At 59.1% G+C, this 53,528-nt stretch carries 55 protein-coding genes and 2 tRNA genes; 38 read left to right on the plus strand and 19 right to left on the minus strand.

The features are described 5' to 3' along the window. Window positions 1-313: 313 nt before the first annotated feature. Window positions 314-547, plus strand: coding sequence for a serine hydroxymethyltransferase (locus tag O3A94_11060; protein ID MDA1356791.1), 234 nt, complete (start codon window positions 314-316; stop codon window positions 545-547). A 58-nt stretch (window positions 548-605) separates the two neighbouring features. On the opposite strand, the gene O3A94_11065 is transcribed toward O3A94_11060, so the two are convergent. Next, complete coding sequence (locus tag O3A94_11065; protein ID MDA1356792.1) at window positions 606-1,031, minus strand: MucR family transcriptional regulator; 426 nt, start codon at window positions 1,029-1,031, stop codon at window positions 606-608. 285 nt (window positions 1,032-1,316) lie between these two features. Between O3A94_11065 and rpiB the strand changes: the two genes are divergently transcribed. From rpiB to O3A94_11120, 11 genes are all read left to right on the plus strand, one after another. Next, window positions 1,317-1,751: a ribose 5-phosphate isomerase B gene (rpiB, locus tag O3A94_11070; protein MDA1356793.1), complete on the plus strand. Its 435-nt coding sequence runs from the start codon at window positions 1,317-1,319 to the stop codon at window positions 1,749-1,751. Between the two features lie 72 nt (window positions 1,752-1,823). Beyond that, on the plus strand, window positions 1,824-3,116 hold the full coding sequence (locus O3A94_11075; GenBank protein ID MDA1356794.1) for a serine hydroxymethyltransferase: 1,293 nt from the start codon (window positions 1,824-1,826) through the stop codon (window positions 3,114-3,116). Window positions 3,117-3,133: 17 nt separating this feature from the next. Next, the gene (gene nrdR, locus O3A94_11080; GenBank protein ID MDA1356795.1) at window positions 3,134-3,598 is read left to right on the plus strand and encodes a transcriptional regulator NrdR; all 465 of its coding nucleotides are present in this window, start codon (window positions 3,134-3,136) and stop codon (window positions 3,596-3,598) included. A gap of 22 nt (window positions 3,599-3,620) precedes the next feature. Beyond that, a complete protein-coding gene (gene ribD / locus O3A94_11085; GenBank protein ID MDA1356796.1) occupies window positions 3,621-4,700 on the plus strand; it encodes a bifunctional diaminohydroxyphosphoribosylaminopyrimidine deaminase/5-amino-6-(5-phosphoribosylamino)uracil reductase RibD in 1,080 nt (359 codons plus the stop codon). A gap of 8 nt (window positions 4,701-4,708) precedes the next feature. Continuing rightward, window positions 4,709-5,305 carry a riboflavin synthase gene (locus O3A94_11090; GenBank protein MDA1356797.1) on the plus strand — a complete coding sequence of 199 codons (597 nt, stop codon included), beginning with the start codon at window positions 4,709-4,711 and terminating at the stop codon, window positions 5,303-5,305. A 2-nt stretch (window positions 5,306-5,307) separates the two neighbouring features. After that, on the plus strand, window positions 5,308-6,456 hold the full coding sequence (gene ribB / locus O3A94_11095; protein ID MDA1356798.1) for a 3,4-dihydroxy-2-butanone-4-phosphate synthase: 1,149 nt from the start codon (window positions 5,308-5,310) through the stop codon (window positions 6,454-6,456). Then, a complete protein-coding gene (ribH, locus tag O3A94_11100) occupies window positions 6,449-6,892 on the plus strand; it encodes a 6,7-dimethyl-8-ribityllumazine synthase (GenBank protein MDA1356799.1) in 444 nt (147 codons plus the stop codon). The genes ribB and ribH overlap by 8 nt, the downstream gene beginning before the upstream one ends. Window positions 6,893-6,897: 5 nt before the next feature. Then, window positions 6,898-7,422 (plus strand): transcription antitermination factor NusB, encoded by a 525-nt coding sequence (nusB, locus tag O3A94_11105; GenBank protein MDA1356800.1) that lies wholly within the window; start codon window positions 6,898-6,900, stop codon window positions 7,420-7,422. Next, entirely contained in the window at window positions 7,397-8,386 is a 990-nt protein-coding gene (gene thiL, locus O3A94_11110) for a thiamine-phosphate kinase (protein MDA1356801.1), read from the plus strand. Before nusB ends, thiL begins: the two co-directional genes overlap by 26 nt. A gap of 82 nt (window positions 8,387-8,468) precedes the next feature. Further along, a complete protein-coding gene (locus O3A94_11115) occupies window positions 8,469-8,918 on the plus strand; it encodes a hypothetical protein (GenBank protein MDA1356802.1) in 450 nt (149 codons plus the stop codon). Between the two features lie 186 nt (window positions 8,919-9,104). Further along, window positions 9,105-11,198, plus strand: a complete 2,094-nt coding sequence (locus O3A94_11120; GenBank protein MDA1356803.1) for a sodium-translocating pyrophosphatase — start codon at window positions 9,105-9,107, stop codon at window positions 11,196-11,198. A gap of 101 nt (window positions 11,199-11,299) precedes the next feature. Here O3A94_11120 and bamE read toward each other — a convergent pair whose 3' ends face one another. Further along, on the minus strand, window positions 11,300-11,770 hold the full coding sequence (gene bamE / locus O3A94_11125; GenBank protein MDA1356804.1) for an outer membrane protein assembly factor BamE: 471 nt from the start codon (window positions 11,768-11,770) through the stop codon (window positions 11,300-11,302). Between the two features lie 112 nt (window positions 11,771-11,882). Between bamE and O3A94_11130 the strand changes: the two genes are divergently transcribed. The 13 genes from O3A94_11130 (at window position 11,883) to panC (ending at window position 20,549) form a co-directional block, all read left to right on the plus strand. Continuing rightward, window positions 11,883-12,488: a ubiquinol-cytochrome C chaperone family protein gene (locus tag O3A94_11130; GenBank protein ID MDA1356805.1), complete on the plus strand. Its 606-nt coding sequence runs from the start codon at window positions 11,883-11,885 to the stop codon at window positions 12,486-12,488. A 184-nt stretch (window positions 12,489-12,672) separates the two neighbouring features. Then, complete coding sequence (locus O3A94_11135) at window positions 12,673-13,233, plus strand: DUF177 domain-containing protein (GenBank protein ID MDA1356806.1); 561 nt, start codon at window positions 12,673-12,675, stop codon at window positions 13,231-13,233. 102 nt (window positions 13,234-13,335) lie between these two features. Next, on the plus strand, window positions 13,336-13,521 hold the full coding sequence (gene rpmF / locus O3A94_11140) for a 50S ribosomal protein L32 (GenBank protein ID MDA1356807.1): 186 nt from the start codon (window positions 13,336-13,338) through the stop codon (window positions 13,519-13,521). Window positions 13,522-13,551: 30 nt separating this feature from the next. After that, a complete protein-coding gene (plsX, locus tag O3A94_11145; GenBank protein MDA1356808.1) occupies window positions 13,552-14,601 on the plus strand; it encodes a phosphate acyltransferase PlsX in 1,050 nt (349 codons plus the stop codon). Next, a complete protein-coding gene (locus O3A94_11150) occupies window positions 14,602-15,573 on the plus strand; it encodes a ketoacyl-ACP synthase III (GenBank protein ID MDA1356809.1) in 972 nt (323 codons plus the stop codon). A gap of 118 nt (window positions 15,574-15,691) precedes the next feature. Next, window positions 15,692-16,045 (plus strand): integration host factor subunit alpha, encoded by a 354-nt coding sequence (locus O3A94_11155; protein ID MDA1356810.1) that lies wholly within the window; start codon window positions 15,692-15,694, stop codon window positions 16,043-16,045. Window positions 16,046-16,048: 3 nt separating this feature from the next. Further along, complete coding sequence (locus O3A94_11160) at window positions 16,049-16,477, plus strand: MerR family transcriptional regulator (GenBank protein ID MDA1356811.1); 429 nt, start codon at window positions 16,049-16,051, stop codon at window positions 16,475-16,477. Between the two features lie 130 nt (window positions 16,478-16,607). Beyond that, window positions 16,608-16,684: transfer RNA gene (locus O3A94_11165), tRNA-Pro, on the plus strand. Between the two features lie 62 nt (window positions 16,685-16,746). After that, window positions 16,747-17,433: an SOS response-associated peptidase gene (locus O3A94_11170; GenBank protein MDA1356812.1), complete on the plus strand. Its 687-nt coding sequence runs from the start codon at window positions 16,747-16,749 to the stop codon at window positions 17,431-17,433. Window positions 17,434-17,482: 49 nt separating this feature from the next. Continuing rightward, window positions 17,483-18,265: a fumarylacetoacetate hydrolase family protein gene (locus tag O3A94_11175; protein MDA1356813.1), complete on the plus strand. Its 783-nt coding sequence runs from the start codon at window positions 17,483-17,485 to the stop codon at window positions 18,263-18,265. Window positions 18,266-18,273: 8 nt separating this feature from the next. Next, on the plus strand, window positions 18,274-18,606 hold the full coding sequence (gene hspQ, locus O3A94_11180) for a heat shock protein HspQ (protein MDA1356814.1): 333 nt from the start codon (window positions 18,274-18,276) through the stop codon (window positions 18,604-18,606). A gap of 133 nt (window positions 18,607-18,739) precedes the next feature. After that, on the plus strand, window positions 18,740-19,645 hold the full coding sequence (panB, locus tag O3A94_11185; GenBank protein MDA1356815.1) for a 3-methyl-2-oxobutanoate hydroxymethyltransferase: 906 nt from the start codon (window positions 18,740-18,742) through the stop codon (window positions 19,643-19,645). A gap of 28 nt (window positions 19,646-19,673) precedes the next feature. Next, on the plus strand, window positions 19,674-20,549 hold the full coding sequence (gene panC / locus O3A94_11190) for a pantoate--beta-alanine ligase (GenBank protein ID MDA1356816.1): 876 nt from the start codon (window positions 19,674-19,676) through the stop codon (window positions 20,547-20,549). Here the strand turns inward: panC and O3A94_11195 are convergent. The 3 genes from O3A94_11195 to O3A94_11205 all read right to left on the minus strand — a co-directional run bounded on the left by O3A94_11195 (window position 20,546) and on the right by O3A94_11205 (window position 22,691). Continuing rightward, entirely contained in the window at window positions 20,546-21,733 is a 1,188-nt protein-coding gene (locus O3A94_11195; GenBank protein MDA1356817.1) for an iron-containing alcohol dehydrogenase, read from the minus strand. The genes panC and O3A94_11195 overlap by 4 nt on opposite strands. Window positions 21,734-21,787: 54 nt before the next feature. Next, window positions 21,788-21,952: a hypothetical protein gene (locus O3A94_11200; protein MDA1356818.1), complete on the minus strand. Its 165-nt coding sequence runs from the start codon at window positions 21,950-21,952 to the stop codon at window positions 21,788-21,790. 97 nt (window positions 21,953-22,049) lie between these two features. Beyond that, on the minus strand, window positions 22,050-22,691 hold the full coding sequence (locus O3A94_11205) for an alpha/beta hydrolase (protein ID MDA1356819.1): 642 nt from the start codon (window positions 22,689-22,691) through the stop codon (window positions 22,050-22,052). Between the two features lie 143 nt (window positions 22,692-22,834). Here O3A94_11205 and O3A94_11210 point away from each other — a divergent pair, with 143 nt between their 5' ends. From O3A94_11210 to O3A94_11240, 7 genes are read left to right on the plus strand one after another with little or no spacing between them, the layout of a single operon-like run. Beyond that, window positions 22,835-24,331 carry a YHS domain-containing protein gene (locus O3A94_11210; GenBank protein MDA1356820.1) on the plus strand — a complete coding sequence of 499 codons (1,497 nt, stop codon included), beginning with the start codon at window positions 22,835-22,837 and terminating at the stop codon, window positions 24,329-24,331. 13 nt (window positions 24,332-24,344) lie between these two features. Then, complete coding sequence (locus tag O3A94_11215) at window positions 24,345-24,623, plus strand: toluene monooxygenase (protein MDA1356821.1); 279 nt, start codon at window positions 24,345-24,347, stop codon at window positions 24,621-24,623. Window position 24,624: 1 nt separating this feature from the next. Then, the gene (locus O3A94_11220; protein MDA1356822.1) at window positions 24,625-24,960 is read left to right on the plus strand and encodes a Rieske 2Fe-2S domain-containing protein; all 336 of its coding nucleotides are present in this window, start codon (window positions 24,625-24,627) and stop codon (window positions 24,958-24,960) included. A gap of 24 nt (window positions 24,961-24,984) precedes the next feature. Continuing rightward, window positions 24,985-25,290, plus strand: coding sequence for an MmoB/DmpM family protein (locus O3A94_11225; protein ID MDA1356823.1), 306 nt, complete (start codon window positions 24,985-24,987; stop codon window positions 25,288-25,290). 29 nt (window positions 25,291-25,319) lie between these two features. Further along, window positions 25,320-26,309 (plus strand): aromatic/alkene monooxygenase hydroxylase subunit beta, encoded by a 990-nt coding sequence (locus tag O3A94_11230; GenBank protein MDA1356824.1) that lies wholly within the window; start codon window positions 25,320-25,322, stop codon window positions 26,307-26,309. Between the two features lie 35 nt (window positions 26,310-26,344). After that, complete coding sequence (locus tag O3A94_11235) at window positions 26,345-27,400, plus strand: SDR family oxidoreductase (GenBank protein ID MDA1356825.1); 1,056 nt, start codon at window positions 26,345-26,347, stop codon at window positions 27,398-27,400. Window positions 27,401-27,414: 14 nt separating this feature from the next. Next, a complete protein-coding gene (locus tag O3A94_11240) occupies window positions 27,415-28,455 on the plus strand; it encodes an isopenicillin N synthase family oxygenase (GenBank protein ID MDA1356826.1) in 1,041 nt (346 codons plus the stop codon). A 440-nt stretch (window positions 28,456-28,895) separates the two neighbouring features. Here O3A94_11240 and O3A94_11245 read toward each other — a convergent pair whose 3' ends face one another. The 6 genes from O3A94_11245 to O3A94_11270 all read right to left on the minus strand — a co-directional run bounded on the left by O3A94_11245 (window position 28,896) and on the right by O3A94_11270 (window position 37,663). Further along, window positions 28,896-30,752, minus strand: a complete 1,857-nt coding sequence (locus O3A94_11245; protein ID MDA1356827.1) for a hydantoinase B/oxoprolinase family protein — start codon at window positions 30,750-30,752, stop codon at window positions 28,896-28,898. A 4-nt stretch (window positions 30,753-30,756) separates the two neighbouring features. Continuing rightward, the gene (locus tag O3A94_11250; GenBank protein ID MDA1356828.1) at window positions 30,757-32,799 is read right to left on the minus strand and encodes a hydantoinase/oxoprolinase family protein; all 2,043 of its coding nucleotides are present in this window, start codon (window positions 32,797-32,799) and stop codon (window positions 30,757-30,759) included. Window position 32,800: 1 nt separating this feature from the next. Further along, entirely contained in the window at window positions 32,801-35,125 is a 2,325-nt protein-coding gene (locus tag O3A94_11255; GenBank protein ID MDA1356829.1) for a xanthine dehydrogenase family protein molybdopterin-binding subunit, read from the minus strand. Between the two features lie 4 nt (window positions 35,126-35,129). Beyond that, window positions 35,130-35,627, minus strand: a complete 498-nt coding sequence (locus O3A94_11260) for a (2Fe-2S)-binding protein (GenBank protein ID MDA1356830.1) — start codon at window positions 35,625-35,627, stop codon at window positions 35,130-35,132. After that, a complete protein-coding gene (locus O3A94_11265) occupies window positions 35,624-36,532 on the minus strand; it encodes a xanthine dehydrogenase family protein subunit M (protein MDA1356831.1) in 909 nt (302 codons plus the stop codon). Before O3A94_11265 ends, O3A94_11260 begins: the two co-directional genes overlap by 4 nt. A gap of 192 nt (window positions 36,533-36,724) precedes the next feature. After that, window positions 36,725-37,663, minus strand: coding sequence for a DMT family transporter (locus O3A94_11270; GenBank protein MDA1356832.1), 939 nt, complete (start codon window positions 37,661-37,663; stop codon window positions 36,725-36,727). Between the two features lie 150 nt (window positions 37,664-37,813). On the opposite strand from O3A94_11270, the gene O3A94_11275 reads away from it, so the two are divergent. Continuing rightward, window positions 37,814-39,160 (plus strand): glutamine synthetase family protein, encoded by a 1,347-nt coding sequence (locus tag O3A94_11275; protein ID MDA1356833.1) that lies wholly within the window; start codon window positions 37,814-37,816, stop codon window positions 39,158-39,160. Here the strand turns inward: O3A94_11275 and O3A94_11280 are convergent. Both O3A94_11280 and O3A94_11285 read right to left on the minus strand, forming a co-directional pair. Then, window positions 39,142-40,095 (minus strand): DMT family transporter, encoded by a 954-nt coding sequence (locus tag O3A94_11280; GenBank protein MDA1356834.1) that lies wholly within the window; start codon window positions 40,093-40,095, stop codon window positions 39,142-39,144. The genes O3A94_11275 and O3A94_11280 overlap by 19 nt on opposite strands. Continuing rightward, window positions 40,092-42,212 carry a molybdopterin oxidoreductase family protein gene (locus O3A94_11285; protein ID MDA1356835.1) on the minus strand — a complete coding sequence of 707 codons (2,121 nt, stop codon included), beginning with the start codon at window positions 42,210-42,212 and terminating at the stop codon, window positions 40,092-40,094. Before O3A94_11285 ends, O3A94_11280 begins: the two co-directional genes overlap by 4 nt. A 260-nt stretch (window positions 42,213-42,472) precedes the next feature. On the opposite strand from O3A94_11285, the gene O3A94_11290 reads away from it, so the two are divergent. Beyond that, window positions 42,473-43,483 carry an alpha/beta fold hydrolase gene (locus O3A94_11290; GenBank protein MDA1356836.1) on the plus strand — a complete coding sequence of 337 codons (1,011 nt, stop codon included), beginning with the start codon at window positions 42,473-42,475 and terminating at the stop codon, window positions 43,481-43,483. 208 nt (window positions 43,484-43,691) lie between these two features. On the opposite strand, the gene O3A94_11295 is transcribed toward O3A94_11290, so the two are convergent. Genes O3A94_11295 through O3A94_11315 form a run of 5 tightly spaced genes read right to left on the minus strand, consistent with a single transcriptional unit; the run spans window position 43,692 to window position 47,826 of the window. Continuing rightward, on the minus strand, window positions 43,692-44,432 hold the full coding sequence (locus O3A94_11295) for a phosphoadenylyl-sulfate reductase (GenBank protein MDA1356837.1): 741 nt from the start codon (window positions 44,430-44,432) through the stop codon (window positions 43,692-43,694). Between the two features lie 9 nt (window positions 44,433-44,441). Next, window positions 44,442-44,945, minus strand: coding sequence for a DUF934 domain-containing protein (locus O3A94_11300; GenBank protein MDA1356838.1), 504 nt, complete (start codon window positions 44,943-44,945; stop codon window positions 44,442-44,444). After that, complete coding sequence (locus tag O3A94_11305) at window positions 44,932-46,587, minus strand: nitrite/sulfite reductase (protein ID MDA1356839.1); 1,656 nt, start codon at window positions 46,585-46,587, stop codon at window positions 44,932-44,934. The genes O3A94_11300 and O3A94_11305 overlap by 14 nt, the downstream gene beginning before the upstream one ends. 2 nt (window positions 46,588-46,589) lie before the next feature. Next, on the minus strand, window positions 46,590-46,892 hold the full coding sequence (locus tag O3A94_11310) for a DUF2849 domain-containing protein (protein MDA1356840.1): 303 nt from the start codon (window positions 46,890-46,892) through the stop codon (window positions 46,590-46,592). A 13-nt stretch (window positions 46,893-46,905) separates the two neighbouring features. Next, the gene (locus O3A94_11315; protein ID MDA1356841.1) at window positions 46,906-47,826 is read right to left on the minus strand and encodes a hypothetical protein; all 921 of its coding nucleotides are present in this window, start codon (window positions 47,824-47,826) and stop codon (window positions 46,906-46,908) included. 348 nt (window positions 47,827-48,174) lie between these two features. On the opposite strand from O3A94_11315, the gene O3A94_11320 reads away from it, so the two are divergent. Genes O3A94_11320 through O3A94_11330 form a run of 3 tightly spaced genes read left to right on the plus strand, consistent with a single transcriptional unit; the run spans window position 48,175 to window position 51,595 of the window. After that, entirely contained in the window at window positions 48,175-50,586 is a 2,412-nt protein-coding gene (locus tag O3A94_11320) for a tetratricopeptide repeat protein (protein ID MDA1356842.1), read from the plus strand. A gap of 34 nt (window positions 50,587-50,620) precedes the next feature. Next, complete coding sequence (locus O3A94_11325; protein ID MDA1356843.1) at window positions 50,621-50,944, plus strand: NIPSNAP family protein; 324 nt, start codon at window positions 50,621-50,623, stop codon at window positions 50,942-50,944. A gap of 30 nt (window positions 50,945-50,974) precedes the next feature. Continuing rightward, window positions 50,975-51,595 carry a DUF924 domain-containing protein gene (locus O3A94_11330; protein MDA1356844.1) on the plus strand — a complete coding sequence of 207 codons (621 nt, stop codon included), beginning with the start codon at window positions 50,975-50,977 and terminating at the stop codon, window positions 51,593-51,595. 69 nt (window positions 51,596-51,664) lie between these two features. On the opposite strand, the gene O3A94_11335 is transcribed toward O3A94_11330, so the two are convergent. After that, window positions 51,665-51,739: transfer RNA gene (locus tag O3A94_11335), tRNA-Val, on the minus strand. 272 nt (window positions 51,740-52,011) lie between these two features. Here O3A94_11335 and O3A94_11340 point away from each other — a divergent pair. Further along, entirely contained in the window at window positions 52,012-53,145 is a 1,134-nt protein-coding gene (locus O3A94_11340; protein MDA1356845.1) for a lytic transglycosylase domain-containing protein, read from the plus strand. The last annotated feature ends 383 nt before the right edge of the window (window positions 53,146-53,528 follow it).

Raw genomic sequence — 53,528 nt, forward strand, 5'->3', positions numbered from 1 at the left:
GCTCTGAAAATCCACTTCGAAAACCGTCGGAAACCCGGCCGCTACCGCTCGCCCCGCTCAAATCCGGTGGCCGTCATGAATAATCCGGGTTAGTTCCCCAATTTATATTTTGTGCCAGCTCTTCAGAGCCCCATGCATGGGGACATTCCGGTGACCAGACCAACGTTAACTATTATAGGCTAATAGTATCGCAAAAGGTAACCGCGATCACACCCTAAAAAGTAGTTCACTTACAAATCTATTGCTGGCGGCGCCGGTTGGCGCCAATATTATCTCTTCGAGAATAGGTGGCGGGATCGCTTCGAGGTAGACCATGCAGCTGCAAAATATTGGCGGTCGGGAAGTTTATTTGGAGTTCCAGCGCGTGGGCGATTACGTCAAGGTTTCCGCGATCGATGCCGAGACCAATATCGAATCCTCGATCGTCGGCGCGTCTCGCACCACGCAGCAGCAGTTAACCCGTCTTGCCGTGCGTAAGCTGGAATATGTCATGGAAAAACGCCGCCGCGCCGACAATACTAAGGCGGACCGTGGTACTACCGTGTGAGCAGAAGATTATTAGATCCCCGGAAGGCGTCGGGACAAAGCAGCGTAGGGCCGGGTGCTTAGTTTTCGGGGCGTTTTTGCCCGAGGCCGATTTTTTTCGCGAATTCGGAGCGCCGCTTGGCGTAGTTAGGCGCCACCATTGGATAATCTGCCGGCAAGCTCCAGCGCGCTCGATATTCGTCCGGCGTCATCCCGAAAGTGGTGCGCAAATGGCGTTTCAGCATTTTCAGCTTGCGGCCGTCTTCCAGACAAATGATGTAGTCCGGTGTGATCGACTTGCGGATCGACACCGCCGGCTTACCAGCCGCTTTGTCGGGCCCGTTTTCGCCTTGTTCGAGTTGCCTCAATGCGATGCTGACGGTGCGTACAATTTCTGGGACCTGATCGGCGCTGAGCGAATTATTGCTGACATAAGAAGCGACGATCTTCGCTGTCATGCGCAACAACTCGTTGCCATTTGTGTGGTCTTCGTTGGCATCCGACATAGTATTAGTGTCATTTATTATTTGAAGGCATTATTTTAATGACAGCGTGATTTGCTAGTGTCAAATAATATTTACGTCGAAAGACAATAAATCAGTGTAACTACTCGATCGATATTTTTAACGACATCTTTGGTTCGCACGGCGCTCGCGCGGGATCGGAACCCGCGCGATCTCTAGTGGCGCAAGTCGAAACTCTACGCGAGATGTGGTGCCGGTGGGCTTGCCCCGCGCCGTGATGTGCGCGTATACAATAATTCCGGAATGTAACGATAAAGCTTCGATTTCATGTCTCTCAGAGCCGTCGCGATTGCTTCAGATCATCGAGGCGTCGCTTTGAAAGCAGTCCTGTCGGAAGCCCTGCGCGTCCGAGGGTTGAAGGTCGTGGATCTTGGCCCCGAGGATGCGCAAGCGGTCGATTATTCAGATTTTGCCGATGCGCTGGCGCATGAAATCGGCTCCGGCAGGGTTGGGCGCGGCGTGCTGATCTGCGGCTCCGGCATCGGCATGAGCATTGCCGCCAATCGACATCGCCAGGTGCGTGCGGCACTGTGTCATGATGCCGCCGCCGCCCGCCTCAGTCGCCAGCACAATGACGCCAACGTCCTCACACTGCCCGGCGCCACCATGTCCGAAGAACACGCCCAAGCATGTTTGAGCGCCTTTCTCGATACTCGCTTCGAAGGCGGGCGCCATGCCCGCCGCGTGGCAAAACTGGCATAGTCCAGGCAGAGCTTCCACCGAATGGATTCTAAAATGGCCGCATCGGACATAGCCGCCAATTCGCCTGCCGCTATGCGGCACGATGATTTTTTTTCGGGCTCTCTCGCGGCGGCTGATCCGGAGATCGCCCAGGCAATTCGCCATGAAGTCGAGCGCTTGCAGAATTCGATCGAACTAATCGCATCGGAAAACATCGTCTCGCGCGCCGTCCTCGAGGCGCAAGGCTCGGTGATGACCAACAAATACGCCGAGGGCTATCCCGGCAGGCGGTATTATGGCGGCTGTGAGTTTGTCGATGTTACCGAACGGTTGGCCATCTCGCGGGCCAAACAACTCTTTTCGTGCGAATTCGCCAATGTGCAGGCGCATTCCGGCTCGCAAGCCAATCAGGCCGCCTATATGGCGGTCATGCAGCCGGGCGATACTCTGCTCGGCATGTCGCTCGCCGCCGGCGGGCATCTCACCCATGGCGCCGCACCCAATCAGTCAGGAAAATGGCTTAACGCCGTGCAATACGGTGTGCGCCGGCAAGACGCGGCGATCGATTTTGATGAAGTGGCACAGCTCGCTGCCGAGCATAAGCCGCGCGTAATTGTCGCCGGCGGCTCCGCCTATCCGCGTTTTATCGATTTTGCCCGATTTCGCAAAATTGCCGATGATGTCGATGCCGTGCTGATCGTCGATATGGCGCATTTCGCCGGGTTGGTGGCTGCGGGCCTGCATCCGAGTCCGCTGCCGCATGCCCATATCGTGACGACGACGACGCATAAGACCCTTCGCGGTCCGCGCGGCGGCATGATCCTCAGCAATGACGAAGCCTTGGCCAAGAAAATTGATTCAGCGATTTTCCCCGGCCTTCAAGGCGGGCCGCTTGAGCATGTTATCGCCGCCAAGGCGGTGGCCTTCGGTGAAGCCTTGCGGCCGGAATTTCGTACTTATGCAGCGGCCGTCCTCGACAATGCCCGCATCCTTGCCGATACCCTGGCCGGCCGCGGTATCGATATCGTTTCGGGCGGCACTGACACCCATTTGCTGCTGGCCGATCTCAGGCCCAAGAAATTGTCTGGCAAAGCGGCTGAGGAAAGCCTCGAGCGCGCCGGCATGACCTGCAACAAGAACGCCATCCCGTTCGATCCGGAAAAACCGTCTGTTACGTCGGGTATCCGCCTCGGTTCGCCCGCCGCGACCAGCCGGGGATTTGGCGGCGAAGAATTTCGCCAGATTGGCCTGTGGATCGCCGAAGTGCTGGAGGGGTTGGCCGAGAACCCGGAAAATAACGGAACAGTGGAAGCGAAAATACGCGGGCAGGTCGTGGCGCTGTGCCATCGCTACCCGATATATCCCGATCTGGTGGGTAGAATTTAACACGTCAGGAATTCGCCATGCGTTGCCCCTTTTGCGGAAATGAAGATACCCAGGTAAAGGATTCGCGTCCGACGGAAGACAACACGTCGATCCGTCGGCGCCGCGCCTGCACCAATTGCGGCGGCCGCTTTACGACCTTCGAGCGAATTCAGATGCGCGAGCTCACGGTCATTAAGCGCAACGGCCAGCGGGTCCCATTCGAGCGCGACAAGCTGGTTCGCTCGATGGCGATTGCGCTCAGGAAACGGCCGGTCGAGCCGGATAGGGTGGACCGCGTGATCAACGGCATTGTGCGCCGGCTCGAAAGTCTGGGCGAGCAAGAAGTGCCCTCGAGCGTCGTCGGCGAAATGATCATGGAGGCGCTGGCTGGGCTCGATTCCGTGGCCTATGTGCGCTTCGCCTCGGTGTATAAGAACTTTCGCGAGGCTAAGGATTTTGAGGAATTTATCGGCGGCCTAGGTGGCGAAAACGAAGATTCATGACGCCGCGGCGGATATGCGCCACATGGCGGGCGCGTTGGCGCTGGCCGAACGTGGGCTGGGCGCCGTTTGGCCAAATCCTGCAGTCGGCTGCGTCCTTGTGCGCGCCGGGCGCGTCGTCGGACGCGGCTGGACTCAAGCAGGCGGCCGGCCTCATGCCGAGAGCGAGGCGCTGACACGCGCCGGCGCCGCCGCCGAAGGCGCGACCGCCTATGTGACACTCGAACCCTGCGCCCATCACGGCAAGACGCCACCATGCGCCGATGGGTTGATCGAAGCACGGGTCGCGCGCGTGGTGGCGGCCATGAGCGACCCGGATCCGCGTGTGTCCGGGCGTGGTTTTGAGCGCCTCAAAGCGGCGGGAATCGAGGTTGCGATCGGCCCCGGAGGTGACGTAGCGGCCCGCCTCAACGCCGGTTTCCTGCAACGCATCGCGCTCGGTCGCCCCCTGGTGACGCTCAAGCTTGCGACCAGCTTGGATGGCCGCATCGCCACCGGGAGCGGCGAAAGTAAATGGATCACCGGCGATTTGTCGCGTGCCCGCAGCCACCTCTTGCGCGCCCAACACGATGCCATTCTGGTGGGCTCGGGAACCGCGTTGGCCGACGATCCGGCTTTAACTTGCCGCCTTCCTGGCCTTGAAGAACGCTCTCCCATCCGCGTTGTCATGGATGGCCGCCTGCGGCTGCCGCCTAGCCATCAACTGGTTGCCGGCGCGCGCGACGTGCAAACCTGGATCGTCACAGTGGAGGGCGTCGATGCGGCGCGGCAAGAATCCTATCGGGTCGCCGGCGCCGAGGTGATCCCCGTCGCGCCAGATTCCGAAGGCCATCCCGATGCGCTGGCCACGCTCAATGCACTTGGTGAACGCGGCATTACCCGCCTGTTGGTAGAAGGCGGCGCGCACGTCGCGGCGGCGCTGCTTGGCGCACGCCTGGTGGACCGCCTGATCTGCTTTCGCGCGCCCAGCATCCTTGGCGGAGACGGCGCGCCGGCGGCCGAATCCTTCGCCCTCGACCGCCTTATCGACGCACCCGCCTTTGTGCGCCAAAGCGTGAGCGAACTGGGCGGCGATCTTGTCGAAACATTCGATAGCAAATCATAGGCGCCGAAATGTTTACAGGAATCATAAGCGACGTGGGTCGGCTCAGCGAAATCCGCGGGGCTGGGGGCGGCGAAGATCACCGTCTGATTATCGAAACCAGCTATGACACGGGCACGATCGCCATCGGCGCTTCCATCGCCTGTGCCGGGCCGTGCCTGACCGTGGTCGAAACCGGACCAGGATGGTTTGCTGTCGACGTCAGTGGTGAGACTCTCAACTGCACGACGATCGGCAAGTGGCAGGTGGGCAGTCGCATCAATTTGGAGCGTTCGCTCCGCCTTGGCGATGAATTGAGCGGTCATCTGGTGAGCGGTCATGTCGATGGCGTGGGTAAACTTATGTCGCGCCAAGAAGACGGTGGGTCGGAGCATATGACGTTCTCAGCGCCCGCCGAGCTGATGCGGTTCATCGCGGTGAAGGGCTCGATTGCCGTAGATGGCATTTCGCTCACGGTCAATGCGGTGGGCCGTCGGGACTTCGCGGTTAACATAATTTCCCACACGCTGGTAGCGACCGCCCTGGGCGACCTCATCCCGGGCGCCGCCGTCAATCTTGAGATCGACTTGCTTGCGCGCTACGTTGCTCGTCAGAAAGAGGAAATTTAGACATGTTGCGCGTAGCCAGCCACCCCAGCGAAGCACTCTCCTCTGTCGAGGAAGCTATCGAAGAATTCCGCAACGGCCGGATGGTCATCCTGGTCGACGATGAAGAGCGGGAAAATGAAGGCGACCTCGTCATTCCGGCGCAATTGGCAACACCCGAAGCCATTAACTTCATGGCCAAGTTCGGGCGCGGCCTGATTTGCCTCGCCCTGACGCCCGAACGCTGCAACGAACTCGGGCTCGAACTGATGCCCAAACGCAACGAATCGCGCCATGACACCGCGTTTACCGTATCTATTGAGGCGCGCGAGGGCGTGACCACCGGAATTTCAGCATCCGACCGGTCTCGCACCGTCATGGCGGCGATCGATCCGGCCCATGGGCCGCACAATATCACTTCGCCCGGCCATGTGTTTCCGCTTATGGCGCGCGATGGCGGGGTGTTGGTGCGCGCCGGCCATACCGAAGCAGGTGTCGACATGGCGCGTTTGGCCGGCCTCAATGCGTCCGCCGTCATATGCGAGATCATGAATGACGATGGCACCATGGCGCGCATGGCCGACTTGGAAGCGTTCGCCCAACGCCACGCCGTCAAAGTGGCGTCGATATCCGATTTAATCTCTTACCGTTTGCGCAACGACACCTTCGTCAAGCGCATCGAAGAAACCGAATTGAACAGCCGGCATGGCGGCAAGTTCAAAATGTATGTCTATGCCAACACGATTGAATATGCAGAACATATTGTCTTGGTGAAGGGTAATATCACGGACGATGCACCGGTCTTGGTGCGGGTCCATGATTTTAACCCGCTCGACGATATCCTCGGCGATAGCGCGAGTGGGCATGAAGGAAAATTGCAAGCTGCGATGCGCATCGTTGGTGAGCAAGGACGCGGTGTGGTCATCGTCATTCGTGAGCCGCGGCAGTCACGTGTGTCGGAATTGGTGCGCGCGCGCTCGGGCGGCAGCGAGACGACGGGTCTGCGCGATTATGGCGTCGGCGCGCAGATTTTGCTCGATCTTGGCGTTCGTCAGATGATCCTGCTGCACAATACCGAATGGACGATTGTTGGCCTCGACGGCTATGGCTTGAAGGTCGTGGGCCAACAGCCAATTCCGCCGTCGGCGCTCGGAAACGACGACGTGAATGGCTGATCCGCTTCATATACTGATTGCCGAAGCGCGGTTTTACGACGATATCGCCGACGAGCTAGTGCAGGGCGCGCAAGCGGTCCTCGACGCGGCCGGCGCGACCTTTGAGACCGTCGCCGTGCCCGGCGCCTATGAACTTCCCGCCGCCGTGCGGATGGCTATGGAGAGCGGGCGCTTCGCAGGCTATATCGCGCTCGGCTGCGTGATTCGGGGAGAAACTTCGCACTATGATTATGTCTGTGGTGAATCGGCGCGTGGCCTCATGGCGCTCTGCACGGAACACGGCATCGCGCTTGGGTACGGAATTTTGACGACGGAAAACCGTGACCAAGCTTGGGTGCGGGCCTCGCGTGCCGACAAGGACAAGGGCGCTGTTGCCGCACGTGCTTGCCTGGAAATGGTCGCGTTGCGCCACGCCTTTAGTCCAGAAGTGGAGTGACCGCCATGCCGGCAAGCGACACGGCGGCACCGCCAGCCGGGCAGGGGCGCAGTACAGCGCGCCTCGCCGCGGTGCAGGCGCTCTATCAAATGGAACTTTCGGATTCGCTGCCCGAAGACGTGATCGATGAGTTTCTCGCTCTTCGCATCGGCCGTGAAATCGAGGGCGAACAATATGCCGACGCCGACCGCGTGCATTTCAAATGGCTGGTCAGAAGCGTCACCGAGCGCATTACGGAATTAGACGAATGTATTGGTGGCGCTCTCGATGCCGGCTGGACGATTGTCCGGCTGGGCGCACTCATGCGGGCGCTGCTGCGTTGCGCCACGATTGAACTGTTGGCGCGGCCCGATATCCCGGCGCGGGTCGTGATGAATGAATATGTTGAATTGGCCGGCGCATTCTTCTCGCAGCGCGAGCCGGCATTCGTCAATGCGGCGCTAGATGGGCTCGCGCGGCGCTTGCGCGCCGGAGAATTCGTCTCGCCGGATGATGCGAGTGACGATGTCAGATCTCCCACAGGGCGCTGAGTTCGAGTTAATCATGCGGCATTTCGCGCCGCTTTCCACGGCCGAGGCGGGCGCCTATGGCTTGCGCGACGACGCCGCGTCGCTAGTGCTCGCGCCCGGCCGTGAATTAATTGTGACCAAGGATATGATGGCGGCCGGGGTGCATTTTTTTGCTGATGACCCGGCGCAAACGCTCGGCCGCAAGATCCTTCGCGCCAATCTCTCCGATTTGGCGGCGATGGGGGCGACGCCGCGAGCCTATGCCATGGGTCTGGCGTTGCCTGCCGAGCTGCCTGCAGAATGGCTGACGGAGTTCGCCGCTGGTTTGGCCGCCGATCAGGCGCAATTTGGCGTGACCCTCATCGGTGGCGATACCATCCGCGCAGCGAGCAGCCTGACGTTGTCACTCACGGCCTTCGGAGAAGTGCCGCAAGGCCAGGCGCTGCGGCGCTCGGGTGCGCGGGCGGGCGACGATATCTACGTCAGCGGCACCATCGGTGATGCGGCGCTCGGCCTGCTGGCGGCCGAAGGCGGTTTGGCCATGCTTTCGCAAGCCGAGAAGTCGACGCTAATTATGCGCTACCGACTGCCGCAACCGCGCACTGAATTGGGCAAGCGCCTGATCGGTCTGGCGGGCGCGGCGATAGACGTATCCGACGGTCTCATCGCCGATCTCGGGCACATCTGTACGGCGTCGGTGCTGGGCGCACGCATTGAGGCGAATTTGGTGCCGTTATCGCCCGCCGCGGCCGCAGCCTGCGCCGCCGATGCAAAACTGCTGGTCCGGGCGTTTTCTGGCGGGGACGACTACGAATTGCTGATCGCCGCGCCACCGGCGGCGGCGGGCGAGCTCGCCAATGCCGCCAAGAGCGTGGATGTCGCGCTCACCCGGATCGGCGCGGTTCATGAGGGTTCCGGCGTCCGCGTCATGACTTCTGACGGGGACGAAATGAACTTCACAAACACCGGATACGAGCATTTCTAGCGATTGACGCCGAATTCACCGTTTGTTCAGGCTTGTCGCGTAGGATTGGCGCATCATTCCCTGAACCCACCGTGCGCGCATTATGGCGAAAAAGAAAAGCCGAAAGAAACTTGTAGCTATTGTCGGGCTGTTTGCAGTCGGTGCGGCAGCGATCGTCGGCTATCAAATGTTCATGGTCGAGTCTGGGGAAAGCGCCGCTCCGTCGGTCTCAGACGAACTTGGCTATGTCATCATGGCACCGTTTCTGGCGCCGATCATAGAGGGCCGGCGGATATCCAAATATGTCGCCGTCGGCGTCATTTTGGAGCTGCACAGCGAGGATTACAGAATTCAGGTGCAGGACAATATGACTCCGCTCAGGAACGCATTTATCGATGATTTCGTATTTCAGGCGCAAATGAACAGCGGACGCTCAGAAACCGTCTATCTGAACCGCGTCAAATCGCGCTTTCACACATTGGCAGACCGGATTGTTGGCCCCGATATCGTCAAGGAAGTGCTTATCAGCCACGCGCTGGATCGTGGTTTCTAGCCGCAAGGCCAGTTTCTTCCAGATCTTTGAGGGTGGACGTCAATAATTTCCTGTGTCGGGCCGGTTGCGTTCTGATCCTTCTTCTGGCACTTTCCGCGCGCGCAAAAATCGGGTGCCGGGATTCGCGGCGCTCGCTGGGTATTTACCTAGGCATTTTCACTTTTTCTATTAGAGGGCCAGGCAGAGATGGACGGGATTTATTGGTTCGCAGTGGGCTGCGGTATCGTTGCTCTGCTTTATGGAATTTATGCCGTTCGCTCGGTGCTTGCCGCCAGCTCCGGCAATGAACGTATGCAGGAAATTGCCGGCGCGATTCAGGAAGGCGCGCGCGCCTACTTGAACCGGCAATATATGACGATTGGCGTGGTTGGTGTCGTCATCTTCGTCATTCTGTTGGTTCTGCTTGGCTATAAGGTCGGTATCGGCTTCGCCATCGGCGCCATTTTGTCGGCCGCTGCAGGTTATATCGGCATGTATGTTTCGGTGCGCGCAAACGTGCGCACCGCTGAAGCAGCGCGCAAGGGAATAGCGCCTGCTCTTAACATCGCTTTTCGCTCTGGCGCCGTGACCGGCATGCTGGTGGTCGGCCTCGGGCTGCTCGGTGTGGCGGTTTATTACGGCATCCTGCTGTCGGCGGATGTCGATACTGGGACGATTTTGGAATCGCTTGTGGCACTCGGTTTCGGCGGCTCGCTGATTTCGATTTTTGCCCGCCTCGGCGGCGGTATCTTCACCAAAGGCGCCGATGTGGGCGCTGATCTGGTCGGCAAGGTCGAAGCGGGAATTCCCGAAGACGATCCACGCAATCCGGCCACTATCGCTGATAATGTTGGCGACAATGTCGGCGACTGTGCCGGCATGGCGGCGGATCTGTTCGAGACCTTTGCGGTGACCATCGTTGCGACGATGTTGCTCACCGCCGTTTATTTCAGTGGCGACATGCTGGATACCATGATGCTTTATCCGCTCGCTCTTGGCGGCGTCGGCATCTTGGCCTCGGTGCTCGGCACCTTCTTCGTCCGCCTCGGCAAAAGCCAAAAAATCATGTCGGCGCTGTATAAGGGCTTTCTTGCTTCGTCGGTCATCGCTGCGGTGGCATTTTATTTCGTCACCGAGTGGGTTGTCGGCTGGGGCACGGAATTCATGATCGGCGATACGGCGGCCACCGGCGGCGACCTTTTTTGGTGCGGCCTGATTGGTCTGGTCGTGACCGGACTGATGATCTGGGTGACGGAATATTACACCTCGACCGAATACAAGCCGGTCAAATCCATCGCCAAGGCTTCGACCACCGGGGACGCGACCAACATCATCCAGGGCCTTGCGGTCTCGATGCAGGCGACCGCGATTCCGGCGCTCATTATTTCCGCCGGTATCATTCTGGCCTATCTCTTTGCCGGCCTGTTCGGTATCGCAATCGCGGTGACCGCGATGTTGGCGTTGGCCGGCATGGTCGTGGCGCTCGATGCCTATGGACCGGTGACCGATAATGCCGGCGGCATCGCTGAGATGGCCGATCTGCCGGAAGACGTGCGCAAGACGACCGACGCGCTCGATGCGGTCGGCAATACCACCAAGGCGGTGACTAAAGGTTACGCAATTGCGTCGGCCGGTCTGGCGGCTCTGGTGTTGTTCGCTGCATTCACTCAGGACATCGGGCGATATTTCCCTGATCTGGAGAGGCTCACTTTCTCGTTGAGCAATCCGTATGTCGTGGTCGGGCTCTTTATCGGCGGTCTGATGCCGTTCCTCTTCGCCTCGATGGCCATGCTTTCCGTCGGCCGCGCCGCGGCAGAGGTGGTCATCGAAGTCCGCCGGCAATTTAAGGAAATTCCCGGCATCATGGAAGGCACCGGCAAACCGGAATATGGTCGTGCTGTGGACCTGTTGACGCGTTCAGCGATCCGCGAAATGGTGTTGCCGTCACTCCTGCCGATTGTGGCGCCGATAGCTCTCTATATCGTCATTTGGCTGATCGCCGGCCAGGCAGCGGCGCTGTCTTCTCTCGGCGCCATGTTGATGGGCACGATCGTCACCGGGCTGTTCCTTGCCCTTTCAATGACGGCGGGCGGCGGTGCTTGGGACAACGCCAAGAAATACATCGAGGACGGCAATCACGGCGGCAAGGGCTCCGACGCTCATAAGGCGGCGGTGACCGGCGATACAGTCGGCGACCCCTATAAGGACACTGCCGGCCCGGCGATCAACCCGATGATCAAAATAACCAACATCGTGGCGATCCTGATGTTGGCGATCATCGCCATGATCACTGGCGGCTGACACCACACCGGAGAGCGGCGTCACATAAAACTCGGGAAATGCGGGGGGCGGTTGCTCCCCGCTTTTTTTTCTTTGGTCAGTCGCGCGACGCTGAAAGGCGCTTAGCGCGGAACCGAAACTCCGATATTGCCCAGGAGCTGCTGGAAAAAACCCAACTGGCGGCCCTTGGTCGGGGTCGTCCTGTCGACCGGGTCAATATCGCGCGCTTCGTCGTTCGACAACTGCGCCACCTCTTTGACGAATCCCGCCGTGTCGAATTCCACCACCACGACCTTCGCCTCGATCAGGTCCGGATCGTAAAACGCAAGCTGCTCGGTTCTGCGTGTGATGTAGTACCAGCGGCTATCCTCGAACGTGCCGATCGCGGTTGGCGAGCCCAGCATATCGAGCACTTGGTCGCGCGTCTGCTGGCCGGGTTTGATCAGCGCCAGGGCTTCCGGATTGGGCACATGGCCGCGCATATCAACCGCCGGTGCGCAGCCGGCGATAGCCAGCGCCGTCACCACAACAATCGCCGCCACGGGCCCAGTACGGCGCGCATCAATGCGGCGGTAATTTAAGAATTTCATCATGGTCGGGATATTATAGCGCGTGTGAGCGGCCTGTGCCGTATAAGGATGACGCGGAGCGAAAAAAATGCGCGCCGCGTACGAATCTGTCAACGCTGTTGAGACGAATACCAAAATGAAATTGCTGAGTGGCTTGATCCGCCATGCCAGACGGCGCGGCCGGGAGCGGGACCAGGCGCTTTCCCTCTATATTGCCGCGGTCGAGCAGGCGCGCCGGCCGGGTTTTTACACCGATTGCGGGGTGGCCGATAGTTTAGACGGCCGCTTTGATCTGATCGTGCTGCATGTATTTCTGGTCGTGCGCGCGCTGCGCCCGTCGGGTGAGCCGGGCAAGCGCCTGTCCGATCTGATGTTCAAGATCATGATGGACGATATGGATATGAATTTGCGCGAGATGGGCGTCGGCGACCTCAGCGTTGGTAAGCGCGTTAAATCGATGGCGCGGGCATTTTACGGCCGCGCGGCCGCCTACGACGCGGCCTTTGACGCGGAACGGGATGCAGCGCCGGACGCGGCAGTCGAAGAGCGCCTGGAGGCGACACTCCAGCGCAATATTTATGGCGCGGAAGAGCCCGATCCCGGTGCGCTTGCCCTGCTTCTCGGTTACGTCAGCCGGGCTGAAACGGCTTTGGCGGCAGAGCCCGCCGCGGACTTACTCTCGGGTCAGGTCACATTCGCTGTCGCTCCGGGCGACCCTCCGGCTTCAGAGCGGGCCGAATAGATAAGGAATCCGGGCGATTGAAGGCGGTCGGCCGGAATAACAAGCGGCCATATTGACCTCCGAGGCCGGTCCTCATATTGTGCCCGCCCGGTCGCCTGCTGATCAGCGAATTATTTCCTGTAGCGGCCGGAATTCGGCGCTTGGCGCCGGCGCTTTTCCTGTCCTGTGAGAGGTTCTTATTGTCGTGGACAATATAGTCGCGAATTTGGAGTTTCCCCGCCCAATCGACGTGAGCGATTTGCCGGCTCATGGCCTGGACATCTCGGTCCAAGCGACCCCGGCGGAACGCGAAGCGCTGTGCCGGCGTTTCGAGTTGGTGGAATTGCGGACTCTCGAGGCGCGCATCCGCGTAGAGCGCGCCCGCGACGGGGACGGCGGTGCGGCAATCCGCGTGCAGGCAGAGCTGCATGGTGAAGTTACGCATCAATGCGTTGTCTCGTTGGAGCCCTTTCCGGTGGAAGTGGATGAAGAATTCTCGATTCTATTCCAATTTAGCGCCACCAAGCCGGGAGACTCCGGCGATCTCGAAGATGTTATGGCGGAAAACTCGCCCGAACCCCTCGATACGCCGGAAATCGATGTCGGCGAATTGGTCGCACAACATATGGCTCTGGCTCTCGATCCCTATCCTCGCGGTCCCGGTGCGCGGCTGGAATTGAGCGCCGAAGAAGCCCATATCTCGGACCTTGCGGCACGGCCAGACAACCCGTTCGCAATACTTGGACAACTCAAACACAAAATGTAATGTTCTGAACCCACGGCTCGGCGCAAATCAAAAAGGATCGCCGCTACTTGCATTGCAAGTGGTCGGCGGGGCGTGCCGAACTATGCTAGAGAAAGTATCGTTATGGCAGTTCCAAAGAAAAAAATCTCAGTTTCCCGTCGCGGTCAGCGGCGCTCTCACGACGCGCTGAAACGCGTCAACGCGGTTGAATGTTCCAATTGCGGTGAATTAAAGCGACCGCACCACGTATGCGCCTCCTGCGGTCATTACGGCGATCACGAAGTCGCTGAGCCCGCGGTTGTGGCGTAACCAGACATTTAGGGCCGGAGTGCTCTGAACATGGGCCAGGAAATCATACTTGCGCTGGACGCAATGGGTGGCGATCAGGCGCCGGGTATGGTTCTCAAGGGCGCTAATATCGCGCGGTTGCGCTATCCCGATTTGCGGTTTGTTTTGTTCGGCAATGAATCGGTTATTCAACCGGTGTTAAAGCCCCTCAAGAAGCTGGCCGCAGTCTGCACGATCCAACATACCGACGAGACCATTAAGAGCGACGAAAAACTATCGGTGGTGCTGCGCAAACGGCGGAAGTCGAGCATGAGCCTGGCCGTGGATGCTGTCGGCAGAGGTGAAGCACATGGCGTCGTTTCAGCCGGCAATACCGGCGCACTGATGGCGTTCGCCAAGATCGTCCTTAAAACACTCCCCGGCATCGACCGCCCCGCCATGGGTTCGATATTCCCAACCCAGCGCGGCGAGAGCGTGATGCTCGATTTAGGCGCCAACATCGATTGTAATTCTGCCAATTTGGTGCAGTTCGCCATCATGGGCGAGGTCTTTGCACGCAATGTTCTGGGCGTGAACGAACCTACGGTTGGCTTGCTGAATATCGGCTCCGAGGAAGGCAAGGGCAACGAGACCATCCGCAACGCGGCGGCTGCTTTGCGCCAATCCGGATTGCCAATCCATTTTTACGGATTTGTCGAGGGCGATGATATCGCGGCCGGGACCGTCGATGTCGTCGTAACCGATGGATTTGCCGGCAATATAGCGCTGAAAACAGCCGAGGGTACGGCGCGCCTTTATGGTGGTTATATCCGCAATGCCTTCAAGCGCTCTTTGATGTCGCGTGCCGGCTATTTGCTGGCTCGCCCGGCACTTAAAATGCTGCGCGAGCGCCTTGATCCGCGGACCTACAATGGCGCGATGTTTCTGGGCGTGAACGGTGTGGCGGTTAAAAGTCATGGCGGCACTGATCACAAGGGTTTTGCCAATGCTTTGTCCGTGGCGGCGGACATGGTCAGCCAAGGCATTAATCCCAAGATCATCGAAGAGTTATCGCGCATCAAGATCGTGGAGCCGCTAGAGCCAAAAAGAGCCGCAGTTTAGATGCTGCGTTCTCGTATTATTGGTTGCGGCGCCTATTTACCGGAAAAAGTGGTCTCAAACGAAGAACTGGCGAAGACTGTCGATACGTCCAGCGAATGGATTATTGAGCGCACCGGCATTACCCAGCGCCATATCGCGGCGGAGGGCCAACTCACTTCTGATCTGGCACATGCCGCCGCGGAACGCGCCATCTCTGCTGCCGGCATTGATGTCAGCGAGCTAGATTTGCTCGTGCTGGCAACATCCACGCCCGACAATACTTTTCCGGCAACGGCAACTAAGGTTCAGGCCCGCCTCGGCATGCGCCAGGGCGTCGCCTTCGATGTCCAGGCCGTCTGTGCCGGATTTATCTGCGCCCTCTCGGTGGCCGATAAATTCCTGATCTCGGGGCAGGCAAAAAAAGCCCTGATCATCGGCGCGGAGACCTATTCACGGATATTGGATTGGACCGACCGGACGACCTGCGTGTTGTTCGGCGATGGTGCTGGCGCAGCCGTTTTGAGTGCTGAAGAGTCGACGGGAAACGGCGCAGAGCGGGGAATACTCGCAGTCAAACTGCATTCCGACGGCCGTCACTACAACGCGCTTTACGTCGATGGCGGGGTTTCTTCTAGCCAAACCGCTGGTTATCTTCGGATGCAGGGTAAGGAAGTTTATCGAAATGCGGTGATAAATCTGGCGACCGTTGCCGGAGAAGCACTGGATGCGGCTGGCCTGGTCCCGAGCGACATCGATTGGCTGGTGCCGCATCAGGCCAATCTGCGCATCATGAACGCCATTGCCCAGCGCCTCGACCTGCCGCCTGAGAAAATGGTGGTGACCGTGGATCATCATGCCAATACATCTTCCGCCTCCATTCCCTTGGCGCTGGTCGAAGCGATTGAGGATGGTCGAATCAAGAGCGGTGATCTGGTCCTGATGGAGGCCATTGGCGGCGGATTCGTCTGGGGTTCCGCTGTAGCGCGCTGGTAAGATCGCCACTCCTTGGCATAAGACGCTGAGACGGCCCGAAAAATTGGCATCGCGCGTGTTGACGGCCTCGTCCCAAAACGCTACCGTTTCGTCCTCAGTTTGAGGGGGCAATCCAAATATGACCGGCAATACGGTCACGCGCGCCGATCTGGCCGAAGCAGTGTTTCGCGAAGTCGGGCTATCACGCAACGAATCAGCGAAACTTGTTGAATCCGTACTCGGCCTAATAACCGATAGTCTGGCGCAAGGTGAAACAGTAAAAATTTCATCTTTCGGCAGCTTTTCCGTGCGCTTGAAGGGCGAGAGAATCGGACGCAATCCAAAAACCGGTGAAGAAGTGCCAATCTTGCCGCGTAGGGTCTTGGTATTTCGCGCGTCGCATGTGCTGAAAGATCAGATCAACGGTCTACCGCCTGCGGATGAGGTGAGTGGGTCCATAGGGTTTTCGCCGTCAGTCGACCCGGCCAACTAATACATGGCGAATATTGATTCGACCGAGACGGTGTCCGGGCGGGCGAGTAAGTCTCCGGATGCATTTCGAACAATTCGCGAGGTCTCCGAAGAACTTGACGTTCCTCAGCACGTGCTGCGCTTCTGGGAGACCAAGTTCAATCAAGTTCGGCCGTTAAAGCGCGGTGGCGGTCGGCGCTATTACCGCCCTGAGGATGTCGAGTTGCTGCGCCGCATCCGCACCCTGCTATATGCCGATGGTTACACCATCCGTGGCGTTCAGAAGCTTATGCGTGAAACCGGCGGTAAAATGCCGGACGTCGTGTCCGCTCCCGAACCCGCCGCGCCGGCGCCGGCTAAGTTGGCGTCAGAATTTTCCGAGCGCAGCAAAGAGTTATTGGCTGAGTTGGAAACGCTGCGCGATATGCTGCGCGGCCGTATTCCCCGCCAATAGACTTCGCCCGGCACAGCATCGTATCCGCAACCGATACAACGGCGGCCCCCTAGTGCCCGGCAAATTGCACAGGCGGAAAGCGGACGGTATAATAAGCCTCTTCCACGCCCACTCTTGCGGCATGGTATTTCGGAGCGTGGCGCAGCCTGGTAGCGCACTTGTCTGGGGGACAAGGGGTCGTGGGTTCGAATCCCGCCGCTCCGACCATTCGTTTCAAACAGCCGACAGTCTAATCCCAATGCCGGCTGTCATTGACGAGCCCGGATAAGATGTGCGGGCGCTTTTCCCAATTCTATAGTTGGCAGGAAGTTCACGCCTATCTGAATATATTTGGCGCCGCGCGCAATTTGCCGGCGCGCTACAATATCGCGCCGACCCAGGACGCTGCGGTAGTGCGGCAGGGGGCAGAAGGCCGTGATCTGGACTTTCTACACTGGGGCCTGGTGCCATCCTGGACCAAGGACAGTTCCATGGCGGCGCGGATGATCAATGCGCGGGCCGAAACCGTGGCGCAAAAACCCTCCTTCCGCAGCGCCTTCCAGAAGCGCCGCTGCCTGGTGCCGGCCGATGGGTTTTACGAATGGCGCGGTGCAAAAGGCGCGAAACAACCCTATCGCATCCTGAGCCCGGATCGCGGGGTATTCGCTTTTGCCGGTCTTTGGGAGCGCTGGAAAATGGCTGACAGTGAGCCGCTCGAGAGCTTTACCATCATCACCACCGAAGCCAACGGCAAATTGGCGCCGTTGCACGCGCGTATGCCGGTCATTCTTGATCCGACGGATTTCGAACGCTGGCTATCGCCCGATCTCACGGCCAATGACGCGCAGGCTCTGTTGCGCCCGGCGCCCGATGACGCTGTGGAATTCCATGCGGTCAGCAAGCATGTGAACAACGCGCGTAATGACGATCCGGGTTGTATCGAGCCAGTTTCCGATGATCAAGACAGGGATGTTTAACTGCCCGCACACAGCTTGCACGCGGGCGCAAACGTGGGATAGATAAGATATGGATGATTCGCAGACTCACGATGCCGCCCGCCTGCTCCACGCCGCTTGGCGAGACCAAAAGCCGATTCCCGGGTTACCCGATGCATGCCGGCCACAAAACCTTGACGATGGCTACCGTATTCAGGCGGCGCTCGCGGCTGTGCATGATGTACCGGTAGCCGGTTACAAGATCGGCGCAACCAACAAAGTGGCGCAGCGTTTATTTGATGTCGACGCGCCGTTTTTCGGGCGGATATTTGCGCCCTCGGTGCTCGACAGTCCGGCCGAGATCGCGGCGGGTTCGGTTCGCCTTCATATTATCGAGGCGGAATTTGATTTTACCCTGAAGAAGGATTTGCCGGCGCGAGACGGCGCCTATTCACGCGACGAAGTGATGGCGGCGGTTGACAATTTACACCCCGCCATCGAGATTCCGGATTCGAGATATGAAAATTGGCGTGAAGCGGGAATGCCGCAACTGGTCGCCGACAACGCGATCGCCGCACTTCTGATCCTTGGCCCCCCCGCCGCCGACTGGCGTGAGCTGGACCTGTCGCGCCACGCGGTTACGGTAAAGGTTAACGGCGAAGCGGTTGACGTGGGATCGGGCGCCAATGTTCTCGGTGATCCGCGCAATGTGCTGCTGTGGCTAGCGAATGAGTTATCTGCCCGTGGCCTTGGGCTGAAAGCAGGGCAAGTCGTTACCACGGGAAGTGCCGCGAATGTCATCACGGTCAAGCCCGGGGATACGGTTGTAGCGGATTTCGGCGATTTGGGCGTTGCCCAGGCGACCTTCGGCTGAGCCCGCCCATGCGCTCCCCAAGCGCCACGACGTCGACGGCCTTATTCGAAATAGGCCAAATCGTGCATCATCGGTTGTTCGGATATCGTGGCGTTGTTCTGGACGTTGATGCTGATTTTCAGGGTGGCGAGGAATGGTACGAGCACATGGCACGCTCGCGCCCACCCAAACACCAGCCGTGGTACCATGTTCTGGTCGATGACTCCGAGAACAATACATATGTGGCTGAGCGCAATTTGGAGCCGGCGAAAGACCTCGGGCCGGTGCGGCATCATCTGCTAGAGCAAGGCTTGATGCGCTACGAAAATGGCCGTTACCTGGCGGATCGCAAGCTGGTCTGAGTTCGCGTTCGCGATACGGTTATGCTGCGGCGCAATATTAGGGTGGACATTTGGCTGAATTGGGCCAAAAATATTCGCCATAGTTTGTTTTGCGTTGCAATATTGCGAACCATCCCGAGAGGAGAGGATTCGAATGTCAGCACAATCCCAGAAGCGCCGATTAAACGTACGCGATCTTGCCGCCATGAAGGGCGAGCGCCCAATCGTCAGCCTGACCGCCTATAGCGCGCCGATGGCTCGGGCGCTGGATGCGGAGGTCGACATGATATTGGTCGGTGATTCGCTTGGCATGGTGGTCTACGGCATGGACACGACGGTTGGTGTCAGCCTGGATATGATGGTGGCGCACGGCGCTGCCGTGGTGCGCGCCTCTGAACATGCCTGTGTGATCGTCGATCTGCCGTTCGGGTCCTATCAGGAATCGCCAGAAGCCGCGTTCCGCGCCGCAGCCCGAGTGATGTCCGAGACCGGCTGTAGCGGGGTCAAGCTCGAAGGCGGTGTAGAGATGGCCGAGACCGTGCGCTTTCTCACCGAGCGCGGCGTGCCGGTGTTGGGCCATATCGGTCTAATGCCGCAATCGGTCAATGCCGCCGGCGGCTTCCGCGTCCAGGGCAAAACCGACGATGGCGCCCGGCGCATCCGTGCTGACGCCAGCGCGATTGCCGATTCGGGCGCGTTCGCCATCGTTATCGAAAACACGGTCGAGGCGCTGGCGCGCTCTTTGACGGAAGAATTGAAAGTGCCCACGATCGGCATCGGCGCGTCGCCGGCGTGCGATGGGCAAATTCTGGTGACCGAGGACATCGTCGGGCTGGGCGGTGATTTCACGCCGCGCTTCGCCAAGCGCTATGCCGAACTTGGTGACGAACTTCACAAGGCGGTCGGACAATATGCCGAGGACGTGCGCGCCCGGCGCTTTCCGGCAGTTGAGCATTGCTTCATTCCGCTGGCCAAGGGGAGCAGCGTCAAGCCGCGCCTGGCGGCGGTTTCATCCGAAGCAATTGGCACGCCCGACGCTAAGGAGCGGCGCGGCGCCTGACGCCGCGTCTGACGCCGTGCCAGGCGCTATGCCAGGCGGTGACGCGGGAGCGCCCGACAAGGCTTCGCCGGCCATTGTTCGCAGCGTCGGCGATTTGCGCGCGGCGGTCGCCAGATTTCACCGGGACGGACATCGTGTCGCCCTGGTGCCGACCATGGGCGCGCTCCATCGCGGGCACATGGCACTGGTGGTGGCTGCGCGCGAGGCGGCGGCGCGCACCGTGGTCAGCATCTTCGTTAACCCAACGCAATTCGCGCCAACGGAAGATTTAGCCGCCTATCCGCGCAACGAAGCGGAAGATTTGCGCAAATTGGCGGATGCCGGCGTCGATCTCGTGTTCATGCCGGCGGCCGGCGACATGTATGGTGCAGGCTTCGCCACCACGGTCACGGTGGCCGGCCCCGGCGCCGGGCTGGAAAGCGCTGCCCGGCCGCATTTTTTTACCGGCGTCGCCACCGTTGTTTGCAAGCTGCTGCTGCAATGCCTTCCCGATATCGCCGTCTTCGGCGAGAAGGATTACCAACAGCTCCAGGTGGTGCGCTGCATGGTGCGCGATCTCGATATCCCGAGCGAAATTCTCGCCATTCCGACGGTGCGCGAGGCGGACGGCTTGGCCTGTTCGTCGCGCAATGATTATCTCTCACCTGAGGAACGCCCGACGGCTGCGCGTCTCTATGAAATTCTGCATGACATGGCTGCTCGGCTTAGGTCCGGCAGTGGCGTCATTGCTGAAATCGAACGCGGCATGATCGCGTTGCGCGACGCCGGCTTCGATCGCATCGATTATCTCGCGCTCTGTGATGGCGAGAGCCTTGCGCCGCTACTGGAGGCCAAAACGGGCGGACGCTTGCTGGCCGCGGTGCGGCTCGGCCGGACCCGTCTGATCGACAATCTAGCGCTTTAACGCGCCGTCACATCACCGCGGATTGCATCGACAAACAGTTGCGTCAGATCTTGCGTGGTGAGATCGCGCGGATTACCGGCGCGCGCCTGGTCGATCTCGGCCAAGGCCACCAAGTCCACCACACCGCTCTCCGCGACCCCGAGATCGGCAAGGCTGTGCGGAATGCCGATCTCGCTGCGCAGCGCCAAAACCCACTCTATGACGCCGTCCACGCCTTCTCCGGGCAGGTCCAGATAGCGCGCAAGGCGCACCATTCGGTCGTCGATGGCCTGGCGGTTGAAAGCTAGCACATAGGGCATGAACACGGCGTTCGTTAGGCCGTGATGGGCGTTATAAAGTGCACCCACGGGATGGCTTAGCGCATGAATCGCGCCCAGACCCTTTTGAAACGCCGTTGCTCCCATGGTGGAGGCAATCAGCATATGGGCGCGGGCGGAGAGATCGGATCCGTCGTGCACTGCTCTTGGCAACCAGTCCCGGATCAGGCGCATGCCCTCCAGCGCGATACCATCCGCCAACGGGTGAAAGCCGCGTGCGCAATAGGCCTCGAGATTATGCGTTAGCGCGTCCATCCCAGTCGCTGCGGTTAGGTTCGCCGGCAAGCTCAGGGTCAAAGCCGGATCGAGGATCACAGCGCCAGGCAACAGCTTCGGATGGAATATCAATTTCTTGCAGCGCGCACTCTCGTCGGTGATGACCGCCACCCGGCCCACTTCCGAGCCCGTGCCCGCCGTTGTGGGCACCGCGACCACCGGGGCGATGGTGTTGGCGTTGGCGCGCAGATACCAGTCCTCGCGGTCCTCGAAATCCCAGATTGGGCGGCGTTGCCCAACCATCAGGGCGGTCGCCTTGGCGACATCCATAGCGCTGCCACCGCCAAAACCGATGATGCCGTCATGCCTGCCGGCACGATAGGCGGCAACCGCATCGGCCACATTGCGACCGACAGGATTGGATTCTAGTTCCGAGAAGGGTAGCGCCGGTAGCCCGGATCCCGTACACGACGCCAGCGCGCTCCGCACCATGTCGCTGTCGGCCAGACCGGGGTCGGTGATGAGAAGCGGGCGGGAAATGCCGAGTTTGGCACAGGCGTCGGGCAGTTCCTCGATCCGCCCGTTGCCGAAGCGGATCGCAGTTGGATAGTTGAAATCGCCGAGTAGAGCCCAGCCCACGTCGCTATTCATAACGTCTCCAGCGGTTTTGCCGGAGAGAGATTATCAAACTCCGTGAAACAGGCGCTATTCGCTTTCTTCGGCGCCGCGCGGATCGGTGATCAGCGATTTGGCGGCGTAATAAATGCCGACAAATAGCAAAAGCGTTACAAAGCAGACGAGAAGCGGCAGCGCCAAGTCCCAAGGCATAGTCAGGTCCCTTCCTTCGCCGGGCATTGCGTCCAGCGGCATTCGAAATTACTCCACCTAGAGCGTGAATAGCGAAGCCACCGCCGCCAGTCAAGCTGCGAAGATGGCAGGACGAAAATTCGATCCTTGCAGGATCGAGTTAAGCGTTTGACGACAATCCGGCAGCGAACTCCGCAATCGCGTCCGCGCCATCGGCCCAGTTTTGTTCGTCACTGGTCTCCGAATCGTTGGGCGTCGCCAGATGGTGATCGCCGCCGTCCAGCCAAGTGATTTTCACATTGTCCGGCAGGCCGTATTCTGCGACTTCATCGGGCGAGCCGAACGGGTCCTCGGCGCCTTGCAAAATCAATGTCGGCGCCGTGATGTTTTTCAAATATTCGATGCGGACATTATCTGGCTTCTCCGGCGGGTGAAACGGATAGCCCAGGCAGACGACGCCTTTGGCCTGCACCTGATTGGCGATTAGCGTTGCAATGCGGCCACCGAGAGATTTGCCGCCGATCACCAATCTGGAACCGCCTCCGAGCGCGCCGACCACGGCCAGATAGCGCTCCACCAGCACCGGCGTCGGGCTGGGCGGGAAGCGCTTACCTTCGACGCGCTGGCGTTGCATATAGGGGAATTCAAACCGCGCCACCCGGTAGCCTGCTTTGGCGACGCCTTCGGCGAATATTTCCATGAATGGCGCATCCATCGGCACGCCGGCGCCATGCGCCAAAACGACAGTTAGTTCCGCGTCTTCTGGCCCATCAAAGAGAATTTTGATATTGCCTGTCATCATGGCTTTGTCTCCCTCGTTTCATCATCTCTTCGAGGTCTACGGGTTTATCCTGCTCGACGTCAAGTCGAAGGCACAGATCGCGTTGGCTTTTTCGGCGTCTGAGAATAAAATCGATCACAATGAATTTGCCCTAGGAGAAACCAATGGCTTTGCTAGACCGTTCGGATTGGTACGATATTGCCCGCGATACAAATTGGACACCGGGATTTGTTCCGCGCGAGGAATTATTTCCTTCCGAACTTAGTGATCCGTATGACATTCCTCTGGCGGAGTGGGAGACCTTTGACGAGCCCTACAAGGTTTCCTACCGCGAATATGTCAAAGTTCAGCGCGAGAAGGATTCTTCCGCCTATTCCGTAAAGGCAGCGCTGTCGCGCTCCAAGTTTCACGACGGATTGGATGAAGGCTGGGCCAGCGTCCTCAAACTGCATTACGGCGCCGTTGCTTTGACCGAATATCAAGCAAGCCAGTTCCAAGCGCGCATGGTGCGCTTTGGCCCGTCGCCGTCGATGCGCAACATGGCCACTTACGGCATGCTTGACGAGTTGCGCCATTCCCAACTGCAACTCTATTTTCCGCACGAATTATTGTCGCGTGACCGGCAATATGATTGGGCGCATGAGGCGGCGCATACCAAGAATTGGGCGATTCTCGGCGGCCGTCACGCCATGGACGATGTCATGATGTGCCGCGACGCGATAACTGGCGCGATCATGGTGTCTTTTGCCTTCGAGACCGGCCTGACAAATTTGCAGATGGTCGGCCTCTCGACCGACGCGGCGAATATGGGTGATTTCACGTTCTCCAATATGATCACCAGCATCCAGTCGGATGAGGCGCGCCACGCACAGCTTGGCTCGCCGGCAATCGAGATCATGATAAAAAACGGCCGCAAGGCGGAAGCGCAGCAGGCCGTGGATATAGCTTTTTGGCGGATGTGGCGGTTGTTCGGCATCACGGTCGGCATCCCCATGGATTATTACATCCCGCTGGAGCAGCGCCATTTGTCGTTCAAAGAATTCATGCATGAATGGATTATCCGCCAATATGACCGCCAGGTGCGCGATCTTGGTCTGGAGACGCCGTGGTATTGGGATCTGCTGAAGGACGACATCGAAAATCACCACCATTGCCAACAGGGCGGTATTTGGTCGTGGCGCCCAACAGTGTGGTGGAATCCGCCGGGCGCCGTTGGTCCGCGCGAACGCGACTGGCTGGAGGAGAAATACCCCGGCTGGAATGACAGTTACGGCACCTATTGGGATGTCATCACCGACAATCTGCTGAACGGGCGGGAAGAGAAGACCCACCCTGAATGCATCCCGGTAATCTGCAATATGTGCCAGATTCCGATATCCAACCGGCCTGGTCCGACCTGGAAGGCACGAGTCGTGCAACACGAACATGAAGGCCGGCGCTATAATTTCTGCACCGAGCCGTGCCGCTGGATCTTCACCACTGATCCGGAGCGTTACAAGCATCACGAGAGCATCGTTGATCGCATGTATTCCGGCGAGATCAATCCGCCCACCTTGGACAATGTCCTCACCTATATGGGCATCGGCGTGGTGAGCGAGGGCGGCCGCGACGGCCATGATTATCGCTGGATTGACGGCTTCCGCGCCCAGGCGGCGGAATAGGGAGGGCGTGCAAGTGTCGGCTTTTCCGATTCTCTCCCGTTTCCAGTTTGATTGCCACGTTAAGGTCGTGGAGGCCGAGCCGGCGCAAACCATCGACGCGCTCGCCGCGGTCTGTGCGCACCATTCGATCGGCCTCCATGTCGCCGACCAGCCGGGCAAGATTCTCCGCATCCGCCCGACCACGGATGCCGACGATGCCGAGCCCTGGCCACGCGACATGACTGTCGCAGAAGCCGGACTAAAGCAATTTGAGTGTATCGATATCTATTTCACCGATTCGGACGCGGCGTGACATGGCATTTACCAAGATTTGCGCACTAGCCGATGTGTGGCAGGGCGAGATGGATACTTTCGAGGTCGACGGCACGGAAGTTCTCCTGATTCACACGATGGGCGGAGAAGTTCATGCGGTGCAGGCGATCTGCCCGCATCAGGAAGTCGATTTGGTTGATGGTGAGCTGGAAGGCAATGAGCTGACTTGCTGCATGCATCTTTGGCAATTTGATGTGGTGAGCGGCAAGGGCATCAATCCCGGTCACGCGGAATTGGCCAAATATCCGGTCAAAATCGAAGGCGAGGATGTCCTGGTCGACGTTGCCGGAATCGAAGCAAAGTTTGCTCATGCCTGAGCGCAGCGGAAGCGGAAAGCGGATATGACAAATTCAGAAGAAGGGCGGCAAAATTCAGTCGGCCCCGTGTTGCGCGCCGGAGAAGTCGCCGATGCCGTGGTGGAGGCGGTGCAGATCGACAATCCTGACAAGGAGTTTGTCATTGAGAACCGCATCGCCTATGTGCGCGTTGAGACGGAAGGTGAATGCTTCATCCGCCAGGAAACTTTGTCGGAAATGCTCGGCCGCCCAATCACCATGCCCGAAGTCGAGATAAATCTCACTTCTTTCGCCGGCCGCATCGAAACCACCGACACATACATGCGGTTCTATCTCGAAAAAGATCTGTGACGCGCCGAAAAACATGAAAGCGACAAACCATGACTGACATTTCCGATCTCAAGCCGCTCAAGACCTGGAGCCATCTTGCCGGCCAGCGCCGCAAGCCGAGCGAATATGAGATCGTCTCGACCAATCTGTTGTGGAGTACCGACGACGAAATGCCGTGGTCGCTGGCGCCCGGCGTGCATATGAACCAGTGGTATTTGAAATACCGCGAGGCTTCGCCGCTCAAACACGGCGACTGGAACGCCTTCCGCGACCCTGACGAAATGGTCTATCGGACCTACAATATCATGCAGGATGGCCAGGAAACTTTTGTCGACGGGTTGTTGGACGAATACAACACCAATGGCCATGACGGTAGTTTGAGCGCCGACTGGATCGCGCAGCTTGCGGCGCTGTACACACCGGGCCGCTATCTGCTTCATACCGCGCAGATGGCCTCGGCCTATCTCGTGCAAATGGCGCCGGCCAGCACGATCATCAATTGCGCCATGCTCCAGTCCGCCGATCAGTTGCGCTGGGTTTCACGCATCGCCTACCGCACCAAGGAGCTTTCCATGGCCGCGCCCGATGCCGGTTTCATCGGCGGAGAACGCGGCCACTGGCAAGGCGATGCCGCTTGGCAGGGCTTCCGCGAATTGATGGAGCGCACATTGGTCGCTTATGACTGGGGCGAGCAATTTGCCGCGCTCAATCTGGTCGCCAAGCCGGCGATCGATGAAGCCTTTGTTCGCCAACTCGGCGAAGCCGCGCAGCGCGAGGGCGACGGCCTGCTGCATCAGTTGACGGATGCCCATAAGACCGACAACGAGCGGTCGCGCCGTTGGACCAAGGCGCTGGTCGCCTTCGTGATGGAAACCGGCGACAACAAGAAAGTTCTAGCCGAATGGGTGGCAAAATGGGCGCCGCTCGGCGATGCCGCTATCGACGCCTATTGCGCGGCACTCCCCGGTGCGGGCAGCGCGGCGGCGGATGCGAAAGGCGCGGCGGAAGCGTTCCGCGCCGATCTCGGCCTCGGCCGCTAAGCGCGACCCATTTTTCACGAAGGAGACAAGGACATATGGCGCGTAAAAAAGCGCTGGTAATCGGCGGTCTTGGCGTCATCGGGCGCAATATCATCAATCACATGGCGGAGCAGGATGATTGGGATATCGTCGCGGTTAGCCGCCGTGCGCCGGATGCGGAAATGGCGACAAAGGCTGACTTTATCTCCTGCGATCTCCTCGATATGGCGGCGGCCGAAGCCAAGCTTGCGCATCTCACCGATGTCACGCATGTGTTTTGCTGCGCCCTTGATGGCGGCATCGATGCCACAAACACGGCGCACAACCGCGCCCTCGTGGCCAATCCGGTCACGGTGATGTCGTCGGTTTCCAAGCAATTACGACGGGTCGTGCTGCAGGAGGGTAGCAAGGCCTATGGCCGCCAATTGGGGCCATTCAAGACGCCGGCCAAGGAATCCGATTCGCGCCACATGCCGCCCAATTTTTATTACGAGCAGGAAGATTTCCTGATCGAGTTTCAACAGGGCAAAGAGTGGAGCTGGGCGGTGCTGAGGCCCGAGGCAGTATGCGGTTTCGCCGTCGGCAATCCGATGAATTTGATTATGTGCTTCGGCACCTATGCGGCGATCTCGAAAGAGCTCGGCATGCCACTCAAATATCCTGGAGATTTGCGCGGCTTTGAAGCGATCAACCAGGTAACGGATTCGGGTCTGCTGGCGCGCATGACTTTATGGAGCGCGACCGCGCCCAACGCTGCCAACGAGATTTTCAACATCACCAATGGCGATGGCTTCCGCTACGTCAATGTGTGGTCCGATTGGGCGGCGGCGTTCGGCATGGAAGTCGGCATGGCGCAGCGCATCATCTCGGCCGACGTCATGCCCGACAAAGGGCCGGTCTGGGATCGTATCGTCGAGAAGCATGACCTGGTGAAACTGCCCTACGAGCAAACCGCCGGCTGGCCCTATTTCGACTTCAACATGGATACGTCATGGGATGTCCTGATGTCGGACGCCAAGCGCATCGACCGGGGCTTTACTGAAATGATCGATACGGAAAAGATGTTTCTCGACCTGTTCGCGGAATTCCGCCGCAGGAAAGTTCTGCCTTAGTTAGGAGTTGGTACATGGAAACGGTCGCACCGGACACGCCATTTCAGCTTCGCGAAGGATTGCACAAGCGCGAGATCATCCGTCTCAAGCCGGACGACGTGCCGATAATAGATTTCGGCTCGATCTATAGCAGCAGCAAGGCAGATCACCGTAAATTGGCGCAAGAATTTCGCGACGCCTGCACCGGGCCGGGCTATTTCTATCTGACCAACCACCAATTTCCCCAGTCGGTGATCGACCGCGCCTATGCCGCGATGCAGCGCTTTTTCGCCTTGCCGCTCGAAGAGAAAATGAAAAATCATTATCTCGATTGGCCAAATCATCGCGGCTATGTCCCGCTCCACGGCATCCAGGCCGATCACAGTCTCAAGGGCAACGATATCTCCGAGGCGATCGAAATGGCCGAGGATCTACCCGAGGATGATCCCCATTACCTGCGCGGCTTGCGCTTCTACGGCCCCAACAACTGGCCGCAAAATCCGCCGGATTTCCGCTGGGCCCTCGGCACCTATTATGACTGCCAGATCGAGCTTGGCCGTTCGATCTTCCGCGCCTTCGAATTGGCGCTCGATGTGCCGCCCGGCTATTTCACCGAAAAATTCACCAAGCCGTTGTCGCGCACCCGGGTGTGCTATTACCCGCCGCAGGGCGAGGATTTCGATATCGCCCATATCGGCCTCGGCGCGCATACAGATTACGAATGTTTCTCGACCGTCTGGCAGAACGGTGTGCCCGGCCTGCAAATGCTGACCCTGGACGGCGATTGGCTGGAACTGCCCTCTATCCCCGGCACCTTCGCCGTCAATCTCGGTGATCTTATGCAGCAGTGGACGAATGATTATTTTGTCTCGACCGCGCATCGCGTGATCAACACCACCCCCAAGCCGCGCTATTCGTTGGTGCAGTTTGTCGGTGTCGATTACGACGTTCTGGTGGAGGCTTTGCCCGGTTGCGTGAGCACCGACAATCCGTGGAAGTACCAGGCCATCAAGGCGGGTGAACATTCTGAACAAATGGTCGCGCGCACCTATGGCTATGACGGCGATTCAGACTAAGAGCCGCGCCGCCAGCTCATAATCGAAGGCAACGGGCTGTAGAATGCCGGCCACAAGCTCACAAAATTTTGCGCCGAAATTCTTCGCACGAATATCGCCGCAGCCGGAATGAGCGCACAGAAAAAAGCGAACACGAACACCTTGTCCAGGTGCCAACGCTAGTGGTTATGCGATGATTTTGGATACGGGGTTTTGGACCTCCGATACGAACATCGGATAGAACCCAACTACCAGAACCGTACGGTCTCCTGACAAATATTGATGCCGCGTTTGAACAACCGGTCTTCGGCCTGGGGCAACGATCGTAAATACCGGATGTACATCACAACCGTTAGCGGATCATCTCGAGTGAGTTCTAGAAGTACAGGAACGGAATTTGCATCCGCCGACGCTACGCCGCGGGTCGTGCGTGGCTCAGGCCACTATTTTCTGACAGCGCTCTATTCCGCGGCGAGTGCGACCTCCGCCACCTGAATCAACTCTCCAAGCGGGTGTACTTCGCCGGGACCGTAGCCCCGGACACGAGTCGCTTTTGCAATTTTTCCCCGCATCGCGGTTGTCGCGTTACGATCAATGACGTAGCGATCTTTTTCCGATTCATCTGCACGCAGAACGACACCATAGACCGCACTGGCCTTTTCCCTGGAGATCCAACCCAACTCGACATCAGCTGACACGCGCTCCGGATCCCGGTCCAACGGATTGCCAAATCCGCCGCCGCCATTCGAGCGGTAGATCATATGGTCGCCGGGCTCCAAACGGATGCCCACGGCGTGCATGCCAAGATCTTCCTCTATCTCGGGATTTGCTGCGCGCCGCAAGCGCAGGATATTGGCGCCGCCGTTGGTTCCACCAGCAAGGCCAAATGGCGTGACTTCGGCCCGGTCGCCATGCATGGTCAGAGTCAACGCCCCAAGAACCTTGAAACTCCGGTCAATACCTACGCCGCCGCGGAATTTTCCGTCGCCGCAGGAATCCTCGACACCCACGCAATTGGTGTAGAGAAGCGGATACAGTCGTTCCAATATCTCAACCGGCTGGTTGGTGGCGCCGCCGATAAAAATCATCATCTGAAAGGGATTGCCGTCTTTGTAGCTGCGCGCGCCCTGTCCGCCCTCATTCCACAAATAATTGACGAATTGCTTGCCCGTCTTGGGATGGATGCCGCCAATACATAGATTCGCAAGATTGATGCCTGCCGCATACATACGGCGCGGATTGACGGTGGAAAAGGCATTTGCCCAGCAGGCCATCGTCACGGCCGCGACCTTTTCATAGGCACCGGAAGCATAGCCGGACGCCGGCGTCGGCTCCTGGATATGTACACAGCTTCCTGGCGTCGAAAGGATCTCGACTGAGCGGGCCAGGCCATGATTCAACGGCGCAAGCTGGGGAAAGCAGTGGAGCGTCCCATCATAGACGGCTGTCTCCAGCGATGCGCGGGGAAATCCGAACGGGCCAACCGGCGCCGGATCGCTTCCCCGATAGTCGAAAGTCACCTTATCGCCGCTGATTCGCATCCGGCAGTGCACCCGGATGCGGGGGGTGTCGGGGTGCATGACGTCCATATCCGAGAAATCTTCAAACTCGAATTCACCGTCAGGCAGTTCCGCCACCTGCTTGCGGAACATCTCCTCCGTATAGTCGAAAACGTCGATGAACAGGGTCTCGATGGTCTCGCCGCCGTGGCGATCATAGAGCTCACAGAGGCGTTCCTCGATCAATAGCCCTGCCCGGTGCTGAGCGTAGATATCGGCGATCCGCTCTCTGCCCGTGCGCATATTGTATTCGATCAGGGTCATCACTGTTCGGTCGAGCTTATCGCCTTTGAACAGCAGCATGGGCGGCATACGCAGCCCCTCTGAATAGCAATCGGTGGCGCGCGGATTGAAGCTGCCCGGCAGGGCACCGCCCACATCGGGCCAATGCCCTGTGCTTGAATTAAAAGCGATAACTTTGCCGCCATGGAAAATAGGCCGGATGAGCTTGACGTCGTTGGTATGAATGCCGCCTGAATAGGGATCGTTGAAGATATAGACGTCACCGGGCTCGAATTTGTCCTCGGTCCACTCCCGCACCACCCGCACGGATGGTTCAAAGGAGCCGATATGCGGCGCCTGATCGCGGTCGCCGTGGGACACCAAGCGGCCCTCCGCGGTCAACAGAGCGCAAGAATGGTCGTGCCCCTCGCTAATCGTCGGCGCATAGGCCAGGCGGGCGATCATCTCGCTGCCCTCATCGCACATGGCGCTAAGCGCATTGCGCAGCACTTCAAAAGTAATCGGATTCAGTTGCATGGCCCTATCCTACGCTACAAATAAGATTGCGTCGCTCATCCACCGTGGCGCTGGAGCCCGGAATAAGCAGCGTCGTGCTATCGATTTGTTCAATCACGGCAGGCCCTTTGATGATACAGCCGGCCGGCAACTCCGCCCTTTGGTAGATAGCGGTCTCGGTCCAGTCATCGAAATAGACTTGCCTTGTGCCACTCGGCTTCACCTTGTCCACACGCTTACCCAGAAACAACGGCGCCGCGGGCGCGCTCTGCTGCCCTTCGGCGTTAACCCGGGCGTTGACGATTTCCAGCTCAGCAAGATCGCTCGGAAGCGTATAGCCGTATTCTTCCGTGTGCTGGACATGAAAAGAATCAAAGATGGCGCTGACATCGGCGTCAGAGAGTATTCCTTGGCCTGCATCGAGCGTAAGCCCGCCGGAGACCTGGCCGTAATAGCGCACATCAAGCTGACGGTGTATCGCCAAGCGGTCATCTGGCACGCCCTCCTCCACGAGGCGGGCGCGGGCGCGGGCCTCAAGTTTGCTGAAGGCGGCGTTTATTTCCGCGACGTCGAAGCGCGTATTGGTCGCGAAGATGGACTGCACAAAATCATGTCGTACCTCTACCGAGAGCACGCCGAGGGCCGAACCCAGTCCAGGCACATAGGGAATAATGACTTCGGGAATTCTAAGCTCCACGGCGAGTTCCAACGCATGTAGCGGCCCGGCGCCACCAAACGCCGCCAGAGCGAACGTCCTTGGGTCATGCCCGCGCCGGACTGACATCAGGCGAATAGCGCCGGCCATGTTCGCGCGCATAATTTGCAATATTCCCGCCGCCGCTTGCTCAAGCGAGCAGTTCAGGGGCCCACTTATGCTTGCTACGGCCTGCTCCGCAAGATCGGACCGCAGGGCGACCTGACCGGCCAGCTTGGTATCGCCGCTAAGCCGCCCGAGCACGAGATTCGCATCGGTAACCGTTGGTGCCTCACCGCCATGGCCATAGCACGCCGGCCCCGGGCGGGCGCCGGCACTTTCGGGTCCGACCTTCAGCACACCGCCCGCATCGACCCGCGCTATGGAGCCGCCGCCAGCGCCGATGGTCGCTACATCCACCGAAGGAAAATTAATGACGATATTAAAATCGACATTCCACTCCGCCCGGATCAACGGGCGTCCACCGCGCGCCAGAGATACATCGGCGCTGGTGCCGCCGACATCCAGGTTGATCACATTCGGCCGGCCTGTGACCTGTCCAAGATTTGCGCCGGCCATGACGCCGGCTGCCGGCCCGGATTGGCAAATCCGCGCCGGAATCTCGCGCGCCGCCTCGACCGACATCACGCCGCCGCCGGAGTGCATGATCAGCAGGGGACCGCTATATCCGAAGGCCTTAAGACGCTCGGCCAGGGCTGACAGATAACGGTCGAGGACCGGCCCTAAATAGGCATTCGCGACCGTCGTGCTGGTGCGTTCAAACTCTCGTATTTCGGGCAGAATATCGGATGAAAGGCTCACATAGGCGTCTGGGATTTCCTCCAACAGAATATCCCGCGCCTGGCGCTCATGGCTGCCGTTGATATAGCTGTGCAGAAAGCTGACGGCGACCGCTTTTACGCCCTGATCGCGCAACTTGACGGCAATCGCCCGCAGGCCCGCCTCATCAAGCGCCTCAATCTCCTCGCCCTCATATGTTGTGCGCTGGCGAACGGCGTGCGTGTCGCGCCGCGATACGAGAGCCGGCGCGGGGTCCCAATCGGAATCGTAGAGCGTCGGACGGGCGGCGCGCGCTGCGTGCAGAACATCGGTAAAGCCCAACGTCGTTACCAATGCTGTGCGCGCGCCCGTGCGCATGATTATGGTGTTGGTGGCGATGGTGGTGCCGATCTTAATGAGGCTGATTTCCGCAGGCTCGATGCCGAGCGCTGTGATGCCGTTAATCATGCCGCCGATGAAATCAGGCGGCGTCGATGGCGCCTTGGCGATTTCCGCCGTGCCCGTCTCGGCGTTAAAACAGATCACGTCGGTGAAAGTGCCGCCAACGTCGATGGCCAAAGTATAATGCGGCATGTCAGCCTATCTTTGCATTGTTGATCATTGCGAGAATATCGCTTGGACTGAGCGGAACGGCATTACAGCGGGCCCCGAACGGCTGCAGCGCCGCTTCCACGGCCGCAGCACATACCGCGGGTGCGCCGATGGCGCCGCCCTCTCCTACACCTTTGACGCCGAGCGGATTGCGGGTCGAAGGCCGGTCCAAATGATGAATTTCAATTTCGGGAATTTCCATGGCGGTCGGCAAGAGATAGTCCATAAACGTCGTCGTCAGCAACTGGCCCTGATCGTTGAAAACCAGTTTTTCGTAGAATGCACCGCCGATGCCTTGCGCGGTACCGCCCAAAACCTGCCCCTCGACGATGGCGGGGTTGATCATATTCCCGCAATCATGGACGACAACATATTTCTGGATGGTGGGAACGCCTGTCTCGATATCAACATCTACAATCGCACCATGAATACCGCTAGAAAATTCCGCACCTTCGGGTCGGTGATATTCGGTGGCCCGCAAGCCGGGCTCGACGCCCGGCTCCAGGGAATTGATCGGGTTTGACTGCGCCGCGAGCTCGCCGAGGGTAATCGAATGCCCGGGTACCCCTTTCACTTGCACGCAACCGGAGACAAGGTCCAGATCGTCAACCGCCGCTTCCAGCTGGGTGGCCGCCAGTTCCAGCGCCTTCTTTCGTACCCGCGCGGAGGCCAGTACCGCTGCGGTGCCGCCAATTACCGCGGAACGGCTCGACAAGGTGCCGACGCCCCAGGCGAAGGCGTCGGTGCGTCCGCTTTGCACTCTCACCTGTTCAAGATCCACCGTGAGCGCTTCAGCGACTACTTGCGCCAGCGCGGTATGATGGCCTTGCCCTTGTGCGGGATATCCCGTAGCGACATGCACGAATCCGGTAGGTTCCACGCGCACTTCCACACCCTCATAGGGCGCGATACCGGTGCCCTCCACATAGAACGCGACGGCGATGCCGCGATAAACCCCTACGTCCCTAAGTCCGGGCAGCGTCCGGAGCACAGCATCATAATCGAGCGCCTCAAGGAGCTTTTCCAGTTCGGCCGGATAATCGCAATCCTGGTGGATGAGTGGCGTGTCGTTCTGAAAGACGGTACCGGCGTCATAGGGGCAATCCGCCGGGCTCACCAGATTACGGCGGCGTACCTCCACGGGGTCCATCTCCAGCTCGCCCGCCAGACGGTTCATCATGGTTTCCATGACGAATGCGCCGTGGGGCTGGCCGGCGCCACGATAGGGGCTGACGATCGGCGTGTTGGTATAGACGGCGAGATATTCTGTGCGCAGATTCGGAATCTTGTAAGGCCCGGGCAAGATACCCTGACAACAGATCGCGTTGATCGGGCCATAGGGGCAATAAGCGCCTGAGTCGTAGTAAAAGGTATCGCTGAGGCCGAGCAGGCGGCCATCACGAGTCGCCGCGAGGGTCACCTCATGCACCATCAGGCGCTCGTGGTTGGAACCCAGGAAATGCTCCTGACGGTCCTCGATCCATTTCACCGGTCGCCCGAGCATGCGCGCGGCGAAGGGAACCAGAAGTTCCTCAGGGTAAACCAGCATGATCTTCACGCCGAACCCACCGCCAACATCCGGGGCGATTACGGTTATATCGGCTTCCGGCATGGCCAGTTTTTCCGCCAGCACGGTGCGCGCGCCGACCGGCACTTGGGTCGTGTCCCAGACCGTTAATCGCCCCGTTTTTGTCTCATAATCGGCGACCACACCGCGCGTTTCGATCGGCTGGGCGGCGCCGCGTTCCGGTCGCAACACCTCTCGGATGATCACTTCCGCGTCTTCAAACGCGCGGGCCGTATTGCCGCTCTCATTCACCGTGCGGCAGGCGATATTGGACTCGGTATCGTCGTGAACAAGCGGCGCGCCCGTGGCGGCGGCGGCGATCACATCCACCGCAGGCTCGCGCACTTCGTACTCCACCTCAATTAAGGCCAGCGCGTCTTCGCAGACGTAGCGTGAGTCAGCGACCACGAATGCCACCGCTTCACCCACGAAGCGCACCTCTCCAGCGGCCAACGCCCGGTGTGTCCGCGGATAGATAAAGCCCGGGTCGTCATTCAGCAGAGGCATGTCACTATTGGCGTCGCCGAGTTGCTCAGATGTTAGTACCGCATGCACGCCCGCCAGCGCTAGCGCGGCCGCCGTTTGAATCGAGTGAATGCGGGCGCTGGCGTGCGGGCTTCTGAGCACCGCTCCGTGCACCATCCTCGGGAGCACAATGTCATCGATGAAGGTAGCCCGCCCGGTGAGCAGGCTCAGGTCTTCGCGCCGCTTTATGCGCTCCCCGACAAACCGTGTTGCCATGGCGCTACGTCTTCCCGTCCGGGAGTTGCGCCATCCGCTCGGCTGCTTCCACAACAGACTCGACGATCTGTTGGTAGCCGGTACAGCGACACAGATGACCCGCCAAAACGGTACGGATTTCGGCGGTGCTCGGGTTAGGGTTTTCTGCCAGAAAAGCTTTCATGGTCATGAGAATGCCAGGCGTACAGTAGCCGCATTGAAGCCCGTGCTTCTCCCAAAAACTTTGCTGCAACGGATGCAGACTTTGCGCGCTCCCCAGTCCCTCGACCGTTTCCACATTATGGCTGGAAAGCTGTACCGCAAGCAGAAGGCACGAGCGCACCGGCGCGCCATCCAGAAGTATCGTGCAGGCGCCGCAAACACCATGCTCGCATCCCACATGGGTTCCGGTCAGCCCAGCTTCGTGGCGGATAAAGTCCGACGCGAGGAGGCGCACTTCGATCTCGCGCTCGAAAGGCTCACCATTGATGATCGTACGGACCGTGCGGCGCTCCCCGTTCATGCGACGGCTCCTGGCTTCTTACCACGCTGTGCTGCAAAATCGGCGCCTCTCATCAGAGCGTCTTGGCACGCCCGCGCCGCCATCACGCCCGCGACCTGCTGGCGATACCATCCCGGGGCATGAAGGTCCTCAAAGGGCTCGACCGCCGTTTCCACCGCGGCACGGATGGCCTTATCCCGGGCTGCGCTCCACGCGCCTTCGCACAGAATATTTTCTGCCTCGCTTACACGCAGCGGGCGCTCCGCTACCCCAGTGACAACGATGCGCGCACCGGGTGCGCGCGCTGTGTCTCCTGGTATCAGTTGCACTGCCGCCGCCGCCAGTGCGAAATCGCCATGCCGGCGGGAAATCTCCGCGAAGCCCCATCCGGCGGATGAGTCCGGCACCGGCGCCTCAATCGCGACCAGCAGCTCGTCCGGCGCCAATGCCGTTTCCAGCGGGCTGACAAAAAAACTTTCCGCCGGTACGGTCCGTTGTGCCGTTGCGCTCTGTAGGATCATGCGAGCTCCGAGCGCGATCATGACCGCGGGTAGCTCCGCCGCAGAATCGTTATGAGCAAGACTGCCGCCGATGGTTCCGCGATTGCGGATTGGCGGATGCGCGACGTGGCGCAAGGCGTCGACCAATAGTGGCCAGCCCCGTATGATTTCTCGATGGCTCTCCACAGCCGCCTGACGCGCCATGGAACCGATCTTAAACCAATCGCCTGTAACCTGGATATTACCAAGCTCCTCAATTCCATTGAGGTCAATAATCACAGCCGGCTGCACCAGGCGGAAATTCAGCATCGGCACAAGGCTCTGGCCGCCCGCGAGAAGCCGGGCGTCTTCGCCATGCTCGGCGAGAAGGTTCAACGCCTCCGCGACCGTCACGGGGTCACGGTACAAAAATTGTGCGGGCTTCATCGCAATGCTTCCTGTGCTTCCTCAGCGTCGTAAAAGGCCAATACAATATCCTACTCGTACATTCTTACATTCCTACAGTGTTTGCGCCGGTCGCGAGAGGCTCCGTGTTTGCGCGGGCCTCCAGAAGCTCTGTCTAAGCGATGTTCTTGATCGCCAGGATCATGCACTCATCGAAATCCGACTGCGGTGCCTTCATTTTTGTGCTCGTGTGCCAGCCCGCGCGCCCAAGGTGAGCAACAGCACGCTCATCGCCATCAGCGCTGTGCCGCCCCATACATAAAGGCTATACCGTTCACCGAATAGAACCATGCCCCAACCGAAGCCAGCGGCGACAGATAAATAATTCATTTGCGAAAAGAACACCGGGCCGGAGATGCGGATGATCTCAAGGAAGGCGATATAGAAAACCGAATTTAGCAAGGTGGCGTAGAGGAAATTCCAGTTCACTCCCGGCGTCGCGCTGTCCAACAAATAAAACTGCCCGGTTGCCGCCATGAGCAGGAGGAGCATGACCGCGGCGGTCAACAACATACCGGCGGCGAGCACCGTTGGCGGCATCATCGGCGGGCGCACCAATACGGTCAAAACATTACCGAGCCCGAGCAGCACCGGCGCCAGCAGGGCAAGCAATAGCCACCACACCATGTCACGCTCCGGCAGGCTCACATCGGGCAGCACGATCAACAAAATGCCGCCGATGCCGACCGCCAGGCCGACAACGCTGAGCAGCTTCAGACGGTCAACGCCAAACAGGATGGCAAACAGATAGGTGAGCGTTGGTGCCAGGATGACCACCATGCTGATCAATCCTTGCGGCAATTTATCGGCGAGAAATGTGAGCACCGCCATCGGCGCGCCCATGACAAATATTCCGATCGTCAAATAGGCGCGGAGATAGGCGAATTTCAGGCTTGGCGTCTCGCCCCGTAAAATTGCCACCAGGAGCAATAGAATTCCGGCGAACAGCATCGGCCAAAACGCGAAGGCAAACGGTGGCACACCGCCATCGACCGCGAACTTGTTGAACACGAAGCGCAGTGGCCCGACGATTCCGCCGGCTAACATAAGCGTTAGCGAAAGGGCGCCGACCCGCGTTTCCATGCGCAGCGGGAGCCGTTCATTAGTCGTCAATTCGGGTATCCTTCCGCCATCGCGCGCGCCATTTGCTGCGGCGCGACACCCTATCCGCCGCCACGGCCCGCGACAACGCGGGCTCGACGCATCGCGGCCGGTTACGCTATCTTCTGCTGACCGAAAAAAACAAACCGGAAAGGCTGAACCATGTCAGCGGGAGAAGAATGGCCGATTCTATTCAGCGGCGGCGAGGACGAGGTCATGACCTGGCTGCGCGGCCATGGTGTCGAGCGCATTCGGGTCGAGTACTCTGATTTTGGCGGTATCGCGCGCGGCAAGGCGGTCTCTTTGGGGCAATTCGAACACGCCATGCATCACGGCGTGGCCTTTTGCGCCAGCGTATTCGCTTTCTCCATGAACGCAGATGTGGTGCCGGGCACGGATTACGCCGAATCCATCGGCTATGGCGATTTCATCGTCAAACCGGATCTTTCAACGCTCCGCCTGCTGCGCCATGAGGGCGGCGCGGCGCTGGTGATGGGCCCCATCGTATGGCCGAACGGCTCAGTGGTGGAAGGCTGTCCGCGCAATGTTCTCGAGCGGGTGGCCAAGCGTGCGGCAGATATGGGCTTTACCGCCCATGCCGCGCCGGAGTTTGAGTTTTACCTGCTCGATGAGAATCACGAGCTGATCGATGACGGCCTGCAATGCTATTCGATGCAAAAGCGCACGAAATTCTTGGCCGAGGAATTGGCCCTTCTCGAAGCCGCTTCGGCGCATGGCCAGTTGGAAAACAGCCATTACGAGTACGGCCCCGGACAGTATGAAATGACCATGCGTTACCGGGAAATCCGCCGGATGGCCGATGACGGGCATTTGTTCCGCGCCACGCTTAAAGAGGCGGCGATGAATATCGACCGGCGCATCACTTTCATGGCCAAGCCGTTCGACGGCGCCACTGGAAACTCCTGCCATATGCATCTGTCGCTGACCGATAAAGACGGCAAGAACGTTTTCGCGGCGCCCGATGCGCCCGATCGTATCAGCGATACCCTCCGCCATTTCATCGGCGGCGTGCTCGCCCATATGCCCGAGCTGACCGCGATCTTTTTCCCCAATTCAAATTCCTACCGTCGGCTGGTGCCGGCGAATTTTGCGCCAATTTCCCTCGTCTGGGCGGTCGACAATCGCACCGCGGCGGTGCGCGTGCTTAACGAGGCGGCTGAATCAACGCGCGCCGAGCTGCGCGTTTGCGGCGGCGATATTCAAGTCCATTTGGGGATGGCCGCCTATCTCGCGGCCGGGCTGGACGGGATTGAGAAAGGCACTGACCCCGGGGCCGCGGCCAGTGGCGATCTCGACGCGCAGGATGTCCCGCGCCTGCCCGATGATTGGGGCGATGCGCTCGACGCCTTTGACGCCTCGTCCTGGGTAAAAGAAGCGCTCGGCGAGGAATTTTGCCGCAACTTCAGCGTCGTCAAACGCTTCGAATATAATGCCTTCCGTCGCACCGTGCCCGAGACCGAACGCAAGAGCTATATCGAGTTCCTGTAGCGCGGCCGCGCCAAGCGTTGCTGGCGCATCTTCGAGAGCGTGTTGACGGCGAGGCCGAGGAGGAGCAGCCCGGCTGCGGCCCAGATATAGCCGCTCACCTCGCCACCGAAAAATAGCGCCTGCCAACCGAAACCGCCGAGAACGATGATGTAGGCGGTTTGTGAGACGAATATCGCGCCCGCCATGCGGATGATAATGAACATCAGCCACCAGCGTACAGCGTTGATCAGGGTGGCGTAGAGGACGGCGAGATCACCTTCGGCGCTCGGCCCCGGGAAGATATGAAATCCGCCGACGATGGCGGTGATCGGCAGCATCATCAATCCGGCCGCTAGCAAAATGCCGGTGCCGAGTTGCAGCCCGCCTTCCTGCGGCGGCGCGTAGAGGTCGATAAAGATATTGAACAGCGCGAAGACCACCGGGACGAGCAGGGTAAGGAGAACCCAGCCCACCATGCCGGGCTCCGGCAGGCTCGCCTCGGGCACCAGAATCAGCAACACGCCAGCCAGGGCACAGAGCAGCCCGACCAGGCCAAGCCAGCGAAAGCGCTCAAGCTTGACCGGCAAGGCAAAGACGAAACTAAGGATCGGCGCCAGAACGACGATCATGGTGATAACGCTCGAGGGCAGGCGCGGTGCGGCGAGGGCGAGCAGCGTCATTGGCGCCGCGATGCTAAGCGCGCCACCGACGACATAAGTCACTACATGGCGGCGTCCGAGGCGCGGTAATTTTCCGGTCAAAACACAGGCAATCAGCATCAGCACGCCGCCGCCGAGCGATACCCACACGACGTAGCCGAGCGGTGGCACACCATTTTCCGTGGCGATCCGGTTCATAGGAAACAGCAGGCTGTAGATCAGCCCTGCAAGGAGAAGTATGAACAGCGCAAACGGCCCGATATGGCGGGCTGGCGCCGCCGGTGTCGCTTCGCTCATTTGGCGGTGGCGTTGGCGATGGCAGGGGCAGGGGCGAGGCTCACCGCATTGTCGTGAAATGCCGCGCCGCCGATCGGCTTGACCGGATCGGCGCCGGTCAGCGCATTGATGCCGATGCCGCCCTCGAAGGCGTCGTTCGGCCAAATACTCTCGACCACCAACACGCCGCGCTGTAGGCCTGAAAATAGCTCGGCGGCGAGGATAACTTCGCCGCGCTCGTTGGCGAGGCGCACGCGTTGACCGTCTTGGATGCCGAGTTTTTTGGCGTCTTTTGGGTGCAGCATCACACTCGGTCGGCGCTCGCGCTGCCGCGAGGTCGGCGTCTCGGTAAAAGACGAATTGAGAAAATTGCGCGCCGGTGCAGTGACCAGTCGGAACGGTAGCTCGTTGCTGGTTTCTTCGATCACCGCCCAATGATCGGGAAATTCCGGCATCCCCGTGGCGTCAGCCTTGCCATGGGCGCACCCCGCCGTGGTCCCGGCGATGGGGGCAAATTCCGCCCAGTTGGGACGAAAGTGGAACTTGCCGTCGGCATGGGCAAAGCCGTTCTGATAATGCGCCTCTTCATATTTGGGCCGGCAATCGATCCAGCGCATGTCTTCAAGCGTCGCCAAGTCGGGGAAGCCTGAGACACGCAGTGTTTCCGTCAAAACCTCGTCACCCGTCATCGCGAAGCCCGGGTGCTCAGCGCCCAGGCGCTTGGCGATTTCGCAAATGACATAATGGTTGTCGCGCGCCTCGCCCGGCGGCTCGACGATCTTCGGCCCGAGCTGAACATGCGGGTGCCCGCCGCCCTGATAAAGATCGGCATGTTCTAAAAACGCCGTTGCCGGCAGAACGATATCGGCCATCTTGGCGGTGTCGGTGAGCAATTGCTCATGCACGCAGGTAAACAAATCCTCGCGCGCGAAACCGGCATGGACCTTGTTGAGGTCAGGCGCCACCATCATCGGGTTGGTGTTCTGGATCAAGAGCGCGGTTACTGGCGGGCCGTCGCCGAGATCGCGTTTGTCGCCTAGCAAGATTGCGCCGATCCGCGATTGATCGAGCATGCGAACCGAGGGGTCTTTGAGATCCAGCCCTTCTATCAGCGTTTTATCCCATGGATAGATGCCTTCATTATTCTTAAAAGCGCCGCCGCCCTCATATTGCCAGGCACCTGTGACCGTGGCGATCGACAACGCTGCGTGCATGTTGACCGGCCCATTTCGGCTGCGCGTAAAACCGAAGCCGAGGCGGAAATAGGTGCGTTTCGTCGTCCCGACCATTTTGGCGAAGGTCTCGATCTCCTCCACTGAAAGCCCGGTGATTGCCGCCGCCCATGCGGGGTCACGGGTTTTCAAATGCGCTTCCAACTCATGCGGCGCGTCGGCATAGCGCTCCATATAATCCCAGTCCGCATACCCATCGCGGAACAGCACATGCATCACCGCACAGGCAAGCGCGCCGTCAGTGCCGGGGCGAACGCAAAGATGCATATCTGCCTGGCGCGCGGTCGCATTGAGATAGGGGTCGATAACGACGATCTTCGCGCCGCGTTTTTTGCGTGCCTGGATGGCATGGTGCATGACGTTGACCTGCGTCGCCGCGGCATTGGTGCCCCATATGATCACCAGGTCCGATTCTGCCATTTCGCGTGGATCGACGCCTTGCAGCTTGCCGGCGCCAGCTTCAAAGCCGAGCCACGCCATGTTGACGCAGATGGTGGTGTGGAACAGCGAATAGCCCTTGGCGTTGCGCAAACGGTTAATGCCGTCGCGCATCAAAAGTCCCATGGTGCCGGCAAAATAATACGGCCACACCGTTTCTGCGCCATGGCGTTGCTCGGCGCGCAACAACGCATCTCCCACCTCGTCGAGCGCCGCTTCCCACGATATCGGGCGGAATTCGCCGTCGCCCTTGATGCCGGTGCGCTGTAAGGGCTGCAACAGGCGGCCGGGATGGTGCAGACGCTCGGCATAGCGCGCGACCTTGGCGCAAATGACGCCGGCGGTATAGCTGTTGTCGCGCGCGCCGCGGATACGTCCGATGGTGAAATCGTCGAGCTTCTCTACTTCCAGCGCACAGGTGGAAGGGCAGTCATGCGGGCAGGCGCTGTGGCGAATTTCGGGCGGCATTTTTGCTTCCGGGAGAGCTGTGACGGCGAAATCAAGTGTTTCGACCGGGCCCGCGCCTGTCAACGATTGCTTCCGGTGAAGGGTACGAAAGCCACCGGCAGATTCCCGTATTCAATTATTCCTACGGTGGCGGCGCGGGTGATCATCGTCAGTCCCGCTTCCGAGGCGAGCCCTCAGGCGTTGAAACAACGGACACCCTCCTTCAACATGACGTTTGAACGCGCGGCAAATCGTGCGGCGGACTGAAAGGGGAGCGGCAGATGAGCGATTATGAAGTTTTCGAAGCGGATCAGGTGCGCCTGCAAAGCGGCGCCACATTGCGCGGCGCCAAATTGGCCTACAAGACCTATGGCAGCCTGAACGCGGCCAAGGACAATGTCATCATTCAGCCGACCTGGTATTCCGGCAATCACAATGATGTCGAGTGGTCGATCGGCCCAGACATGGCGCTCAATCCGGAAAAATACTTCATCATCGTTCCCAATCTGCTGGGCAACGGCCTATCATCTTCGCCGAGCAACACGCCGGCGCCCTATGACAAAGCGCGGTTTCCCAATTGCACGATGTACGACAATGTCCGCCTGCAACATCGCATGGTGACCGAAACCTTCGGCATTGAAAAAATCAAATTGGTGACCGGCTGGTCGATGGGCGCGGCGCAAACCTACCAATGGGGCTGCCTTTATCCCGACATGGTGGAGCGCATTGCGCCGACCTGCGGCGCGGCCAAATGCTCGCGCCATAACTTCGTCTTCCTCGAAGGGGTCAAGGCGGCGCTGACGGCGGATGGCGCCTGGCAGCATGGCTGGTACGATTCACCGCCGACCACTGGCCTGCGCGCTATGGCGCGGGTCTATGCCGGCTGGGGTTTCTCGCAGGCATTCTACCGCGTCGAAGAGGATCTCAAGCTCGGATTTTCATCGCTTGAGGATTTTCTCATCGCGTTTTGGGAAGGTTTCTTTATCCATAAGGACGCCAACAATCTGCTCGCCCTGCTGTGGACCTGGCAATATGCCGATATCAGCAACAATGAGCTATTCGGCGGCGATTTCGATAAGGCGCTCGGCGCCATCAAGGCCAAGGCGATCGTCATGCCCGGGCGGACCGATCTCTATTTCCCGCCGGAAGACAATGAATATGAAGTGAGCAAGATGCCAAACGCCGAGCTGCGCGTGTTCGAATCGATCTATGGGCATTTTGCGTCGAGTGCGCTCAACGCCGACGACGTTAAGTTCCAGAACGACGCCCTCAACGACCTATTGGCAAGTTAGCCACAGCCCAGAATCAACAACCCCGCCTTACAGAAGGCGGGGTTGTGTAACGGGTGGCTTGGAAGCTCACCGCCCGGCTCGAAGCCGAGCAATAAATTCGTTTGTCGAATCTATGTCAGGCGCTGCTTGGGCGGAGTCATAATTGTAACCTCCATGCATTTCTACAGGCATAGCACAAATTGGCGACGGGCGGTACCGAGCCAGTGGCCTACGACCAGCGCGAGTGATGGATGCCGCATTCGCTTTTAGCGCTGCCGCGCCAGCGCCCGGCGCGGGCGTCCGCGTTGGCTTCGGACGGTTCGGTGCAGGGCACGCAACCGATTGAGGCATAGCCTTCCTCATTCAGCGGGTGGCGCGGCAGGCCGCGTTCGCGGAAAGTATCATTGATATTCTCACGGCTCCACTGGGCCAGCGGATTGAAGCGGATGCGGCCATCGACGGCCTCGATGGTTTGCAGCCCGCCACGTTCGCCGCCGTGATCGCGCTTGCGCCCGGTGATCCAAGCATCGAAGTCGCCAAGCGCGCGTTCGAGCGGCAAGACTTTGCGCAAATAGCAGCACAGATTGGGATTGCTTTGCCACAGCGCGCCGTCCGGATCATGTCCGGCGAGATCGAAGCGGATCGGCTCGATGCTGCGCACGTCTGTCAGGCCAAGGCGGCGCACCAATATGTCGCGGTAGGTGAGGGTGTGGTGAAATAGCTTGCCGGTATCGATAAAAATTACCGGCGTGGCGGGGTCGATGCGCGCCACCATATCAAGCAGGATTGCCGCCTCGGTGCCGAACGAAGAAACCAGGGCGATGCGCCCGTGATATTCCCATTCCAGCATAACGCGGAGCAGCGCTTCGCTTTCAAGCTCGCCGTAGCGCTCGCGCAGCACTTCGGCGCGCGCTGCTGCGCTGGAAAGCCGCGCCGCGTCGGGTCGCTGTAGTTCAACAAATCCGCTCATGCCGAATTCCTATTCCGCCGCCGCGCGGCGATGCCGGAGTGCGCTCAGCACACCACGCGGGTCGCTCGTCGGTTGGTACCAGATCGAAATTTCTGAAACCGCGCGCAGCCAAGCTTCCACTGCGCCGGCGTTTGTCACCTGGAACGCGTTGAAACCGCAGCGATGCATGAACAGGAATTGATCGCGCGATACATCGCCCACGGCGCGGAGTTCCCCAGCAAAGCCGTAGCGCTCGCGCAGCAGTCGCGCGGCGCTGTAAGGCCGCCCGTCACGAAAGGTCGGAAAATCGAGCGCGATCAACCCGAATTCCTTGAGGTCCGGAAAGATGCCTTCGACCGGCTCGCCGCTCTGCACCAGCAGGCCGAGCGGTTCGCTGCGTGCTTGCAACGCCGCTTTCTCGCGCTGCCAGCGGGCCAGCGATACGGCCACGGGCCCGTGCCCGGGCAGCGGCGCGTCGTCAGCCGCGAACTGCCAGCGGTCCTCGGCGATTGCGCCATTCTTAATGAGCGGCATAAAGACGCTCCTTGAACGGTTCGCGGCCTAGGCGGGCATAGGCATCGATAAACAGCTCGCCGGTTTGGCGCAGATCGAGATAAGTATCGACCACCGTTTCTACCGCGCCGACGATATCGTCAGCTGAAAAGGCCGGCCCGACGATTGCGCCGATCGCGGCTTTGCCGTCGGCCCGCCCGCCGAGGGTAATTTGGTAATTCTCCACGCCCTTCTTCTCCAGCCCGAGAATACCGATATGGCCGACATGGTGATGGCCGCAGGCGTTGATGCAGCCCGAAATATTGAGCCGAAGATCGCCGATATCCTTTTGCCGCGCCAAATCCTGAAAGCGTGTGCTGATCGCCTGGGCAACCGGGATCGAGCGCGCCGTGGCGAGGCTGCAATAATCCATGCCCGGGCAGGCGATGATATCGCTGATCAGACCGCGGTTGGCGGTGGCCAGGCCATGCGCCTTCAAGCCCTGCCAAAGCGCATAAAGATCGCGCTTGCGCACATGCGGCAACACGAGATTCTGCTGATGCGTCGCGCGCATTTCGTCGCAGCTGAAGCGCTCGGCGAGATCGGCCACCGCGTCCATCTGTTCGGCGTTGATATCGCCGGGCACCCCGCCCTCAGGCTTGAGCGAAATGGTGGCGATGGCATAGCCCGGCTGCTTATGGGCGTCGACATTCTGCTCCAGCCAGTGATCGAACGCGCTGTTCGCACGGCGCGCCGCATCCAGGCCGGTGTCGCTGCCAGCCGCGGGATCGAAGGGTGGCGGAGCGAAATAGCGGCCAATGCGCGCCACTTCCTCGTGCGGAAGGTCAGTAAATCCCTCGCGCAGCTGGCGCCACTCGGCCTCGACCATTTTGGCCAACGATTCGGCGCCAATTTCATGCACGAGAATCTTGATCCGCGCTTTGTAGATATTATCGCGCCGGCCCAATAGATTGTAGACGCGCAGAATGCTCTCCAAATAGGACAGCAGTTCCGCCTTGGGCAGGAATTCGCGGATGGTTTTGGCAAGCATCGGCGTGCGCCCTTGGCCGCCGCCCACCATCACCTCAAAGCCAACTTCACCGGCATCGTTGCGGCAAAGCTGAAGGCCGATATCGTGGACGCGAAGCGCCGCCCGATCTGTCGCCGCACCGCTGACCGCGATCTTAAACTTGCGCGGCAGGAAGGAGAATTCGGGATGCAACGTGGACCATTGGCGGATGATCTCGCACCACACGCGCGGATCTTCAATTTCGTCCGCTGCGGCGCCGGCAAAATGATCGGCGGTGACGTTGCGGATGCAATTTCCGCTGGTCTGGATGGCGTGCATCTCGACCTCCGCCAGCTCGGCCAGCAGGTCGGGCACCTCGGTGAGCTGGATCCAATTATATTGGATGTTCTGGCGCGTGGTGATGTGGCCGAAACCCTTGTCGTAGCGCCGTGCGATATGTGCGAGGCGGCGCATCTGGTGCGACGACAGCGTGCCGTAGGGAATGGCGACGCGCAGCATATAGGCATGAAGCTGCAAATAGAGCCCGTTCATCAGCCGCAGCGGCTTGAATTCATCCTCGCTCAATTCTCCGGTAAGGCGGCGTGCCACCTGATCGCGGAATTGTGCCACGCGTTGATGCACGAAGGCATGGTCGAATTCATCGTAGCGATACATGCTTATGCCACCCGGCCCGCTGGCTGGCCCGCCGCGCGGCTATGTCTCGGGCCAAACAAGCGGATGCGCTCGCGAAAATGTAGCGGTGCGAAAGCGCCGCCGTCATCGGCCATCGAGACGAGATAGGGCGAGACGATAATTCCGGCCGCCACGGCACGCTCTGCATCGGCGAGCAGCGCGGCGCCTTCTTCGGTGGACGCCGCCGTACGGCCGTCGATGATGCTTTCCGACCAGCCGTCGTCGCGGGTGAGATAGACCACGCGGCCATCGGTGAGGCGGTTGGCGCTGACGATATCCAGTTTCATTATTCTGTTCCTTTTAAAATGCGCCGACATCGGCATGTTGCTCTTGCGTTCGCGCCACTAGGCGTACGACCCGCTTGCCGGCGCGAAGCTCTGCCGCCGTCAGATTTCTGGTTTGTTCCGTATTGTCGCGCGCCGAGACGCGAACCGCATCGCGCCGGGCATGATCGAGAATGGCGTTACCGATAGCGGCGTCATGAACAATTACATCGGCGCGGGCGATGTGCCGGACATCGCGGAGCGTCAGTAAATCGGCCTGGGCGGGGTCAACCGCGATGTCCTGCATCCCGCCGGTTGGCGGCAGCTGGGCGCGGTTTACCAACGCCAGCATGTCGCTTCGCGCTTGATGTTCGTTGCCGGCGAGAACGGATTCGGCCAGCGGCCCATCGAAGAAATTTTCCCAAAAGCGCAGCCGGGTGTCGAAATCTTTGAACGTCGCCCGCACCGCTGAGCGGAAAGAGTGGGCGAAATGGGCGAGGCGGCCGAGGCCGTGCGGCAGCAGCGTTTCGATTTCAGCCCGTATGCGGCGGGCTAGCACCGGCGAGGCGCCGCCCGAGGAAATGGCGACCACCAAGGGGCCACGATCGACGATAGCGGGCATGACGAAGCTCGAAAGGGCCGCGCGGTCGACCACATTCACCGGGATATTCCGCGCCTTGGCGGCGCAGGCGACTGCCTGGTCTGGCTCGGCCACGCCGCTTGCAGCATGGACAAGGGCACAGCCGGTGACGTCTTCAGCGCGGAACTCGCGCAGCAATAGCGTCACATCTCCGCTCTCGCCGAGAGCCTTGAGATCCGCGTCGAAGCGCGGCGCTATCACGGTCACGGCTGCGCCGGCACGGCACAACAAGTTGACTTTGGCCAATGCCGTAGCGCCGCCGCCAACCACCAAGCAGGGTTTCCCCTGGATATCGAAGAATGCCGGATAATACCGCATTTTCCGCCCGTTTCCTCTTCGTTCCCGTTTTCTAGGCGATAGCCGTTAAAAATATGTGGTCACGAAAAACTTGCTCGTGATCATTGTATATAACAGTTAAAAACTATTTGTCATGTGAAAATTTTATTTCACATTAAAAAAAAGTTATAACAATTGAAAATTTGTGAAAAATGGAAGGCACCGGCGGATTTGAACTAGCGATCCCTGCCGTATATAGACTGGCGCTCGGAGCCACGGCTTCGAGAAACAAGATAGTGCCGCGATAGTCGGCGTCTGGCGCGAAATAAATCACGGATAACGGCGCCAGGAAGACCGAGGCCATCAAGCCATGGTCCGTTAGGGTAGAACATGTCTGGGCAGCAACAAACGCCAACCGTCGACCTCGCCGTTCAGCACTTTAACGCCGGGCGACTGTCCGAAGCAGAACGCGTCTGCGAAAAAATCCTACGAAAAGATCCCGATCATCCGGTTACGCTGCATCTGCTCGGCGTGATAACCCACCGATTAGGCAGAAACGAAGCCGCCGCCGATCTCATCGCCAAGGCGCTCGACCTCAGGCCCGATATGACGGCGGCGCATTTTAACCACGCCCTCGCGTTGACGGCGCTCGGTAGGCTAGACGAGGCCATAGCCAGTTACCGCAAGGCGCTCGCTCTCAAGCCCGATTATCCCGAAGCGCATAACAATATTGGCAATGCGCTTCAGAATTTGCAGCGGCCGAAAGAGGCGGTCGCAAGTTTTCAGGCAGCACTCGCTCTCAAGCCGAATTACGCCGCCGCACACAACAATCTAGGCCTTGCACTGCGTGACCTTGGCGAGCTCGGCGAGGCCATGGCCAGCTACCATAAGGCGCTCGCCATCATGCCAAAATACGCCGAGGCGCACGCCAATCTTGGCCTAGTGCTTCAGGAAATGGGCAATCCCGAGGAGGCCGTCACCAGCTACCGCAGGGCGCTCGATTTCCAGCCCGGCTATGCCAGAATTTACAGTAATCTCGGAGCGTCCCTACAGAGCCTCGGCCGGGTGGACGAGGCAATGGCGAGTTACCGCAAGGCGCTTGAACTCCAACCCGATCTTGCCGAGGCACATAACAATCTCGGTAACGCGCTGCAGGACCATGGCAATCTCGAAGAGGCGATCACCCGCTACCGCCAGGCTGTCGCGCTCGAACCCGAGAATGATTTATTCGCAGCCAATTTTGCCGCGTCTTTGAGGTCTGTTTCGATTTCGTCTGTCGATGAGAATTTGTATCAGGATCTGTCGCGGCTGTTGCAACGGCCCAAACTGCCGCCGTCCTACCTGGCCCGATCCGTCATCGAAGCAGTTCGCCATCATCCGGATTTTGCACGGATTGTGGCGGTTGTTGGCGCAGAAGCGCAAATCACTGGCGAAGCCTATGGCGATATTGCCGAGCAGCTTTCGGGCATACCGCTGTTTCTGCAGATTCTGAAACTCAGCCCGATCGTGGACCTTGAGATAGAGCGATTGCTGACCCATCTTCGTCGCCTGATGCTGCGCGAAATAACCGGACCACATATGGCGAACCGGGTCGCTCCATTTACGGCGGCGCTGGCGCATAATTGCTTCACCAACGAGTATATCTTCCCGGAAACGGAAGAAGAGCAAGCGTCTATCGAACAGGTGCAACAACGGATCGCTGGGCTGCTCGAGAGCCGGCAAGCCGTGCCGCCATCTTTGGTTATCGCTCTGGCCGCGTACCGGCCTCTCTATGAGTTCCCCTGGGCGCAACAGCTCAGTGACAGCGAATGGGACAGCGAGATAAAGAGCGTTCTCCGACGGCAAATAACCGAGCCGTCAGAAGAGCGCGCTCTCGGCATGCAAATTCCCCGCATTACCGCCATTGAGGATTCGATCTCCCAGGCGGTGCGCCAGCAATATGAGGAAAACCCCTACCCGCGTTGGATCAAAGCCGGCCTGGCACATAAAAACGCCAGCCCTGGCGAGGTGTTGCGCGGCTCTCCGCTGTTCTTCGATGTGACAGAGGACAGCTTCGCAGAGCGCCCGGAAATTCTCATGGCTGGCTGCGGCACCGGCCAGCATACGCTCTATATGACCTCGCGGTTCGCGAACGCGGAAGTGCTGGCGCTGGATCTGAGCCTGAATAGCCTGTCCTACGCCAAAAGAAAGACCGCGGAGCTCGGGTTCACGAATATCGAATATGCCCAAGGCGACATCTTGCAATTGGGCGCGCTCGGGCGACAATTCGATGTCATCGGATGTGCTGGCGTGCTGCACCATCTCGGCGACCCGCTGGCCGGCTGGCACGTTTTGGCCGATCTGTTGCGCCCCGGCGGTGTGATGAAAATTGGCCTCTACAGCGAGACCGCGCGCAAACATCTCATTGCCGGGCGTTCGCTGATTGCCGAGAAGGGCTATTCGACATCGCCAGAGGACATCCGCCGCTGCCGCCAAGACATCATATCGCTGGCGGCAACCGGCAACGCTGAGATGGCGAAGATCTGCCACGGCGAGGAATTTTTCAGCCTTAGCCAATGCCGTGATCTGCTATTCCACGTCCAGGAGCAGCGCTTTACCCTGCTGGAGATCGCGACGACGCTGGAGTCGCTTGAACTCATCTTCCTCGGATTCGAGTTTGATAACCGCAGAACCCTCGGCCGGTTCAAGCAATTGCATCCCGACCGTGGCGCGCCGGCCTCGCTATCGCTGTGGCATGAATTCGAACTGGAAAATCCCGACACCTTCGCCGGCATGTACCAATTTTGGTGCCAGAAATCGTGAAGCGGCACAGCATCTTTAACATGGGAGAAGAATTATGATTGTTGAACAGCGCACCTACACCCTGCATCCAGGTCAGCATCTGAAATATTTGGATACCTACGAAAAAGAAGGGCTGGAGATACAGCGCCCGATTCTCGGCAATTTGGTTGGTTATTTCTTCACCGATATCGGGCCGCTCAACCAGATCGTACATATGTGGGGCTATGAGTCTCTCGATGATCGGGCCATCAGACGCAAAAAATTGTTTGAGGATTCTGGCTGGCGCACATACATCCAAATGGTTGTCCCCATGATCGCGTCGCAGGAAAGCAAAATTCTGATTCCGGCGGCGTTCTCTCCGATTGGCGGCAGCCGCTAGGCGGAAAATGGATCATGTCCGGTATCGTCGTTGACTAGCGAATTAGCCTCCGAAATCGTTGCGTTTTGGCTTGGGCCAAGCCTTGAGGGACCCGAGGCCGCACTCGCGCGGTTGGATTGGTGGTACCGCGCCGGCGCGGCGGTCGACGAAGAGATTCGCGTCCGGTTTGGCGAGCACCTACCCCTTGCTTGCGCAGGTGGGCTCAGCGACTGGGAGAGGACGGCGACCGGCGCGTTGGTTCTTGTGATCGTGCTTGATCAATTCACCCGTAATCTCTATCGCCATACGCCGGACGCCTATATCGGCGATTCTTCTGCTTATAGGATTGTCGAAAAAGCCATCGAACAGGAAATGGATCATGAGCTTCACCCTGTCGCGCGGATTTGGCTCTACCATCCATTTCACCATGCCGAGGACGTCCAACAACAGGATAGAGGCTTAGCCCTGCTGCATGAACTGGAGCAGACATCAGAGCAAGTGTGGCAACCCTATATTCAACGCGCCATTGAAGGCTGGACCCGCCACCGGAATATCGTTGCCCGCTTCGGCCGTTTTCCCCACCGCAATCAGGTGCTGGGCAGGATCGACACTGCGGGAGAGCTCAAATTCCTGTCAAAGGATGCGGACAGCTTTGGGCAGGGGCGCGAATAACACGCGCGATTAATGAACCACTTGGCTCAATAATCTTTTTCGGGTTTCCACCTAAGTCCTTGAAATAAGTGGTGGGCGCTACTGGATTTGAACCAGTGACCCCCGCCGTGTGAAGACGGTGCTCTCCCACTGAGCTAAGCGCCCTGACTCATCAAAACCGTTGCTTACTGTGGTAATTCTCGCCCTTTCGGGATTCCCGGTCAATGCATTAAAAGAGTTGTTTTCTTGAAAATTTGGTACGGGATTGGTCCGAAGCTGAAGGGGGGGGGAGCGGAAAAATCCATCGCGCTATTCCATCTATGTATAGATTGAACTCCCAGTGTTTGAGCAACTTTTTTCCTTGTGAAGAAATTTCCATCGCTGGCATTGCACCTCTATAATTCACATATATTTAGTGTGATTTAGGAGGGCAGCAAATGAAGACCGGCGAAGTGGAAGCAACTATCAAACGATTAATCCAGCGGGATGAAGGGATCGCACCGGCATTACGACTGCTAGAACAGATGCTGGGTACAGCGATAAGCGAGAAGGAAGCTGAGGAATTAAGGCGAGTGATAGAGCGCCGGCGAATAAGGCTCTTGGCTGAGGCAGCCGTAGATGGCGTTGAGGTGGATACTGCCGGAATGAAGATCGAAGATGTCCGTGCCTCTCTGAGGGAAATGGTCGCTGAGACAGACAATCCTAACCTAATACGGATGGCGGATGGTGTTGCTGCAACATTCGGTGATGACGCTGCTGCCGGACGAATGAAGCCTGGTGGTCTGCGGGCGCGACGGTCAGGAAATGTGATCGTAGCTCCGGGAAATGGTGTGGACCAAGGGTTTGCAGCTGTTAATGGAGAAAACCTTATACCCGTGTGGCTTGATGATGGTGAATATATTTTTTCGAACAAAGCTATCGAGGGTCTTGGTCTGCGCAACGGGGCACCCAGGGTAAAGGCGAGGGATGTTGGCCTGGTCGAGTTGGAAAAACTCCACAACGAGTTGAAAGCACTCGCAGCAACTGAGCCACCGGCACCGCCGGAAGAAATCACTGCCGATGTTGGCCCCGCAGAGCCTGTGATGACGCCCACCGAACTCTTAGCAGAAGCACAAATAGCGGAGGAGCGAAGGGAGCGGGCGGCGGTAGCTGACGAAACAGGCAGATGGCATGCATCAGACGAATTTATTAATGCTGTAATTGCTGCCGAAAGCGGCGGTGATCCCAACGCTGTGAGTGAGGCCGGCGCCGTTGGCTTGCTCCAGATTCTGCCAAGTACTGCCCGCGACCCCGGCTTTGGCGTGATTGGGTTGGAAGGAACTGATGATGAAGTGGTGGCTCAGTTGAAGAATCCTGAAATCAACCGCCGCCTCGGGTCAGAATATTTGTCTGCGATGCTCCACCGTTATCATGGTGATGCTGACTTGGCGCTGGTTGCCTATAACGCCGGTCCGGCCAGAGCAGATAGGGTCGCGAAAGATGAAAGACCATTGGATCGATTCGTGGAGTTAAATCCTAAGGCTGCCCTAGAGACACTGCCATACATCAAGCGGGTTCTTGGAAATGTCTGAATTTATGCGTGCTGCCGAGGTGGCCAAATTGTTGGATGTGACCGAGAGGCGCGTCTATCAAATGATGGAAAGTGGCCAACTGGACTACCGTGGGCGCAGACCAAGGCGGATAAGCAAGGAGAGCTTTGATCAATATCTGGAAGGTCGGTGGCCTCAGTTGTTGGCGTTCATGAGTGGCGACCCCAGGAATTGAACCCATAGCTTAGCCATATTGGCGCGTGCTGCATTTCTGTCACCGACAATTGGCGTGACTGTTATGTAACTAACGTCTAGATTTTAGCCGCCTACGTAACCTTCGCAGGCAAGCGTCTATCGCGCATTGGAAAGATGAGGGGGATGATGAAATCACTCACTACTCTCCTCGCACCCATTCTTCTTCTGAC

Source organism: Pseudomonadota bacterium (genome assembly GCA_027624955.1).
Lineage (GTDB): Bacteria > Pseudomonadota > Alphaproteobacteria > UBA828 > UBA828 > PTKB01.

Excerpts from the sequence above, each read along its gene's own strand:
- O3A94_11205 (MDA1356819.1), bottom strand. The coding sequence starts at position 22,691 with ATGATGACAGGCAATATCAAAATTCTCTTTGATGGGCCAGAAGACGCG.
- O3A94_11305 (MDA1356839.1), bottom strand. The coding sequence starts at position 46,587 with ATGTATCGCTACGATGAATTCGACCATGCCTTCGTGCATCAACGCGTG.
- O3A94_11170 (MDA1356812.1), top strand. The coding sequence starts at position 16,747 with ATGTGCGGGCGCTTTTCCCAATTCTATAGTTGGCAGGAAGTTCACGCC.
- O3A94_11150 (MDA1356809.1), top strand. The coding sequence starts at position 14,602 with ATGCTGCGTTCTCGTATTATTGGTTGCGGCGCCTATTTACCGGAAAAA.
- O3A94_11195 (MDA1356817.1), bottom strand. The coding sequence starts at position 21,733 with ATGAATAGCGACGTGGGCTGGGCTCTACTCGGCGATTTCAACTATCCA.
- O3A94_11090 (MDA1356797.1), top strand. The coding sequence starts at position 4,709 with ATGTTTACAGGAATCATAAGCGACGTGGGTCGGCTCAGCGAAATCCGC.
- thiL (MDA1356801.1), top strand. The coding sequence starts at position 7,397 with ATGTCAGATCTCCCACAGGGCGCTGAGTTCGAGTTAATCATGCGGCAT.
- hspQ (MDA1356814.1), top strand. The coding sequence starts at position 18,274 with ATGCGCTCCCCAAGCGCCACGACGTCGACGGCCTTATTCGAAATAGGC.
- O3A94_11160 (MDA1356811.1), top strand. The coding sequence starts at position 16,049 with ATGGCGAATATTGATTCGACCGAGACGGTGTCCGGGCGGGCGAGTAAG.
- O3A94_11225 (MDA1356823.1), top strand. The coding sequence starts at position 24,985 with ATGACAAATTCAGAAGAAGGGCGGCAAAATTCAGTCGGCCCCGTGTTG.
- rpiB (MDA1356793.1), top strand. The coding sequence starts at position 1,317 with ATGTCTCTCAGAGCCGTCGCGATTGCTTCAGATCATCGAGGCGTCGCT.
- O3A94_11250 (MDA1356828.1), bottom strand. The coding sequence starts at position 32,799 with ATGCCGCATTATACTTTGGCCATCGACGTTGGCGGCACTTTCACCGAC.
- rpmF (MDA1356807.1), top strand. The coding sequence starts at position 13,336 with ATGGCAGTTCCAAAGAAAAAAATCTCAGTTTCCCGTCGCGGTCAGCGG.
- O3A94_11325 (MDA1356843.1), top strand. The coding sequence starts at position 50,621 with ATGATTGTTGAACAGCGCACCTACACCCTGCATCCAGGTCAGCATCTG.
- O3A94_11340 (MDA1356845.1), top strand. The coding sequence starts at position 52,012 with ATGAAGACCGGCGAAGTGGAAGCAACTATCAAACGATTAATCCAGCGG.
- O3A94_11315 (MDA1356841.1), bottom strand. The coding sequence starts at position 47,826 with ATGCGGTATTATCCGGCATTCTTCGATATCCAGGGGAAACCCTGCTTG.
- O3A94_11065 (MDA1356792.1), bottom strand. The coding sequence starts at position 1,031 with ATGTCGGATGCCAACGAAGACCACACAAATGGCAACGAGTTGTTGCGC.
- O3A94_11200 (MDA1356818.1), bottom strand. The coding sequence starts at position 21,952 with ATGCCGCTGGACGCAATGCCCGGCGAAGGAAGGGACCTGACTATGCCT.
- O3A94_11230 (MDA1356824.1), top strand. The coding sequence starts at position 25,320 with ATGACTGACATTTCCGATCTCAAGCCGCTCAAGACCTGGAGCCATCTT.
- O3A94_11245 (MDA1356827.1), bottom strand. The coding sequence starts at position 30,752 with ATGCAACTGAATCCGATTACTTTTGAAGTGCTGCGCAATGCGCTTAGC.
- O3A94_11155 (MDA1356810.1), top strand. The coding sequence starts at position 15,692 with ATGACCGGCAATACGGTCACGCGCGCCGATCTGGCCGAAGCAGTGTTT.
- O3A94_11235 (MDA1356825.1), top strand. The coding sequence starts at position 26,345 with ATGGCGCGTAAAAAAGCGCTGGTAATCGGCGGTCTTGGCGTCATCGGG.
- O3A94_11255 (MDA1356829.1), bottom strand. The coding sequence starts at position 35,125 with ATGGCAACACGGTTTGTCGGGGAGCGCATAAAGCGGCGCGAAGACCTG.
- O3A94_11265 (MDA1356831.1), bottom strand. The coding sequence starts at position 36,532 with ATGAAGCCCGCACAATTTTTGTACCGTGACCCCGTGACGGTCGCGGAG.
- O3A94_11285 (MDA1356835.1), bottom strand. The coding sequence starts at position 42,212 with ATGCCGCCCGAAATTCGCCACAGCGCCTGCCCGCATGACTGCCCTTCC.
- ribH (MDA1356799.1), top strand. The coding sequence starts at position 6,449 with ATGGCTGATCCGCTTCATATACTGATTGCCGAAGCGCGGTTTTACGAC.
- O3A94_11220 (MDA1356822.1), top strand. The coding sequence starts at position 24,625 with ATGGCATTTACCAAGATTTGCGCACTAGCCGATGTGTGGCAGGGCGAG.
- O3A94_11295 (MDA1356837.1), bottom strand. The coding sequence starts at position 44,432 with ATGAGCGGATTTGTTGAACTACAGCGACCCGACGCGGCGCGGCTTTCC.
- nusB (MDA1356800.1), top strand. The coding sequence starts at position 6,898 with ATGCCGGCAAGCGACACGGCGGCACCGCCAGCCGGGCAGGGGCGCAGT.
- O3A94_11280 (MDA1356834.1), bottom strand. The coding sequence starts at position 40,095 with ATGAGCGAAGCGACACCGGCGGCGCCAGCCCGCCATATCGGGCCGTTT.
- O3A94_11210 (MDA1356820.1), top strand. The coding sequence starts at position 22,835 with ATGGCTTTGCTAGACCGTTCGGATTGGTACGATATTGCCCGCGATACA.
- panC (MDA1356816.1), top strand. The coding sequence starts at position 19,674 with ATGCCAGGCGGTGACGCGGGAGCGCCCGACAAGGCTTCGCCGGCCATT.
- nrdR (MDA1356795.1), top strand. The coding sequence starts at position 3,134 with ATGCGTTGCCCCTTTTGCGGAAATGAAGATACCCAGGTAAAGGATTCG.
- O3A94_11060 (MDA1356791.1), top strand. The coding sequence starts at position 314 with ATGCAGCTGCAAAATATTGGCGGTCGGGAAGTTTATTTGGAGTTCCAG.
- O3A94_11290 (MDA1356836.1), top strand. The coding sequence starts at position 42,473 with ATGAGCGATTATGAAGTTTTCGAAGCGGATCAGGTGCGCCTGCAAAGC.
- O3A94_11115 (MDA1356802.1), top strand. The coding sequence starts at position 8,469 with ATGGCGAAAAAGAAAAGCCGAAAGAAACTTGTAGCTATTGTCGGGCTG.
- O3A94_11310 (MDA1356840.1), bottom strand. The coding sequence starts at position 46,892 with ATGAAACTGGATATCGTCAGCGCCAACCGCCTCACCGATGGCCGCGTG.
- O3A94_11300 (MDA1356838.1), bottom strand. The coding sequence starts at position 44,945 with ATGCCGCTCATTAAGAATGGCGCAATCGCCGAGGACCGCTGGCAGTTC.
- O3A94_11130 (MDA1356805.1), top strand. The coding sequence starts at position 11,883 with ATGAAATTGCTGAGTGGCTTGATCCGCCATGCCAGACGGCGCGGCCGG.
- O3A94_11075 (MDA1356794.1), top strand. The coding sequence starts at position 1,824 with ATGCGGCACGATGATTTTTTTTCGGGCTCTCTCGCGGCGGCTGATCCG.
- O3A94_11120 (MDA1356803.1), top strand. The coding sequence starts at position 9,105 with ATGGACGGGATTTATTGGTTCGCAGTGGGCTGCGGTATCGTTGCTCTG.
- O3A94_11260 (MDA1356830.1), bottom strand. The coding sequence starts at position 35,627 with ATGAACGGGGAGCGCCGCACGGTCCGTACGATCATCAATGGTGAGCCT.
- O3A94_11175 (MDA1356813.1), top strand. The coding sequence starts at position 17,483 with ATGGATGATTCGCAGACTCACGATGCCGCCCGCCTGCTCCACGCCGCT.
- O3A94_11275 (MDA1356833.1), top strand. The coding sequence starts at position 37,814 with ATGTCAGCGGGAGAAGAATGGCCGATTCTATTCAGCGGCGGCGAGGAC.
- ribD (MDA1356796.1), top strand. The coding sequence starts at position 3,621 with ATGGCGGGCGCGTTGGCGCTGGCCGAACGTGGGCTGGGCGCCGTTTGG.
- O3A94_11240 (MDA1356826.1), top strand. The coding sequence starts at position 27,415 with ATGGAAACGGTCGCACCGGACACGCCATTTCAGCTTCGCGAAGGATTG.
- ribB (MDA1356798.1), top strand. The coding sequence starts at position 5,308 with ATGTTGCGCGTAGCCAGCCACCCCAGCGAAGCACTCTCCTCTGTCGAG.
- bamE (MDA1356804.1), bottom strand. The coding sequence starts at position 11,770 with ATGATGAAATTCTTAAATTACCGCCGCATTGATGCGCGCCGTACTGGG.
- O3A94_11320 (MDA1356842.1), top strand. The coding sequence starts at position 48,175 with ATGTCTGGGCAGCAACAAACGCCAACCGTCGACCTCGCCGTTCAGCAC.
- panB (MDA1356815.1), top strand. The coding sequence starts at position 18,740 with ATGTCAGCACAATCCCAGAAGCGCCGATTAAACGTACGCGATCTTGCC.
- plsX (MDA1356808.1), top strand. The coding sequence starts at position 13,552 with ATGGGCCAGGAAATCATACTTGCGCTGGACGCAATGGGTGGCGATCAG.